This is a genomic window from Paenibacillus aestuarii (assembly GCF_027789125.1).
GTDB lineage: Bacteria > Bacillota > Bacilli > Paenibacillales > NBRC-103111 > Paenibacillus_E > Paenibacillus_E aestuarii.
Genome location: NZ_JAQFVF010000070.1, coordinates 1 through 57,671, shown reverse-complemented (window position 1 = coordinate 57,671; position 57,671 = coordinate 1). Strand labels below are relative to the sequence as shown.

Below are 57,671 nucleotides of genomic sequence, written 5' to 3'. Positions count from 1 at the left end.
CTGAGCTACGGGCGCTTAGCAAGACTATGATAGCACGGATGCTTTTCCAGATGCAACGTTATATAGCGTCATTCCTTGCCGCGCAGCTTGCGGAAAAACTGCGTCAGCAGGGTGGCGCACTCCTCCTGCAGCACACCGCTCACCACATCGACACGGTGGTTGAAGCGCTCCTCCTGCAGCAGGTTCATCAGCGTGCCGGCGCACCCGGCTTTAGGATCCGCCGTCCCGTAGATCACCTGCGGGATGCGGGACTGCACAATCGCTCCCGCGCACATTGGACAAGGCTCTAGGGTGACATAGAGCTTGCAGTCCAGCAGCCGCCAAGCTTGCAAATGCTCGCTAGCCTGCTTAATCGCAATCATCTCCGCGTGCGCGGTCGGATCGAGCGACGTTTCGCGTAAATTGTAGCCGCGGCCGATGATTTTACCATCATGGACAACGACAGCTCCGATGGGAACCTCGCGGATAGCCTCGGCTTTCAATGCTTCTTGGATGGCTTCGTTCATCCAGTGAATATGTTCATCCACAGGGGGGACACCTCGCTACAAAATTGTTATCCACATGTGCATAAGAGTCGAACAAGCATTCGTTGTTAACAACCTGTGGACAACTGTGTGGATAAGTTGAAAACTTGTGGATATATGCATTTTATTGTAGGCACACTTCGTTTGTAAAGCAAGTTAGAGCTGCAGATTACGGAACTATCCGCCATGTTGAAGATAATTCATTGAAATCGGGAGAAAAACTAGGTATACTAAGGATTACTTAGGTCTTTTTTACTATTAAAGATGAACCAAATAACTACATAATAGATTCGATAATGGCAAACTTGTTGAAAGGCAAGGACGCAAAGCTGAGGGTCTAAGGTTCCAAAGTGAACTACGACAGCCTGGTTACCGAAAATCGATGTTTCTTTAGGATGAAGGTAATAGGCTGAACCCGACATGGGAGGGGACAGGCTATTTTTTGTTTTTTTATAGCAAAACAACCAAAATGCAAAGGGGAGTGAGCAAATGAAATTTTATGGTAGCAAGGAGGGTAATGACACCGAGGTTCTCATCGATTGCAAAGCCGTGCTTGAGAAGAAGGATTTTGTAACGACTGGCGTGCTCACCTATGCGCTTGGTGATATTATCGAAGTGGAAGTGCCGCAGTTTGATGTCTTTCAGCTTGGCGACAAAGTGAAAATGACCGTATACTCCAAATCCGGATTGTTTGTGTTTGACACGACGGTCGTAGCCAAAGAATTGGGATCGGTCATTGTCATCAATCCGCCGGAGAATCGGAAGCGATTTACGGAGAAACGGGAGTTCCCGCGGGTTAATATTCAGCAGGACGGCTTGCTGCACAGTCTCCATGATGTCCAGAAGAGGAACAAGCACCTCTTCGAGAATCCAGTAGTCATCTCTATAAAAAATATTTCAATGAACGGTGTAGGTTTTTCGATTTATGAGAATTCTATAGTTGAAAGAATCGTGGAAAAGCATCTGCACTTGCACGTTGAGCTGGATTTGGGATTCTCCCTGCCGTGTGTAACGGAGATTGTAAGGAAAGAAGTCAAGGAATCGGGAATTTATTACGGGGCCAAATACATTGAAGTTCCCGAATCGAAAATGAACGCGCTCCGCGCATATATTTTGAAGAATCAAATTGAAACTTATTTCGTTGCTAAAAAAGAAGAACAGTCTAAAAATGCACTGGAAAAAAAGTCTGTGGTGAATCAATAGCCAACAGGCTTTTTTTTGACAGGCAAGTGCTATATAATAGATGAGGATATTTTTGAATACTAAGGAGTTGTAGCTACAATGGCTTTGAAAGCAGGAATCGTCGGTCTACCGAACGTAGGAAAATCGACTTTGTTTAATGCAATTACACAGGCGGGAGCAGAATCTGCAAACTATCCGTTCTGTACGATCGATCCGAATGTCGGGGTAGTGGAAGTGCCGGACGAGAGACTGCAGAAGCTGGTGGAGCTGGTAGTGCCGAAAAGCATCGTTCCAACTGCCTTCGAATTCGTCGACATTGCAGGTCTGGTGAAAGGCGCAAGCAAAGGCGAAGGACTTGGAAATAAATTTCTTGCCCATATTCGCGAAGTAGATGCTATCGTGCATGTCGTTCGTTGTTTTGTGGATGAAAATATTACGCATGTATCAGGTAAAGTCGATCCGATTGGCGATATCGAGACGATCAATCTTGAATTGATTTTGGCTGATATTGACTCTGTGGAGAAGAAGCTGGAGCGCTCCCGCAAGAACTTAAAAGGCGGAGATAAGAAAGTTGTCGCTGAGGTTGAATGCCTCGAGCGTATCAAAGAAACGCTCTATGCCGATAAACCGGCGCGCAGCATGGATTTAAGCGATGATGATAAGCTGCTCGTTCGTGACCTTCACCTGCTCACTATGAAGCCGGTCTTATACGCGGCTAACGTAAGCGAGGATGAGGTTGCTTCGGCGGATGACAATCCATACGTGAAGATTGTTAAGGAATTCGCGGCACTGGAAAATGCCGAGGTCGTTCCGATCAGCGCGAAGGTTGAATCCGAGATTGCTGAGCTCGAAGATGAAGAAAAAGCAATGTTCCTCGAAGAGCTGGGACTTCAAGAGTCCGGCTTGAATAGATTGATTAAAGCAGCTTACCGTTTGCTCGGACTATACACGTATTTCACAGCAGGCGTACAGGAAGTTAGAGCGTGGACGATTCGCAAGGGTATGAAAGCTCCTCAAGCTGCGGGCGTCATTCACTCGGATTTTGAGCGTGGATTTATTCGCGCAGAGGTTGTCTCCTATGACGACCTGATGGCGGCCGGTTCGATGAACGCGGCGAAAGAGAAGGGGCAGCTGCGGTTAGAAGGCAAAGAGTATGTCGTGCAGGACGGCGACGTTATGCATTTCCGTTTCAATGTTTAATATTTATTAAAACCAAGGGTAAGGAGTGATTCCGATATGTTAGATCGTCTTCAAGCAATCGCGGATCGCTATGAGAAATTAAGCGAACTGCTATGCGATCCAGATGTAACGAGCGACACGAAGAAGCTTAGAGAGTATTCGAAGGAGCAATCCGATCTCCAAGAATCTTACGATACGTTCCTCGAATATAAGAGTGTGACCGAACAGCTGAACGATGCCAAAGTGATGCAAAACGAGAAGCTGGACGATGAAATGCGTGAAATGGTCAAAATGGAGATCGAAGAGCTCAGCGAACAGTCCGTTCAGCTGGAAGAGAAACTGAAAGTGCTGATGATGCCGAAGGATCCGAATGATGACAAAAACGTGATCGTGGAAATCCGCGGCGCAGCTGGCGGCGACGAAGCGGCATTATTTGCCGGCGACTTGTATAAGATGTATACACGCTATGCGGATTCGCAAGGCTGGAGATCCGAAGTGCTGGATGCTTCCCTGAACGATCTGGGCGGCTTTAAGGAAATTATTTTCATGGTTACGGGCAAAGGTGCCTACAGCAAATTGAAATACGAGAGCGGCGCGCACCGCGTACAACGTATTCCGGTAACGGAATCAGGCGGCCGTATCCATACATCGACGTCCACCGTTGTGGTGATGCCGGAAGCGGAAGAAGTCGAAATCGAAATTCACGATTCCGATATTCGCGTCGATACGTTCTGCTCCAGCGGAGCGGGCGGTCAGTCCGTTAATACGACCAAGTCCGCCGTTCGGGTGACCCACGTGCCTACCGGTATTGTGGCGACTTGCCAAGACGGCAAATCGCAGAACTCGAACAAAGAGCAGGCGCTGCGCGTACTGCGGGCGCGGATTGTTGATAAAATGCGTGAAGAAGAGGAAGCGAAATACGCGGGCGAGCGAAAAAGCAAAGTCGGTACTGGTGACCGTTCCGAACGGATTCGTACGTATAACTTCCCGCAAAGCCGCGTGACGGATCACCGCATTGGTCTGACGCTGCACCGTTTGGAAACTGTGCTTGGCGGCGATATGGGTGAGATCGTATCGGCCTTGACGATTGCGGCACAGTCCGATTTGTTGGAAAAAGGGGAGCAGGCGATCTGATGCCGACTGCCGGAAAGACCATGAGAGAAGCCTATGTCGAGGCTTCTTCTTTTTTAACGTCGCACGGTGTGGCGGAGGCCGCGGCGTGTGCGGAGCTGCTGCTCCAGCATCTGATGGGCTGGAACCGTACGGAGCTCCTGCTGAACTGGCAGGAGCCGCTGCCTGTGGAGCGGATGGAAGCCTGGCATCAGCTGGTGGCGCGGAAGGCCGCGGGTGAGCCGGTGCAGTACATCACCGGCGAACAGGAGTTCTACGGCCTGACATTTGCCGTGAACGGCGCGGTGCTCATCCCGCGGCCGGAGACCGAGCTCCTCGTGGAAGCCTTGCTGCACGAGGGCTCGCGCTTATTCCCGCAAGGCGCTCCGCTCCTTGCGGATGTAGGCACCGGGAGCGGAGCCATCCCGGTAACCATCGCCCACGCACGCCCAGCGTGGCGCGTGGCGGCGAGCGACATCTCCGTGGCGGCGCTGGAGATGGCCCGTTTGAACGCGCAGCGCCATGACGTCGCTGCGCGGGTGGAGTGGCTCGAGGGCGACCTCCTCGAGCCTTATATCGAGCGCCGGTTAGCACCGGATATCCTGGTGTCGAATCCACCGTATATCCCGGATGGCGACCTCCCGGCGCTTATGCCGGAGGTGCGGCTGTACGAGCCGCACATGGCTTTGTTCGGCGGTATCGAGGGACTCGACCTGTACCGCCGCATGATCCAGCAGCTGCCGCTGCTGCCGCACATCCCGACTGTGGTCGGGTTGGAGGTTGGCATCCGGCAGGCGGAGGCAGTGGCGGCGATGCTGCGGGACGCCGCCGATTGGGAGGAGATCCGGTTCGTGAAGGATCTCCAGGGGATCGATCGGCATGTGATCGCCATCGGACCCCGGTAGCTGTTGCGATTGTTTTCCATAAGAAACTATGAGTCTTGCTAGCAACTTTGTAAAACTATTAAATTTTTATAGATTCGTAGGTTTAGCCCCCTCACTTATTGCCTATACTGGCTAGTAGAAGCAAAGGGAAAGGGGCTTTTCCTAATGGTTAAGAGAGCGGAACGTCATTCATTTAAACATTTATTATTCGTAGTTTTTGCACTTATTGTACTGATAGCTTGTTGGGATTCAAATCGTACGAATGCGGCTGTAGTGTCGCCGATTATTCCTGAGGAATCGATCCGTTTGCGGATTTTGGCTAATTCCGATTCAGCGGCTGATCAGGCGTTAAAGCGTGAAATTCGCGACGCGATTATTGCCCGTATGCAAGAATGGGTTGTGGGTCCTCATACCCTGGACGAAGCGCGAGCTGTCGTGAATGCGCATTTGCCTGAGTTTGATGCGCTGGTTGGTCAGATGATTCAAGAGCGCGGTTACAGCTATACGCATACAGTTGAGCTTGGCAAAGTGCCATTCCCGACCAAAATGTACGGCAATGTCGTGTATCCTGCCGGCGATTATGAAGCTCTGCGCATTACGATCGGCAGCGGAGCAGGGCAGAATTGGTGGTGCGTGCTGTTCCCGCCGCTTTGTTTCGTAGATGCTGTGTCAGGTGAAGCGGTAGCTTCCACAGCAGCTGTAGTTGCGAAGACGGAAGTGGCAGAAGCTGCGGGTGGCAAGGTTGCTTCTGCAAAGGCAGCGGACAAGCCGGCTGCGAAAGAGAGCAAAGCCTCTGTCGGTGTGAAAGCAGCCGACGATCAAACAGCGTCTGTTACTGCAGCTGAGGCAACGCCAAAAGTGAAGTTTTTTGTCTGGGAAATGATTAAGAAAATCGTAGCTTGGTTCAGCTAAATGAAATCGTAGGTAAGGATGAAGAAATCGTGACAATATATTGGAAAGTGCCCGAATCCGAGCATGCGGATGCAGCGGAACGGGAAAGCAGTGATCACGTGATCGCCGAGGCGGCTGCCCTTCTCCGGGACGGAGAAACCGTAGCGTTCCCCACGGAGACGGTGTATGGCTTAGGAGCGGATGCCTCCAGTACGGCTGCTGTAGAACGGATTTTCAAAGCCAAAGGACGACCCTCGGACAACCCGCTCATTGTGCATATTGCCGATTCGGAGCAGCTCGCGGATGTCGTCGCTCCCGGCAGCGTCGAAGCGGCGCACCGCAAATTAATGGAGGCCTTCTGGCCAGGCCCTCTGACCATTGTGCTGCCTGTGCGAACAGGCGGCATTTCGCCGTTGGTCACGGCGGGGTTGACGACTGTCGGCGTACGCATCCCCGATCACCCTGTGGCGCTCCGCCTGCTGCGGGCTGCCCGGTGTCCGGTCGCAGCGCCGAGCGCCAACCGCTCGGGAAGGCCCAGTCCGACGCTCGCCGCACACGTGCGGGAAGATCTCGACGGCCGGATCGGCGGCCTTGTTGACGGCGGAGCCACCGGTGTCGGTGTGGAATCGACGGTGGTCCAAATTGTAGCAGGCGAGCTCTTCGTGCTGCGTCCTGGCGGTGTAACAACTGAGCAGCTTCGCGCTGTGCTCCCGGATGTTCGCGTGCATGAGCCTGAACGCGAAGATGTGCACGCCTCGGAAACGCCGAGAGCGCCTGGCATGAAGTACGCACATTACGCCCCTCAGGGCTACATGTTCGTTGTGCAGGGGGATCACGATGATGAGGTGATCGCTTGGATTCAGCAAGATATCGACGCTGCGCAGGAGCGTGGCGAGTCGACAGGGATTCTCACCTTTGCCGAGCATGCATCGCGCTATCGGGCCGATCTGGTCCTCTCCTGCGGATCGCTGTCTCGTCCGGAGACCATTGCGCAGGAGCTGTATGCGGCGCTTCGCCGTTTTGACGAGGAAGGCATTCGTTATATTGCAGCTGAAGCTTGCCCGGAAACGGGAATCGGCCTTGCGATTATGAATCGCCTTCGTAAGGCAGCCGCCCATCGGCTTGTACGCGTTTAGCCCCCTATAAGCATGAATCCCTGTTTGTCCGCATATGTTGGGAAAGAAAACGTAGTGGACAGGGGGATGGCAGCGTGTTCTCGACTTCGATGGAACTGGGACAGCTTATCACAATTATTATTATGGCGATCGCTTTGGGGCTCGATGCTTTTTCCTTGGGCATTGGCATCGGGATGAAGGGCATTCGCTTACTCGATATTGCAAAAATAAGTTTCGTTATCGGGATCTTTCACGTCCTGATGCCGCTTATGGGCATGTTCATGGGACACTATGTGAGCGCGCTTCTTGGCAATGTAGCTACGGCTGCTGGAGGGTGTCTGCTCATTTTATTAGGCTCGCATATGATATACAGCTCCGTGCGGGGTGAAGAACATGTTTCCTTTGATCACAGGACATTTTTGGGTCTGCTCATTTTTGCCTTAAGCGTTAGTATTGATTCTTTTTCCGTGGGCGTATCGCTGGGCATGTTTGCAACGGACATTGTGCTGACCGTGCTTATTTTTGGCATGTTTGGCGGGGCTATGTCCATTGTGGGTCTCCTGGTCGGCAGACGTGTAAGCGGATGGGTCGGTGAGTATGGTGAAGCATTCGGCGGGCTGATCCTACTGGCGTTTGGGATCAAGTTCTTGCTGTGATACAATGAAGACGATGAAGCCAGATTCATGACATAAAGGGGGATTTCAAGTGCGAATTCTATTTGTTTGTACGGGAAATACGTGCCGCAGTCCGTTAGCCGAAGGTTTGCTGCGTATGAAGGTGAACAAAGAGGGTCTTGCGGTTGAGGTTCGTTCTGCTGGCGTTTCAGCTGTTACGGGTGGACCGATATCCCGCAACAGTGCCTCTATTTTGAAGCAAGCGGGATTCGAAGAGCAGTTGCAATCGTTAGCTATTCAACCGTCCGAGGTTAACTGGGCTGATCTGATCCTCACGATGACGGTTGGGCACAAACGTTCGGTCGTCGGGCGTTTCCCGGATGCCATCGATAAAACATTCACGCTCAAAGAATACGTTGAAGATGATGCGGTTGTTTTGCAGGCGATCGAGGAACGGGAGAAGCTGGTGGCGGAACTCCAGCTTAAGATGGCCCTTGCGCAGGCGATTACCCCGGAGGAAAGAAGCCGTATTCTTGAGCTTGAATATAAGCTGCCAGATTATGATATATCAGACCCTTTCGGAGGCCCTCTGACGATCTATCAGCAGACTGCTGACGAGATCGGTGAGAGTCTCGATAAGCTGGTGGCCAAAATCAAGAAGCTGCGCGAGGACAAATAAGCAGGATTGTTTTGGCAGCTGGGATGCGCCTTTACATGTACGCTAGAATGCGCTAAAATAAACATATTGATCAAGACTCGATGTAACTGGCGACGAGTGGGTATAACCACAGTGGAGCATCGAGCTATACGGCCGGTCGCCTGGGCAAAAGAGCAATACGCATGAGCAATGCGTGTGTGCTCTTTTTTTCGTTTTCTGGTGGACTTTGGGATATAATAGGATGGTCAACTCGAACAAACAAAGGAGCGTATCACTTTATGAAAATTGCATTAGGCGCAGATCATGCCGGCTACCGTTTGAAAGATGTTATCATTCCTTTTATTCAATCCTTGGGACACGAAGTCATAGATTTGGGCCCTAATTGCGCGGATTCCGTCGATTATCCGGATTACTCCCTCCCTGTTTGTGAGAAAGTGGTATCGGGGGAAGCGGACAAAGGGATTCTGATTTGCGGTACAGGCATTGGCATGACGATTGCTGCCAACAAAGTGCCTGGCATCCGCTGTGCACTTGTCCACGATCTGTTCTCTGCCAAAGCAACACGCGAGCATAACGATTCCAACGTGCTGGCCATGGGCGAAAGAGTGATTGGACCGGGACTGGCGGAAGAGATTGTGAGAACGTGGTTGGAAACAGACTTCTCGCAGGGCGTGCGCCACCAGGGCCGCATTGATAAAGTGAAGAGCATCGAGGATCGCTTTACCATTCACCCGTAGGCTTGCCTAAGGAGGAGGATTTCCTATGACGGACTCCATTCTTACGGCCATCGGGCCTACTGTTGAGACGAATTTGCGTGAGCTGGTTCAAGTCGGCGGGCTGAAGCCGGGCCATATTCTCGTTATCGGTACGAGCACTAGCGAAATCATCGGACAGCGGATCGGAACATCCGGTACGCTCGATGTGGCGGAGCCTATTTTCCAAACTGCGACGCGCATTGCCGGGGAATTCGGGCTGCACCTGGCGTTTCAATGCTGTGAGCACCTGAATCGCGCCTTGGTGATTGAGGAAGAGCTGCTGTTGAAGGACCCGCGGCTGGTGCCGGTGTCCGTAATTCCGGTGCCACGCGCGGGAGGCTCGATGGCTTCGTATGCGTACCGGCATTTGGCCCGCCCTGTCGTCGTGGAGACAATCGAGGCACATGCCGGCATTGACATTGGCAGCACCCTGATCGGGATGCACATCAAACGGGTTGCTGTGCCGGCGCGTCCGCCGGTACGCATGATCGGCCATGCCTATGTAACGATGGCCTTTACACGTCCCAAGCTGATTGGCGGCACCCGGGCCGTCTACACCGCCGAAGCGGCGGATGCGCAGTATCGTGCGGCTTCTCCGGATGCGGACTGCTAGGACGATGCGCCTTATATGATTTTGTAAACGAGATTTGCTATAAATCAGATACATTTAGGAGGAATTAATCATGACAGACTTTTTGAAAAAGCAAGATCCTGCCATCGTAGAAGCAATGAACTTGGAGCTCGGCCGTCAACGTGACAAAATTGAGCTAATCGCCTCGGAAAATATCGTAAGCCAAGCCGTTCTTGAAGCAATGGGCACTGTGCTGACGAACAAATACGCAGAGGGCTATCCAGGCAAAAGATACTACGGCGGCTGCGAGTACGTCGACATCGTTGAGAACATTGCGCGCGACCGTGCCAAAGAATTGTTCGGTGCTGAGCATGCGAACGTTCAACCGCATTCGGGCGCACAAGCGAACATGGCCGTATATTTGGCAGCTTTGAACCCTGGTGACACTGTACTGGGCATGAACCTGGCGCATGGCGGTCACTTGACGCACGGCAGCCCAGTGAACGCTTCGGGTATTCTGTATAACTTCGTCGCATACGGCGTAAGTGAAAAAGATTCCCGCATCGACTACGACGATGTCCGCAAAGCGGCATTCAAGCATAAGCCTCGCATGCTCGTAGCCGGCGCAAGCGCCTATCCGCGTACGATCGATTTCGAAGCGCTGGCTTCGATTGCCAACGATGTGGGCGCGTTGTTCATGGTCGATATGGCGCACATTGCCGGTCTGGTTGCAGCAGGCTTGCATCCGAACCCAGTGCCGCACGCGCACTTCGTGACCACAACGACGCACAAAACGCTTCGCGGTCCTCGCGGCGGTATGATCCTCTCCCGCAAAGCATGGGCTGCAGCGATTGATAAAGCAGTATTCCCTGGTTCCCAAGGCGGACCATTGATGCATACAATTGCAGCGAAAGCTGTATCTTTCGGCGAAGCTCTGCAGCCGGAGTTCACAACTTACGCGAAAAACGTAATCGACAACGCACAAACGTTGGCAACAGCGCTGCAAGCGGAAGGCATTAACCTGGTTTCCGGCGGTACGGACAATCACTTGATGCTTGTTGACCTGCGCAGCCTGAACATCTCGGGTAAAGACGCTGAGCATGTCCTTGATGAAGTCGGCATCACAGCGAACAAGAACGCGATCCCATTCGATCCGACTAGCCCGTTCGTGACCAGCGGTATCCGTCTGGGTACACCGGCGATCACTTCGCGCGGCATGGGCGAAGAAGCGATGAAAACGATCGCGAAGATTATCGCGATTACATTGAAGAGCCCAAGCGATGAAGCTGTGCTGGAAAAAGCTCGCGGCATGGTGAAAGATTTAACAGCTCAATACCCTATTTACCCAGGATTGACTTACTAGTTTGGGGTGCAGACCGGCTCATGGAGCCGGTCTTTTTGCGTTCATTTGAATCTGGCTTGCAGAACATGGTTTTACAGAGGATAAGTTGGATAACATATGATATAATGTCTAAGGTTTGCCTGATACCAAATTTAGGAGGAACACATGGGTAAAGTATTTATTTGCGATCATCCACTCATTCAACATAAGCTAACATTTATTCGGGATGAGAATACGAAAACAAAAGATTTCCGCGAGCTTGTCGATGAAGTAGCGACTTTAATGGCTTATGAAATTACAAGAAGTCTTCCCCTTGAGCATGTACAAGTGAAAACACCGGTCACAACGGCGGATTGCCGCGTCATCGCCGGCAGAAAGCTGGGACTTATTCCAATCCTTCGCGCCGGTCTTGGCATGGTGGAGGGTGTGCTCAAGCTTATTCCAGCTGCAAAAGTTGGCCATGTCGGCTTATATCGTGATCCTGATACACTTCAACCTGTCGAATATTATGTAAAACTGCCTACAGACGTCCAGGAGCGGGAGCTTATCGTCATTGATCCGATGCTGGCGACCGGCGGATCCGCTAATGCGGCCATCGAAGTGTTGAAGAAAAGAGGCTGTTCCCAAATCAAGCTGATGTGCCTGATTGCTGCACCGGAAGGAATTAAAGCTGTCCAAAATGAGCATCCAGACATCGATATTTATGTAGCCGCTGTGGACGATCACTTGAATGATCATGGCTATATTGTGCCGGGTCTTGGCGATGCGGGAGACCGTTTGTTCGGTACCAAATAGTAGAGAACAGGGAGAGAAGAACCGATGAAACGCTTGAAAGTCATTACGATTTTCGGAACTAGACCAGAAGCTATCAAAATGGCTCCACTCATTCTTGAACTGCAGAAGCATCCGGAACATATCGAATCGCTGGTTTGCGTAACGGCGCAGCATCGTCAAATGCTGGACCAAGTGCTCGATATTTTCAAAATCAAGCCTGACTATGACTTGAATGTCATGAAGGATCGCCAGACGCTGAACGAGATTACGATGCGCGTGCTGCAAGGCCTAGAGCCTGTGTTTCAAGAGGCGAAACCTGACCTCATTCTCGTACATGGGGACACGCTGACTACGTTCCTGGCGAGCTATGCGGCCTTCATGCAGCAGATCCAAGTTGGTCACGTGGAAGCGGGACTGCGTACATGGAACAAAATGTCCCCGTACCCAGAAGAGATGAACCGTCAGTTAACCGGCGTGCTGGCTGATCTGCACTTTGCGCCAACCGAGCAATCCGCTGACAACCTGCGCAAAGAGAACAAACCGGAATCTCGTATCTTTGTAACGGGCAACACGGTCACGGATGTATTCCAATACACCGTGCAAAAGGACTTCCAGCATCCTGTGCTGGAATGGGCTGCAGGCCGCAAGCTGATCCTGATGACGGCGCACCGCCGTGAGGCGCAAGGTGAGCCGCATCGTCAAATCTTCCGTGCGGTTCGGCGCATCGCCGACGAGTTCGAGGACATCGCCATCGTGTATCCGGTTCATCCGAGCCCGGCTGTCAAAGAGCCTGCGCATGAATTGCTGGGTAACCATCCGCGCATTAAACTGGTGGAGCCGTTCGATGTATTCGAATTCCACAATTTCTACCCGCATGCGCATATGATTTTGACGGATTCCGGTGGTCTTCAGGAAGAAGCACCTTCCTTCGGTGTTCCGGTACTGGTTCTCCGGGATACAACCGAGCGCCCGGAAGGAATTCAGGCGGGTACGCTGGAGCTCGTCGGTACGGACGAAGAGACCGTTTATGGACGTGCCAAAGCCCTGCTGACAGACCCGGTATTGTACAACAAAATGAGCCAGGCAGCCAATCCGTATGGAGACGGAAAAGCGTCCGAACGCATTGTACAAGCCATTCTCTACCATTTCGACAAAGTGTCTAACCGCCCAGAATCGTTCTAACCGTGACAAAATCATGACAAACGCTACAGCGTACAGTTGAACTGTTCGGTTTGAAAATCAGCAAACCCTAGAGCCACAAGGCTCTGGGGCGTTTTGCTGAAGCGAACGTATGAAGTCTATTCAATTGACAAATGTTACGTAGCTTCGATACAATAAATGAGGATTCTTAGGAGGATGCCGATGAAACGACAAGATCCGAAGAAAGATAATCCTTGGCGGGCAGCAGCACTAACCAGTGCGATTGGAATTGACCTCGTAGTTTGCCTACTGGCTGGCTATTGGTTTGGCGAATGGTTGAGCCACATCCTGGGGGGGCAGCTCTGGCTTTTGGCCGGGTTTCTGTTAGGTCTTGTAACCGGAATCATTAGCATTTACTTCATGATTAAGCAATACGGAGGGCTATAATGGATGAATTTTCAGCCACTCTGAAAACGGTTCAAAATGTATTCCTTTTCTTTCTTTCCTTTTGTTTGGCTGCTTGGGCTATTCTGGTCGATTATAGGCTGTACATTGCAGGTCTTATGCTTGGCGCTTTGGCCAGCATGATCAATGCAAGGTTTCTTGCCTGGAAGATCAATAAGCTGGGGGCAGCTGCTATAGAGCAGAAGGGGCGCAAGGTTACCTTGGGCTTTCTGACCAGAGCAGCCATTGCGGCTGTAGCAGGACTCGTTGCCGTACGGTATCCGCAGCATTTCGCCTTACCCACGACAATAGCTGGATACTTTTTCACGCAATTGGCAACACTCGTACTGGGTATTGTTTCTATTCGCAAGTCTCAGAAGTAATTCCATTCGATGAAAGGGGTGAAAATGGAAAACATGGAACATCATGCACCAGAGTTTACGTGGTTAGGTATTCACTTCGATGCATCAGCACTTCTGATGATCGGAATTACTACCGTACTGGTATTAATCCTCGCCATTGCAGGGGCTAGTAAAGCATCAGTCACCAACCCTACGAAATTACAAAATTTCATGGAATGGACGATCGAGTTTGTCGAAGGCATCATCGGAAGCACAATCGGTTCCAAACACGGTAGAGGATTCATCGCATTAGGGCTCTCGCTCATTATGTATATCTTTATCGGCAATATGTTGGGACTACCTTTCTCGATTGTGACGGAAGATCATGTTTCTTGGTGGAAATCACCGACAGCCGATATCGCCGTAACCGGAGCACTTACGGTTATCGTTATCGTGTTGAGTCACTACTTAGGGATTACACGTAACACGAAACATTACTTTGCGCATTACTTTGAGTACAAAGGGGCGATGCTGATCCTTCATTTGATTGAGGTCGTATCGAAGCCACTTACACTCGCTTTCCGTCTTTACGGTAACATTTATGCAGGTGAAATTATGATATCTGTCATTATCGGGGCTGGTTGGTTTGGAATTGCACCACTCTTCGTATGGCAGGGCTTCAGTGTGTTCGTAGGCGCGATTCAGGCTTTCGTATTCACGATGCTGACAATGGTTTACATCTCGCAAACGTTGATTCACGAAGAAGAGCATTAAGAGCAAGACTGACCTCGGGAAGTCTCGAGTTTCATTTTATAAACAATAAAACACACTTGTGAATTTAAGGGAGGATTTTATCAATGGGAGCAATAGCATTAGTAGCAGCAGGTATCGTATTCGGTTTGGGAGCACTTGGTGCAGGTATCGGTAACGGTTTGATCGTAGGTCGTGCAGTAGAAGGTATCTCCCGTCAACCTGAGCTTCGTGGTACGCTTCAAACTACAATGTTCATCGGGGTAGGTCTGGTAGAGGCAATGCCAGTCGTTGCATTGGTACTTGCGTTCATTTTCATGGGAAAAGCCTAAGAAACGTAGTGGCGGGGATGGCCGCATTAGCCTCCACGCCTTCGTTTTGCCCACGTTATCAGAAGGGAGTGACGTTCTTTGCATATTGAATGGTCCACATTTTTTATACAAATCATCGCATTTTTGATTTTGTATGTGCTGCTTTCCAAATTTGCGTTCGGTCCTCTGTTTGGCATGATGGAGAAGCGCAGACAATTGGTTAAAGATCAGATTCAAACGGCTGAAAATAGCCGCAAACAAGCTGAGCAATTGTTAGAGGAGCAGAAGACTGCTCTGCAGCAAACTCGTAAGGAAGCTTACGACATTATCGAGCAAGCGAAGCAAACGGGCTCCAAACAAGCCGACGACATCGTTCGTGCAGCGCAAGCAGAAGCAACTCGTCTGAAAGACGAAGCGCTTAAAGATATCGAGAATGAGAAGAATAAAGCGGTTGCGGCTCTTCGCAGCCAAGTGGGCGCGATGTCCGTTCTGATCGCATCCAAAATTATTGAAAAGCAAATCGACGAGAAGTCGCAAGAAGAACTGGTTGAGCATTACCTCAAAGAGGTAGGAGGCAACGTATGAGTGACATCGTCGTAGCGAAGCGTTATGCCAGAGCTCTTTTTGAAGTGGCGAAGGATAAAAATATCATTTCGCAAGTTGAAGAAGAGTTGAAATCTGTAGCTAGTGCGATTAGGGACAATGCAGACTTGCAGAAATTCCTGAACCATCCAAACATCGGGACTTCCGTCAAAACGGACCTGCTGAAGCAGATTTTCGAAGGCAAAGTTTCCGAGCCGGTGTGGAACACGCTGCTAGTCTTGATTGATAAAGGAAGACAGTCGATTATTTCCGCCTTGGTTGGCGACTATGTCAAAATTGCTAATGAAGCGCTTGGACATGCAAGTGCTACGGTGTATGCCGCATTTGCTTTGACAGAAGCGCAACAAGCGGAGATTGCATCACATTTCAGTAAAGTTACGGGGAAAACGATTCGCGTCACAACTGTAGTTGAGCCTAAACTGCTTGGCGGCATTCAAGTGCGCATCGGTGACCGTTTATATGATGGAAGCTTGGCAGGCAAGCTAGATCGCTTGGCTAAAGCTTTGGTTTAAAAGGTTTATTAATATGCACTGTAAGAATAGGGGTGACGTTCGTTGAGTATCAAACCTGAAGAAATCAGCTCATTGATTAAACAACAGATTGAAAACTATAAATCCGATATGCAAGTGGTTGACGTAGGTACAGTCATTCAAGTAGGGGACGGTATCGCTCGTGCTCACGGCTTGGAAAACGTAATGGCGGGCGAGTTGCTCGAGTTCGCTAACGGCGTTCTGGGCTACGCGTTCAACCTTGAAGAAAGCAACGTAGGTATCGTTATTCTCGGACCTTATAAAGATATCCGTGAAGGTGACCAAGTTAAACGTACGGGCCGTATCATGGAGGTTCCTGTAGGCGAAGGTTTGCTTGGCCGTGTTGTGAACTCCTTGGGTCAACCGGTTGACGGTCAAGGTCCTATCAATGCAACGACGACTCGTCCGGTAGAAAACATGGCTCCAGGCGTTATGGCTCGTAAATCCGTTCATGAGCCAATGCAAACAGGTATCAAAGCGATTGATGCGATGGTTCCAATCGGCCGTGGTCAGCGTGAGTTGATCATCGGTGACCGTCAAACTGGTAAAACAGCGATCGCGATCGATGCGATCATCAACCAAAAAGGCAACGGCGTGAAATGTATCTACGTTGCAATTGGTCAAAAACAATCCACAGTCGTAGGCGTTGTTGAAAAACTTCGTGCTGCTGGCGCATTGGATTACACAATTGTCGTAACTGCTTCTGCTTCCGAGCCGTCCCCAATGCTTTGGTTGGCTCCATACGCAGGTTGCGCAATGGGTGAGTACTTCATGTACAAAGGCGAGCACGTCCTGATCGTATATGATGACTTGTCCAAACAAGCGGCAGCTTACCGTGAGTTGTCCCTGTTGCTCCGCCGTCCTCCAGGTCGGGAAGCATATCCTGGTGACGTATTCTACTTGCACTCCCGTTTGCTGGAGCGCGCTGCGAAATTGAACGATGAGCTGGGTGGCGGTTCCATTACTGCGCTTCCTTTCATCGAAACACAAGCGGGCGACATCTCCGCATATATTCCGACGAACGTAATTTCCATTACGGACGGTCAAATCTTCCTTGAGTCCGACCTGTTCTACTCCGGTCAGCGTCCAGCGGTTAACGTTGGTAACTCTGTATCCCGTGTAGGGGGCTCCGCTCAAACGAAAGCAATGAAAAAAGTTGCCGGTACACTGCGTGTAGACTTGGCTCAATACCGTGAGCTTGCTGCATTCGCGGCGTTCGGTTCTGATCTTGATAGAGCAACAAAAGCCCGCCTAGACCGTGGGGTTCGTACACTTGAGATCTTGAAGCAAGGCGTTCACCAACCGCTGAACCTTGCTAAACAAGTTTGCTCCTTGTACACCGTTGTTAAAGGCCACTTGGACGACATTCCAGTACAAGACGTGACTCGTTTCGAACAACAGTTCTTGGCTTACTTGGAATCCGACCGCCCGGAAATCTTGAACAGCATTAATGACGTTAAAGACATTACTGCGGACAACGATAAAGCACTTGTTGATGCGATAGTATCCTTCAAAAAGAGCTTCGCAGTTTCTGAATAATTGATGGCTGCCTGAGCTCTTCGTAAGGGGAGATCAGGTACTCCATGTTATGCCTGAGATTGGGTGCAAGCTGCCTGAGATCAGGCCTTCGAATGAAGGCTTTCCAAAGCCTCAAAAGAGAGGTGACAGGTATGGCAAAAGGAATGCGCGAGATTAAGCGCCAAATCAAATCCACACAAAACACGAAGCAAATTACGCGCGCGATGGAAATGGTCGCGGCTGCGAACTTGCGTAGAGCGCAGCAAACTGCGGAAGCGGCTCGCCCTTACTCGGATAAGCTGAAGGAAGTCGTGGCAAGCATTGCAGCTGGCTCTCGAAATGTGAAGCACCCGATGCTCCAAACGCGTGAAGTGAAGAAAACCGGTTATTTGGTTATCACATCGGATCGCGGATTGGCGGGCGGCTACAACGCGAACGTGTTGCGGAAGGTTATGACTGAGATTCGTGAAAGACATCAATCGACGTCGGAATACTCGGTTTTTGTAATCGGTCGTAAAGGAAGCAACTTCTTCTCGAAACGCAACATTCCGATCGTCGAGGAGGTTACGGGTCTTCCGGATTCTCCGAAATTCTCGGATATTAAATCAATCGCTGCTTCGGCTGTGAGAAACTTTGAGAATGGTACGTACGACCAGTTGTTCCTGGTGTACAACAAGTTCCAAAATGCGATCAGCCAAATACCAACCATGGTTCGCCTGCTTCCTATGGAAGAAGTGAAGAGCGCGACAACGGCTAGCTATGAATACGAGCCGTCTGCCGAAGGCGTACTGGAAGTATTGCTGCCTAAATATGCGGAGACGCTTATTTACAGTGCGGTACTGGAAGGTAAAGCAAGTGAGTTCGGCGCGAGAATGACAGCGATGAACTCGGCGACGAAGAATGCAACGAAGATGATCAGCACCTACACATTAGCGTACAACCGAGCACGTCAAGCTGCCATTACGCAGGAGATTGCGGAAATCGTCGGCGGTGCGAACGCGAACGCTTAATTGATAAACGGCCTCGATGGAGGCGAAGCTTTTCTTAGGAGGGAAACCATGAGCAAAGGGCGCGTTGTGAATATTACAGGGCCTGTCGTCGACGTTGAGTTCGATCGCGGACAGCTCCCTGAAATTCTGAATGCAATCAAAATTGAAAAAACAGAAAACGGACAAACGGTTTCGATCGTCGTTGAAGCGGCTGTTCACCTTGGTGACAACCTCGTTCGTTGTGTAGCGATGTCTTCCACAGACGGACTTATCCGTGGTGCTGAAGCGGTTGACCAAGGCGCTCCGATCACTGTACCAGTTGGTGCAGCGACACTAGGCCGCGTGTTCAACGTTGTCGGCGAGGCAATCGACGGCAACGATACGGTTGATCGTACATTGACGAGCCCGATCCATAAGGAAGCTCCGAAATTCGAAAACTTGTCGACCAAGTCGGAAATCCTGGAAACTGGGATTAAAGTTATCGATTTAATGGCTCCTTACGTTAAGGGTGGTAAAATTGGTCTCTTCGGCGGCGCGGGTGTAGGTAAAACCGTTACGTTGCAAGAGTTAATTCATAACATTGCGCAAAATCACGGCGGTATTTCCGTATTTGCAGGTGTTGGTGAAAGAACACGTGAAGGTAATGACCTTTACCACGAAATGAAAGATTCCGGCGTACTTGATAAAACTGCGATGGTCTTCGGTCAAATGAATGAGCCTCCTGGTGCGCGCCTTCGTGTTGCCTTGACTGGTTTGACAATGGCTGAATATTTCCGTGACGTTGAAGGCAGAGACGTTCTTCTGTTGATCGATAACATCTTCCGCTTTACACAAGCAGGTTCTGAGGTTTCCGCTTTGCTGGGCCGTATGCCTTCCGCGGTAGGTTACCAACCAACCCTTGCTACAGAGATGGGTCAATTGCAAGAACGTATTACATCCACGAAAAAAGGTTCCGTAACTTCGATTCAAGCGATTTACGTTCCTGCGGATGACTATACGGATCCGGCTCCAGCAACTGCGTTCGCGCACTTGGATGCAACAACGAACTTGGAGCGTAGCATTGCGGCTGCAGGTATCTTCCCTGCGGTAGACCCGCTTGCTTCCTCTTCCCGTGTCTTGACGCCGGAAGTCGCTGGCGAAGAGCACTATAAGGTAGCACAAGGCGTTAAACAAGTTCTTCAACGTTACAAAGAGCTTCTGGATATCATCGCGATCTTGGGTATGGATGAGTTGTCCGACGAGGACAAACTGGTTGTTACCCGTGCGCGTCGTCTCCGCCTGTTCTTGTCTCAGCCGCTTCACGTTGCTGAGCCGTTCAACGGTTTCCCAGGTTTGTATGTTCCATTGAAGGAAACTGTGCGCAGCTTCAAAGAAGTTCTTGAAGGTAAGCACGACAACCTTCCTGAAGTGGCGTTCCACAACGTAGGTACGATTGAGGACGCAATCGAGAAAGCGAAAACGCTGTAAGGTTGCCTAAGGTAACCGAACGCGTAAGCTGAGGAAGGAGAATCCAAGTGAGCACATTCCTACTTGAAATTGTTACTCCTGAGCGCAAAGTGTACGCTGAACCGGCGAACATGATTATCGCCAAGGGTGTAGAAGGGGAGCTTGGAATTCTGCCGAACCACATTCCACTGGTGACTCCATTAAAAATCAGCTCGATTACTGTGAAGAAGCAGGGCTCTAAAGACGAGATCATCGCAGTGAACGGCGGATTTATGGAAGTGCGCAAGGATAAGGTGGTTATACTGGCGGAAAGCGCCGAGCTGCCAGAACAAATCGATGTCGATCGCGCGAAAGCAGCGAAGGAACGTGCGGAGAAACGCCTTGCTGAGAAGCAAGCCAGCGTGGATTTCAAACGTGCTGAAGCGGCATTGCAAAGAGCATTGAACCGGATCTCCGTATCCGGAAGAAAATAGATCTTCGAAGAAGAGCGATGAAACCTTTGGTTTCGTCGCTCTTTTTTCATGAAAATTAGCCTCTCCAGTGCTTGGAGCAACGTGCTGTTTAGCGATTAATCCGTTTATAATAGATGCAGGGCTAAGCCGCATGCGCTCAGTCTGATTTAGGCCGCATCGACCCGGTTGAGGGTCATAAGAGTTTTGATTTTCCCATCCCGTCGTATATAATGGTTTATTATGGAAAACTAGGAAGATCCGCCAGTACGGAAATAGTCATCGACGCTCTAGAGCCTTTTTGATATAATTGAAAAGGTGATTATTACCAGTATACAAGCAGCCTGGTGAGTAGCTAAAAAAGAATGGAGGCGGTTACAATCGGATGATGTACACAAATAATTATGTGATTGTGGCGATTTTTCTGGGACTGGCGATCTTTTTGCCTATTGCGGCACTTACGATTGGTAAATGGCTAAGACCAAATAAACCTGTCGAGGAGAAGTACACGACCTATGAGAGCGGGAATGAACCCGTCGGTGAGGGGCAAATCCGTTTCAACATTCGTTATTATTTGTTCGCGTTAATGTTTGTCATCTTTGATGTGGAAACCGTATTCCTTTACCCCTGGGCTGTAGCCTATAAACAGCTTGGACTTTTTGCTTTAGTGGAAATGTGCATTTTTGTAGCCTTGCTTGCCATAGGATTAATATACGCTTGGAAGAAGAAGGTGCTGCAATGGACTTCAGTTTAGAATCAATCACGCCCGAAGAGCGGGAAGAACTAAACCGCAACGTATTTATGACAACGCTGGAGCAGGTGAAGGGATGGGCACGGAGTAATTCGCTTTGGCCGTTGACCTTTGGTTTGGCATGCTGCGCTATCGAAATGATGGGAACTGGCGGCTCCCACTATGATTTGGACCGATTCGGAGTCATCTTCCGTACGTCCCCACGGCAATCGGATGTGATGATTGTAGCGGGTACGGTTACGAAGAAAATGGCTCCTTTGCTGCGCCGTCTGTACGATCAGATGCCTGAGCCCAAATGGGTAATTGCGATGGGATCATGCGCAACTGCGGGAGGGCCGTATGTGAGGTCGTACTCTGTAGTGAAAGGCGTCGATCAAGTTGTACCGGTTGATGTGTACATACCGGGCTGCCCGCCGAATCCAGCTGCGTTGATCTATGGCATCAATAAGCTTCAGGAGAAGATTCGCTATGAAGCGAAGACCGGGAAGCGGGTGACGAATCGATGAGCGACGAGAAAAAGTTGGATGAGCAACAGGCAGACGAGGCTAAGGCTATCGAGGGAGCTGAGCCAACTGCCGCTGAGAACGAGAAGCCTGCCACTGAGGCGCAGGAGGACAAAGCTGAGGAGCCTGTGAAGGCTGAGGGCGAGGTTCCAGCGCAGGCACAGGCTGAGCCGGCGGCGCCGGCAGCGAGCGAGGCTCCGGCCGCAGAGCAAGCGCCGCAGCCCGGCGCGGACGCAGCTGCGCCAAGCGCGCCGGCCGCCGACGCTGCAGCTGAGCGCGCAGCGGCGAGAGCCGCCCGCCAAGCGGCACGGGCGGCCGCTACGCCGACGACGGGCGAGCCCGCGTCGGCCACCCCAGCCGCGGCGAGTGCTGCCGCCGGCGATGATGCCGCTGCGGCTAAGGCGCAGGCCGCCGCAGAAGCACGGGCCGCGCGTGCCAGCGCACGCGCGGCGAAGACCGATTCGGCGGAGCCTGCCGCGCCGAAGGAGCCGTCGCCGAACCAGCCGATACTGGACCGGCTGGTGGCGATCTTGAAGGCCGACGTGGGCGAGGACGCCGTCGTCGACGCTTTTATCAATGAGAAGGACGGCCATCGTCCTTATGTGGTTATCAACAGCAGAAGATGGACGGAAGCAGCTTTAACGCTGCGCGACCACGAGGAGCTGCAGTGCAATTACCTCCGCAATCTCTCCGGCGTCGACCAGGAGACACATCTGGAGGTCGTCTATCATTTGCTTTCGCTCGGGAGCAGGCGCGAGTACTGTGTGAAAGTGAAAACCGACCGCGATCAACCGAGCATTCCGTCCGCAACGCCGATCTGGCCGACGGCGAATTGGAACGAGCGGGAAGTGTATGATTTGCTCGGCATCGATTTCCCGGGCCATCCCGATTTAAGAAGAATTATGATGCCTGACGATTGGGTCGGTCATCCACTGCGCAAAGATTACGAACCGCTCGACCCGGAGGTGTAGCATTTGTTACGGACAGAAGAGCTGCTTTTAAACGTAGGCCCCCAGCATCCGAGTACACACGGCGTATTCCGTGTCATCGTGAAGCTGGACGGAGAGATCATTAGAGAAGCTATACCCGTAATGGGCTATCTACATAGAGGAACGGAAAAATTAGCTGAAGACCTCAACTACACGCAAATCATTCCTTATACAGACCGTATGGACTACGTATCGGCGATGACTAACAATTACGTGCTCGTCCATGCCGTGGAGAAAATGATGCAGCTGGAAGTGCCGGAGCGTGCGGAATTCCTTCGCTTGATCGTGATGGAACTTCAGCGGATTGCCAGCCATATGGTTTGGTGGGGCACCTATTTGCTGGACATTGGCGCGATGAGTCCGTTTCTGTACGCTTTCCGCGACAGAGAGATCATTATCGATCTGTTCAACGAGCTTTGCGGAGCACGGCTGACTTACAACTACATGCGTGTCGGCGGGGTCAAATGGGACGCTCCTGAGGGCTGGATCGACAAAGTAAGGAAGTTTGTCCCTTACATGCGCGACAAGCTTGAAGAGTACCATAACCTCGTTTCCGGCAATGAAATTTTCCTCTCGCGGATTAAAGGCATAGGCAAGTACGACGCGGAAACTGCAATTGCTTACGGACTGAGCGGGGCCAACTTGCGATGTACAGGTGTTGACTGGGATATTCGCAAGACGCAGCCGTATAGTCTGTACAACCGCTTTGAGTTCGATGTGCCTGTACGTACAGGCGGCGATTGCTACGATCGTTACCTCATTCGCATGGATGAAGTGAAGCAGTCTTTGCGCATTCTGGAACAGGCGGTTGAACAATTCCCGGCCGAAGGGGAGACCATGGGCAAGGTGCCTCGTGTGATTCGTCCGGCTGAAGGCGAAGTTTATGCGGCCATCGAATCTCCTCGCGGTGAAATCGGCTGCTATATTATTTCCCGGGGAAAGCAAGAGCCGTTCCGCTTGAAATTCCGCAGGCCTTCCTTTGTGAATCTGCAAATACTGCCTAAGCTGCTGGTTGGAGAAACGATGACAAACTTGATCACGATTCTTGGCGGCATTGATATTGTCGTTGGGGAGGTAGACGCCTAATGATGAACCTTTTGGAAGAAAGCTTAACCTGGACGAACTTTTTCATCTTCCTGTTCTGGGGTATCGTCATGCTGCTACTGGTCCTTGGCTTTGTGACGTATGCCATTTATTTCGAACGCAAAGTCATCGGCTGGATGCAGCTGCGGATTGGCCCGAACCGTACGGGGCCATTGGGGCTCTTACAGAGCGTAGCGGACGTGTTCAAGCTGCTGATCAAAGAAGATACGATTCCGCGTAAAGCGGAGCGCGAGCTTTTTATATTAGCACCGATCATCACCTTTATCCCGTCCTTCACGATTATTGCAACCATTCCTTTCTCCGATAGGTTATTTAACGCCAATCTCAACGTTGGCTTACTCTTCTACGTAGCGCTTACGGGGATTTCCACCATTGGCATTATTCTTGGCGGGTGGGCATCCAACAACAAATATGCGCTGCTTGGCGGCATGCGCTCCGCGGCGCAAATGATCAGCTATGAGGTACCGCTAGTCATTTCTGTTATTGGCGTCATTATGATGACAGGCAGCCTTAACTTGCATGCAATTGTCGACCATCAGGCAGGCGGTTTCTGGCATTGGAACTTCATTCCGCAAATTCTCGGATTTATCATTTTTGTGATTGCTGGAGTTTCCGAGTTGAACCGTACACCGTTCGACTTGCCAGAGGCAGAGTCGGAGCTAGTCGCGGGCTATCACGTTGAATACAGCGGCTTCCGCTTCGCCTTTTTCATGCTGTCTGAGTATGTGTATGTATTCGTAATTGCTTCGCTCACCAGCTTAATTTTTCTCGGCGGCTGGCATGCGCCGTTCCCGTTCCTTGATTTCATACCCGGATTAATCTGGTTCCTGCTGAAATTCTCTCTTGTCGTGTTCTTCCTGTTCTGGCTGCGCGCAACTCTGCCGCGGGTGCGGGTCGATCAGTTGATGGGCTTCGGCTGGAAGGTGCTGCTTCCATTGGCACTGGTCAACATGCTGCTGACAGCGATTATTATGACATTGATCTCGTAAGGGCGCCTAAGGATAACGACATAGCAGCAGCTTACGAAGCAAGTTTTGCTACTAGCAAAACTCCTAGGAGGGTTGCCCATGAAGGGCTTAGTGAAAGGCTTAGGCATTACGCTAAAAAGCATGACGCAGAAAAAGGTGACCTACGCATATCCTGATGTCCCCATTCAGATGCCGGACCGTTTTCGCGGTATTCAGCATTTTGATCCCGAGAAGTGCATTGTCTGCAATCAGTGTGCACGGATTTGCCCAACGGAATGTATTACGTTAACCGGCAAAGCGAATCCGGATCCGGAGAAAAAAGGGAAGGTCATCGATACGTATGACATCAACTTTGAAATTTGCATTCTGTGCGATCTGTGTACAGAGGTTTGTCCGACGGAAGCGATCGTGATGACGAACAATTTTGAACTAAGCACGTACAGCCGTGATGATTTGTTTAAAAATTTACAGTGGCTGAACGAGAACAACCAAAACATTCGTCAGGAGAACAATTCAGCCATGCCAAAAGGAGGCGCCAAAAAAGATGTTTAACGGAATTGGTGATTTCCTGTCGAGCGGATCGAGCTGGATGTTCTTCATCTTTGCGCTATTGGCGATTGGCGGGGCGATCTTCATGATTTCCTTCACCAAAGTCATTCATATGGTCATCTCGGTGGCCTTGACGTTTATCAGTCTAGGAGGACTTTACGTCTTGCTGGAGGCTGAGTTCGTAGCGTTCGTACAAGTGCTGATCTATGCCGGAGCAATCTCGATTCTGATGATCTTCGGCATTATGATGACGAAGCACCGCCAAGGCGAAGAAGAGGAACCGCGAAGACCTTGGCACGAAGGGCTCGTCATTGTCGGATCGCTGGCGCTGTTTGGCGTTTTATTTTACGCAATTCAAAAATCCAAGTTTGTAGCTACAGGCGCGTTTGATGCAGGCAAAGATAATACGATGGAGATCGGCAAGCTGCTTTACAATGAGCATGTCATTCCTTTTGAAATTATGTCCGTGCTGCTGACGGTTGCCTTCATCGGTGCCATCATCATTGCCAAGAGAGAGGAGGATTAGACGGTGGGTTCTATTGTTACTCCCTATCTCACATTAGCGGCTATCTTATTCTGTGTTGGCTTATATGGCGCACTGACCAAGAAGAACGGGGTTATCGTCTTGCTATCGATTGAATTGATGCTGAATGCGGTGAATTTAAACCTGGTGGCGTTCTCGAAGCTGGGTGACCACCCGGCACTCACCGGCCAAATTTTCTCCTTGTTCAACATTACCATTGCGGCTGCGGAAGCGGCTGTGGGAATCGCGATCTTGATTACGATTTACCGCAATAAGGGGACAACTGACGTCAATGAAATGGATTCTATGAAGCGCTAGGAGGCTGAAAAGGACATGGTATCGGACTATTCACAATACGCATGGCTCATTCCGCTGTTTCCGCTGCTTGCTTTTCTAGCGCTTACGGCTATGGGACGACAATTGAAAGATCTGGGCATTTATATCAGCATTGTGGCAATGCTGGCTTCCTTTATTGTGGCACTGCTGATTTTCGTAGAAAGACTCGGGGGACACGTCGTGGACTACACCTGGGATAAACTGAGTTGGCTCCAGGTTGGCGATTACACGCTGAAGATGGGCTTTGAAGTGAACAATCTCAACGCCTTGATGCTTGTCATCGTAACACTGGTCAGCTTGCTGGTTAACGTGTACTCCATGGGCTACATGAAAGGCGACGAGCGCATTCATGTGTTTTTCGGTTATATCGCGCTGTTCTCCTTCTCGATGCTGGGTCTCGTCATCTCCGAAAACATGCTAGAGCTTTACATTTTCTGGGAACTTGTAGGGGTGTGCTCCTTCCTGCTCGTCGGTTTCTGGTATTTCAAGCCGGAGGCCAAGGCGGCAGCCAAAAAAGCATTCATCGTGACCCGTATCGGGGACGTAGGGCTCTTCATCGGCATTCTGCTGCTGTTCTGGTATATGCCGGGGCACGCGCTGGACTTCACTTCGATTCACAATGCTTTATCCTCGAGCAAGATCGATGCAGCGATTGTGACCTGGATTGCTATCCTTATCTTTATCGGTGCTATCGGTAAGTCCGGTCAATTCCCGCTGCACACGTGGCTTCCGGACGCCATGGAAGGTCCAACGCCAATTAGTGCGCTAATCCACGCCGCAACGATGGTTGCAGCCGGGGTGTACTTGGTCGCACGTACGTTCGATATTTTTCACGCTTCACCGGATGCGCTGTTGGTCGTTGCTTACGTCGGAGGATTTACCGCCATTTTTGCCGCAACCATTGGTATTGCCCAAAATGACATCAAACGTATTCTCGCTTATTCCACGGTGAGTCAGCTCGGGTATATGATGATGGCGCTGGGTATCGGCGTTTCGTACGCCTCCGGGATGTTCCATCTGTTTACACATGCCTTCTTCAAAGCACTGCTATTCCTGGGCGCAGGCAGTGTGATTCATGCTGTACATACACAGGACATTAATGAAATGGGCGGATTATCCCGCAAAATGAAAATCACGACATGGACATTTGCCATCGGCACGTTGGCCTTGTCGGGAATATTTCCGTTTGCAGGGTTCTGGTCCAAAGATTTGATTCTTAGCGAAGCTTACGATCATAACCAATTGCTGTTCTGGGTTGGTATCATAGCTGCATTCTTTACGGCCTTCTACATGTCGCGCTTGTTCTTCCTCGTATTCATGGGCAAGCCACAGCATCACGGTGCTCATGAGCCGCACGAGTCTCCGGCGTCGATGACTACGCCGCTGATTATTTTGGCGGTGCTTGCGGTTGTGGCAGGATTCGTGAATACGCCATTTAACGAGTGGCTTAGTCACTGGCTGACAGGCCAAGACCATGAAGAGGCGGCTAATTGGACCGTCATTATTTTGTCAACATTGGCAGGTTTGCTCGGTATTGGATTAGGGTATCTGATGTATTTGAAACGCTCCATTCCGAGAGACGTGATCTCCAGCAGAGCGCCTTGGTTGTATAAGCTGTTAAACCGCAAATATTATGTTGACGAATTTTATGACGGTGTTGCTGTGAGGCCGCTCAGAGGATTAGGCTATGTGCTTGAGCTGTTCGATGTATATATCGTTGACGGCATCGTCCGACTGGTCGCCTTCGTTGTTGTCGGACTAGGACGACTAGGTGCCCGTCTACAAAATGGACAATTACAAACATATGGAGTCGTAACTCTGCTGGGTATGCTTATTCTGGCACTCGCCATTGCGGGAAGGAGGTTCATCCATGCTGGATAGCATACCGATTCTAAGTTTGATCGCGTTCTCCCCCTTGCTGGGCGTACTGGTGCTGCTCTTCATTCGTGGGGATCGAGGGAATCTTATCAAAACCATCGCAATCGCGACGACGCTGATTCCACTCCTATTGGCAGCGTGGCTGTATGTGGACTACAACTACCAAGGTGATCCACTGCAGTATAAGGAGCAGTTGAACTGGATTCAGGTTCCGCTGAATCATGAGGGTATTCAACAGCTGACATCGTATTACTTTGAATTCAAATACTCGATGGCTGTGGACGGACTCTCGCTGCCGTTAGTCTTTTTGACCGCATTCGTATCTTCCATGGCGGCGTTAGCCTCCGTGTATATCAAAAAACGCTGGAAAACGTTCTACATTCTGTTCCTGCTGCTCGAAACCGGAATGTTCGGCGTTTTCATGGCGCAAGATCTGTTCTTGTTCTTCGTCTTTTTCGAAATTACGCTTGTACCCATGTTCTTCCTCATTGGGATTTGGGGTTACATCAACCGCGAACAAGCGGCCAACCGCTTCCTGCTCTACAATGGACTCGGTTCGGCGATTATGCTGGTCGCCTTCCTGATTCTTGTCGCCACTGCCGGGTTCAGCCAGGTGCAGTCGCAGACAGAAGCAATTGTGTATTATAGCGGTGATATCCATACGATTGCCCATAACCTGTTGCAAGATGCACAGGCATATGTCAATCAAGAGGGCTCACCATTCTATCTCAGTGGAGCGATGAAAACGACAATCTTCATGCTGCTGCTCGTCGCATTCGGCATCAAGCTTCCTATTTTCCCTTTCCACACGTGGATGTTGAAGGTGCATACGGAAGCTCCGCCGTCTGTGGTCATGATTCACTCCGGCATTTTATTGAAAATGGGTGCTTATGGCCTTATTCGCTTCGGGATTTTACTGTTCCCGGGTGAAGCCAAGCACTGGGCGTGGATGCTCGCCTTACTCGGCGTCATCAACATTGTATACGGCGCCATTCTCGCCATCGTGCAAAAAGAGTTCAAACTGGTCCTGGCTTATTCCAGTATCAGTCACATGGGCATCGTGCTGCTGGGACTTGCCGCATTTAACATCAGCGGCCTGCAAGGCGCTATTTTCCAACTCATCTCGCACGGCTTAATTTCCGCGCTGATGTTCTTGCTGGTCGGCAGCATTTATGAGCGTACGGCATCCACAGATCTGGTCAGCTTAGGCGGGCTAGCCGCCAAAATTCCTTTCATCAGCGGCATTCTGCTGGTCGCTGGGATGGCTTCTCTTGGATTGCCCGGCCTATCGGGCTTCATCAGCGAGTTTCTGGCGTTCCTGGGCTTGTTTGAGACGCATAAGGTCTATACAATCGTCGGAACACTGGGAATTATTTTGGCCGCGGTTTATGTGCTTCGCGGGGTGCTGAACATCACGTTCGGCCCGATGCCGGAGCGTCTGAAACTGCAGGGACTGCGCGACGCCAGATTAATCGAGGCGGTGCCGATGATCGCATTGGTCGCTTTCATCCTTCTGCTCGGCGTATTCCCAAGCGTGCTCAGCCAGCCGCTGCAGCAAACGATAGGCAGCTTTGATCAGTTGATCCAAAGCGTAGCCGGGAAGATAGGAGGTTAGTCCGGTGGAACAGCTTCGACTCCATGTCACCGATTTAGCGCATCTGCTCCCTGAGCTTACCCTGGTCGTCACCGCGATCGTCCTATCGCTCTTGGATTTATTGATGCCAAGAAGAGTGGACCGCTCTTTAATCGGCTGGTTGTCTTTAATTGGCCTTGCCGTATCGGCAATGTTCGTTGTTTTTCAATTGAACCCCAAAGAGGCCATTTCCTTATTAAATCACAGTTATCGGGTCGACGATTTCTCAAACCTGATGAAGTTGTTTATTTTGACAGGCACAGGCTTCGTTGTCTTCATGAGTCTTGGTTTTGTCAAAGAAGACGATATCCCACATATCGGCGAATATTATTACTTCTTATTGCCTGCAGCGCTCGGCGGAATGATCATGTCCTCTTCAGGGGATCTCATTACGCTCTACGTCGGTCTGGAGCTGCTGAGCATTACGTCCTACTTACTCGTAGCGATGAAGAAGAAGAGTCAACAGTCGAACGAAGGCGCCTTTAAATATTTGGTCATGGGCGGGATCGCCTCGGCGATTGTTCTATACGGCATGTCGTTCCTGTACGGGATGACGGGGACAACCAACCTGCAAGAAATCGGGGCAGCCCTCCCGAATATCCTTGCTTCTTACGAAGCTTTGATCTACGTCTCCTTCTTCCTGCTGCTGGCTGGATTCGGCTTTAAAATCGCCGCTGCACCGTTTCACACATGGGCGCCGGACGTCTATCAGGGCGCACCGACACCGGTCACGGCTTTCCTGGCGGTTGTCTCTAAAGCGGCTGCATTTGCCATACTATTCCGAGTGTTCTACATGCTATTCGGTTTCAGTAGTTTCGAAGGCAGCAGCATTCAATCTGACGTATTCCTGGCCATATCGGTAATGGCCGCAATCGCTATGGTGACAGGGAATTTCATCGCCTTGAAACAGTCCAACATGAAACGGTTGCTGGCTTATTCCGGAATCGCTAATGCCGGCTATTTGCTGGTACCCGTAGGCATCTATTTTTCAGGCACGCATTACAGCAATTTCTCGGAGTTCATCTATTATTTAATCGCCTATCTGTTCATGAACATGGGGGCTTTCGCAGTACTGATGATTATCGAGCAGGCGGAAGGCCACACAGAGCTCAAAGGCTTCGCCGGTCTTTACTACAGAGCGCCGTTAACAGCGGTTGCGATGGTCTTGATTGTGCTATCTTTGGCGGGTCTTCCCGTAACGGGCGGTTTCTTCGGTAAGCTGTATATTATGCTGGGCACGATGCAGACACACCAATATTGGCTGGGCGCGCTTATGATCGCTACCAGCGTCGTGTCGTTCTACTATTACTTCGGTGTGGTTCGTCAAATGTTCATGCGCAGCGACTATGGCTCTACAGAAGTGAAAGTATCCGTTCCGCTCGGCATTACCGTATGGCTGTGCGCGATTGTCGGAATCGCCTTGGGCTTCATGCCGCAGCTGGTGCTGAAAGGCATTGAATCCATTTTTACCTTAACTAAAGATTTCATGATTATGTAAAATAACTCTATATCGAAACCTTCTCAGCTTGTAGCGGGGAAGGTTTTTTTTCATGCAAAAGTAATGGTTGCGAGGCGTAACTTTCCCATAAAAATAATCCTCCAGATTCTGAACTTTTTGCGAAGTTCATCCGTTATATATATCAAGAAGACTGGGATTATGGTATAGATAGAGAGTGTGGGGACCATTATGATGAAGAAAGCCTGTGATTTCATGAAACTGACGACAACTTTACTGCTCCTGGCTCTGATTTTGCTAACCACGGATACGATGGGCTTAGCACCGAAAGCTGAAGCGGCTTATGCGCAATCGTCGGACCCGATGAGAGTAAAGCAGGTCTACTTAGATACTATACATATGAACGAAGCTTGGGCGGCTGCAGCCGATTCCACGACGCCTATCGTCGTAGCGGTTGTCGATACGGGCGTCGATCTTACACATCCCGATTTAGCCGGCAATTTGGTCGAGGGCAAGAACCTGCTTCAACCCGGCTCGAAGCCTGCGGATGATAACGGTCACGGCACGAATGTAGCAGGCATTATCGCGGCGACTTTAAATAACGACAAAGGCATTGCCGGCATAGCGCCGAACGCTAAGATTATGCCGATTAAAGCGTTGGAGGCCGACGGTACCGGTGGCGAGGCGCGCCTTGGCGAAGGCATTCGCTATGCGGTGGATCACGGTGCCAAGATCGTGGTGCTTTCACTTGGATTGAACAAATATTCCACGTATATGGCGGACATCGTGCAATACGCTGAGGACCATGACGTCTTGCTGGTCGCCGCTGTCGGCAACGAAGGAACGAGTGTCAAATATCCGGCGGCTTATCCGACCGTTCTCGCCGTTGGCGGCGTTACACCGGATAAGCGTGCGGATCTGCGTTCCAACTCCGGCCCGGAGCTTGATTTGATGGCGCCATGGGACGTTTATACGACAGCGCTGGGCGGGGGCTATCAATACCAGAACGGCAGTTCGATGTCAGCGCCGCAAGTAGCGGGCGCGGCAGCCTTGGTCTGGGCGAAGTATCCGGCTATGCGCGCTTATCAGGTACGGGATTTGCTGGAGCAGACGGCCGAAGATTTAGGGCCCAAGGGCTGGGATGCAACAACGGGCTACGGTTTGTTGCGGGTCGATTTGGCCTTGACGCAGCCTTATAGCGAGGATCGCTTCGAGCCGAACAACCGGCAGGATCAGGCGACCAAACTATCCGTCCATGATTCCTTGCATGCGACGCTGAGTTCCGCGCAAGATCAGGATTGGTTTGCCATTGACGCGCCCTACGACGGCACGATCGAGATGATGCTGCGCAGCGGCGATAACACGGGTATTCGCGTGAATACAAGCACGGGTGCGACGTTTACCGCGGGGGAGGCTGCAGATAGCACGGTGGAGTTTCAGGTGAAGAAAGGACGCTCGTATGTTCAGCTGCAGACCGTAAACCGGTCGCGCACAAGTCCGTTGAGCTATTCCCTGTTCACAAATTTTAAAATTTACCGAGATCCGTTTGAGGACAACGATAAACAGTACAAAGCGTTTACGCTGCCGGCAAGAAGCCAGACGATCCGTGGCACTTTTCACCAAAAGGGCGATGTGGATTGGTTCGTCCTCCCGATCGAAGAGTCCGGGACATTGCGTGTGCGAATGTCCACAGATACAGCCCGGATAGATCCCGCTATATTTATCCAAAAAGAAGGGGAGAAAGGGCAGACGATCGATCAGTCCGGCGACGGCGTGCTGGAGATTAGCCCGCAGATGGACGTTTTACCAGGCCAGTATTATATTCGCGTCAGTAACGCCAAAGATTACATCGAGCCGATTACCGGTGAATATGCGCTGGAAATCGAGTACAATCCGAAGTTGATTGACCCTAATGAACCGAATGATAAGCCATACCAGGCTACATTTGCCGGGGCGTTCTCCGAATATCAAGGCTTGATGCACAAAAATGACGACGTAGACTGGTTCCAATTCCGCATGGACAAAGACGGTCTCGCACAAATCAGCTTAACGAATATCCCCACATCCAGGACGCTTTACGCAACAGTCTATGATAGTTCGTTGCAAGAACTGGCGTATTTCAAGAGCGATTATAGCGCAGATTCGTTGTATATTGAGAAGACTCTGGGGCAGGGATCGTATTATATTAAGCTGCAGGCGGATAAATGGTTTTTGAGCCAGATGTATCGCTTGAAAGTAGGCAGCTATCCGCTGGTCAGCGGGTTTATCGATATTGACGGGCATTGGGCGGTAGATGCAATTAGCAAGCTGACTCAGATTGGCGCTATCAGCGGTTATGGCAACTACCGGTTCGCGCCTGACCAAATGATAACCCGCGCGGAGGCCGCCTCTGTCATGGCTAAAGCGTTCCAGCTATCGAAGCAGAAGCAGCTTCATTTCAGCGATCTTTCGGATTCGCATTGGGCTTATGAGAGTGTGGCCAAAGCTGTTCAAGCCGGACTGTTGGACGGCTATCCGGATGGCACCTTCCAGCCGGATCGTCCGATGACGCGGATGGAAATGATACAGATGCTGGCGCGCAGCATGAATATGACAGGCAAGCGGCGCGGAAATTCACCTTTTTATGATGTGTCCGAAACCTATTGGGGGGTTGGCATTCTTAAGCAAATGTGGGCGGATGGCTGGATTCAAGGTTATCCGGACGGGACGTTCCGGCCTGAAGAGGAAACGACGCGCGCAGAATTCACAGCCATGCTGGCCAAAGTAATTGATCGATAGACGAAAAGGGGGATTACAATGGCAGGAACAGATCCATGGAATGAAGCGGCCAAGTATGCATCGATTATGACTATGGTTGACATTATCGTCTACATCCTGTGCATTGGCATAGCCTGGTGGGCTTTGCAATCGTTTCGTTTTGACGTGCTGCTCAAGAGTCCTAGAAGCGGGCGGGCAATCGCGCTGCAAGTGCTGCTTTCCATAGCAATCGGGCATTTGGTGGCCAGCTTTTTCATTCAATATTTAGGACTTTCTATGGGTTTCAGCAAAATGTTTTAGAGGCGGAGCCACTTCGAATTCCGAACTTTTTTCGAATAATGCATGGTTTTCTTGTCAACAATGGTAATAGAACGGATCAAAAAAGGGAAAGTTATCCGAACTCTATATGGTTGGCAACAGAATGCCAAAAGAACACAGTTGTCCAATATAGGGTGAAATGATAAACTTAGGAATTGTGAAAGTCGAAGACCTACAAGAAACGAGCATGAATTCAAAATAAGTTCGCGGAGGGACCATGATGAGCAAAATTATCGTCCGCGGTGGCCGAAAGTTAACAGGGAATGTGAAGATTAATGGTGCGAAGAATGCAGTATTGCCTATCATTGCAGCTTCCATTCTGGGGTCGGAGGGTGAAAGTGTCATCCATGATGCACCTCCCCTTGACGATGTACTAGTCATCAATAAAGTATTGCAAAGCTTAGGTATTCAGGTGGAGTACGATCAGCAGGTGATTCGTGTCCGTGCGGAGCAAATTACGACTTGTGAAGCCTCTTATGAACTTGTACGTAAAATGAGAGCCTCCTTCCTTGTCATGGGGCCGCTACTAGCAAGACTGGGTCAAGCGAGAATTTCGCTGCCTGGCGGCTGCGCCATCGGTACTAGGCCCATTGATCAGCACCTCAAAGGTTTCGAAGCGATGGGGGCTTCCATTGAACTCGGTCAGGGGTATATTGAAGCAAGAGTAAAAGGGCGCTTGAAAGGCGCGAAAATTTATTTGGATGTTGCCAGCGTAGGCGCCACTGAGAACATCATGATGGCGGCTTCACTAGCAGAAGGCACAACCATCATTGAGAATGCCGCCAAAGAGCCGGAAATCGTCGATTTGGCCAATTACTTAAATGCCATGGGCGCTGTCATTCGCGGCGCAGGAACAGGCATCATTCGCATAGAAGGCGTAGAGAAGCTTTGCGGTGCCGTACATACGGTAATTCCAGACCGGATTGAAGCGGGTACGTATATGATCGCGGCAGCGATTACGGGCAGCGATCTCTATATGGAGAACGCTATTGGTGACCATCTGCGTCCTGTGATTTCCAAGTTGCAAGAAATGGGTGTTCTCGTGGAAGAGGACGAGAACGGCATTCGTGTCCGTGCTACCGGTACACTTCGTGCCGTGGATGTGAAGACGCTGCCGTACCCGGGCTTCCCGACCGACATGCAGTCGCAAATGATGGCGCTGCTGATGGTAGCCGACGGCACGAGTCTTGTCACCGAGACGGTGTTTGAGAATCGCTTCATGCACGTGGAGGAATTCTCCAACATGAACGCGCAAATCAAAGTCGATGGACGCACTGCCATTGTCAGCGGTAACTCGAAGCTGCAAGGCGCTAAAGTATGCGCTACGGACCTGCGTGCAGGCGCAGCGCTGATCCTGGCTGCGTTAGCTGCTGAGGGAGAAACCGAAATTTCCGGCACTCACCATATTGATCGCGGCTATGTAAGCATTGCCGACACACTTTGTGAGTTAGGCGCCGACATTCGCCGTGTCTCACCACCGCAAGAAGTGGAAGAAGAAGCTGTGGAGATTGGCTTTTTCAACATTCAACCGACATTAGCATAAACAGATAAGAAGCTCTTATTCATTGCTTGCGCAAAGGATAGGGGCTTTTTGCATGATAGAGACGAAACCGGTGTCCTGCTGATCCATGTTCTATTCTAGTAAACCTACTCATAAGATGGGATATGCTCAACCAACCTGCTAGCGATCGCGCTTATGGAGGCACTAGACGAATGTATAAGAAGAATAGAGCTATGAAGGCTCTGAACCGCAGGGTCATCCTCTGGATGGCTGTTTGCTTATCCACGATGCTCTGTGTCACTATCATTGTCCCGGGTTTACTAGTCAAGAAGATTTCCCCCGCCGATCCATCCACTCTTTCCGAATCACAGAACTTACCGGTTCAGGCTACTGAACAAGGACTCATGGTTCCTGTTTACTTAACGAAGAAAGACACCATTGAGACCGTACCGCTAGAGAAGTACGTAAAAGGTGTCCTTGCCGCCGAGATGCCTATCGAATTCGAGCTCGAAGCGCTAAAAGCGCAGGCGATGGCTGCTCGAACGTACGTCGTCCGCAGAGCGCTTGATCAAGACTACAGTCAAGTACCCGTCAATGACGCACTCGTGACCGATACGACTGCCCATCAAGCCTATCTTAGCGAACAAGAGCTGCAGGAGAAGTGGAGCGGGAAAGCCTACGAGGCTAATATGGCTAAGCTTGATAGAGCAGTAAATGAAACGAAAGATATGATTCTGACGTATAATCATCAACCCATCAATGCGACCTTTTTTTCTACCAGCAATGGCTACACGGAGAATTCAGAAGATTATTGGCCGTATAAAATCCCCTACTTGCGCAGCGTGCCCAGCCCATGGGATGCAAAGCTGTCGCCACGCTATCAAGAGACGGTGCAGCTGAGCTATAAGAGCTTGCTCCAGAAGCTCGGCGTGACCAGCATTGCAACGGTTGGCACCAATTCCAAAGGCATGAAAGTGCTAGAATGGTCTGCAGGGCACCGGATTAAAAGCATGACCATAGGCGGCAAGGTGTTCTCCGGCCGGGAAGTCAGAGAGAAGCTGGGCCTAGCATCCTCTCAGTTTGCATGGAAGTGGAACGGCTCGCAGCAAATCGAGTTTACCACCTACGGATATGGCCATGGGGTCGGACTCAGCCAGTGGGGGGCCGATGGCATGGCGAAGGAAGGGAAGACGGCGGAGCAGATCGTAACCTATTACTACACAGGCATTTCTATTGAAAAAGCAGCACCGTTTATTAAAAAATCTTAGTCCTTTACTATTTCTATAAAAATATCTTTCTTCAAGTATAAAACCTTCAAATGTGTCAAGAATGGTTGATGAGGTGATAACCATGAATGATCAAAACAAAGGTTTTCAGAAGGAAGAAGCTCCTAAAACTGTTCAAGGAGCACAAGGCACTACATCTGCATGGAAGAGGTTGCTTGCTAAGAAATGGGTATTCCCTGCAACGTATGTGGCAGCAGCGGCAATTATCTTAACCTTAATGTGGGTGTACCAGGATGCCGGAAAGAAAACAGTCAGCCAAGATCTGGGCATTAAGGTTAGCAGCAATGAAACATCGACAGGAAGCGGCACACAAGCTCCGGATAATTCCGTAGCGGTAACTGCGCAAGCTGAAACAATGTCATGGCCTGTGAAAGACAAATCGCAAGTGGAAGTATCCATTGGCTTCTATGATACAAATGCATCGAACGAAGCCAAGCAAGCGGCAATGATCGAGTACAACGATCAATTAACCCCGCATACCGCTATCGATTTGAAAACCAAAGACGGCTCCGCCTTTGACGTATTGGCTGCAATGAGCGGTAAAGTAACTGCCGTTGAGCAAAATCCAGTAGTGGGCAGTCTCGTTGAAATTACGCACAGCAACGGTCTCGTGAGCGTCTACCAAAGTTTGGCTGACGTGAAAGTGACCAAAGGCGCTGAAGTTAAAAAAGGCGACGTCATCGCGAAAGCGGGACGCAACGAGTTTGAAAAAGAAGATGGCGTTCACTTGCACTTCGAAGTTCGTCAAGGCATTGACGGTGCAGCAGTGAATCCAGAGACGATTTTGAACGAGAAACAGCAATAAACCTACATAGGGTGATCGCAGCGGGGCTTTCCCGCTGCTTTTTTGCGTATTTTTCAAAATAAATGTGCGAATTGAGCCTGTCAGGCTTGGCTACGTAGAATATCTAGTCATGCCCCTCATATAATGTACCAAACTATCTCGAGTAGGGAGGCGAGGGGAGTGCACGATTACATCAAAGAGCGGACCATTAAGATTGGGACCTGTATCGTTGAGACCAAGAATACGGTTCGCACCATTGCTAAGGAATTTGGCGTTTCCAAAAGCACGGTGCACAAGGATTTAACGGAGCGGCTGCCGGAAATCAACCCGGACCTGGCCAATCAGGTCAAACACATTTTGGAGTATCATAAGTCCATCAGGCATCTTAGGGGAGGAGAAGCAACCAAAATCAAATACCGGAAGACACGCAGCCCTAAGTCCACCGAAAACTTAGTCACCGTCAAATCCTGACGGCCCCGGTCATCCCTGAACCTTTCCTAATAATGGACTTGTCGAAAATACACAGAAAAAGAGGAATTAATGCATTTATAGCGAATTTAGCTTATAATTAGAACTATATATAAGAGCGCCGATTCTTCACGGGATGGACGGTTTAGTTTAGGGAGGATTAACTTGAAATGTTAAGTAAGGATATTGGGATAGATCTTGGCACGGCGAATGTGCTCATCCATGTAAAAGGTCGCGGTGTCGTGCTTGATGAGCCTTCTGTAGTAGCGATTGAAAGCGATACGAAGCGGGTATTAGCGGTGGGTGAAGAGGCTTTCCGTATGGTGGGCCGTACACCTGGCAACATTATCGCGATCCGTCCGTTAAAAGATGGCGTTATCGCAGATTTCGACATTACGGAAATGATGTTGAAGCATTTTATTGCCAAAGTGGGGGGCAAAAGCTGGTACTCGCATCCGAGAATTCTGATTTGCGCTCCCACCAACATTACTTCCGTTGAGCAGAAGGCGATCCGCGAAGCGGCTGAGCGCAGCGGTGCCCGAGAGGTCTTCATGGAAGAGGAGCCTAAGGCGGCAGCAATTGGCGCCGGCATGGACATCTTCCAACCAAGCGGTAACATGGTTGTAGATATTGGTGGAGGAACGACGGATGTCGCCGTCCTATCGATGGGGGACATCGTCACCTCCTCCTCCATTAAAATTGCCGGGGACAAGTTCGATACGGCGATTACGAAGTATATCAAAAATAAGTACAAGCTGTTGATCGGTGAACGGACAAGCGAAGATATAAAAATTAAAATCGGAACGGTATATCCACACGGAAGAAACGAAGAGATGGATATTCGCGGAAGAGATATGGTGTCAGGCTTGCCGCTGACCATTACGATTCACTCTAGCGAGGTACAGGAAGCGCTATGGGATCCGGTTTCGTCGATCGTGACCGCGGCGAAGAGCGTGCTGGAGCGAACACCTCCTGAGCTATCGGCGGATATTATCGATAGAGGCGTTATTCTAACAGGCGGTGGAGCGATGCTGCATGGCCTGGACCAATTGCTGGCGGACGAGCTTAAGGTACCTGTATTAATTGCAGAGGACCCGATGTCCTGCGTAGTGAAAGGAACAGGAATTATGCTCGACAACTTGGATAAAGTCAGCAAGCGTAAATTCTAACAACACGATTTAATTCTACCTACGAGGTGAAATATGCTAAGAGGATTATACACCGCGGCTTCGGGAATGATCGCTGAACAACGCCGCCATGATACGATTACGAATAATATTGCCAATATTAATTCACCAGGGTTCAAACAAGGTAATGCGTTGATGCGCTCGTTTCCGGAGATGCTCATTTCTACGATCCGTGGTGGAGAAGGCGCCTCTACAACTCCGTTAGGTAAGTTGAACACCGGGGTTTTCTCGGAAGAGAATATCTCCCTGCATGCACAAGGGGATTTGCAAGAAACACAAAATCCATTCGATTTTGCCCTCGTCTCAAACATTCAAGTGCCGGGCGCTACCTTTAACGCCAATGGCGTGTCTGTGAATGCTAATGGCGATCGCACCTACCAACCGCAGGCTTTGTTTACGGTATTGAATAGCGATGGTGAGCAGCGGTACTCTTTGAACGGTAAGTTCTCGGTCGATACCGCCGGCCAGCTTGTCAATGCGAATGGCGACCAGGTCGTAGGACGCGACGGCCAGCCGATTCGACTGGTTGATGGAACGGGGCAACCGATCCGCAGTTTTAAGGTGACGGACAAAGGCGAGTTCATGGACAGCAACGGAAAGCCGCTGCTCAATGCCGCGGGACAGCCTATTGGATTGATGCTCTCCCGTGCAGAGAACCCGAATTTGTTGCTGCGCGAAGGTGATGGCTTGTATCGTATTAATCCTGGCGATGAGGCGACTGTTAGGCAAGTTGCGGCTGGGGATCAGGTTGAGGTCCGCCAGGGATTTGTAGAACGTTCCAATGTGGACTCTGCGCAATCGATGGTGGATATGATGTCGGCGCTGCGCGCTTATGAAGCAAACCAGAAGGTTATTCAATTCTATGATAAAAGTATGGATAAAGCGGTCAACGAAGTAGGGCGTGTATAATCCAGCTTGCGAAGGAGTAGGCCATGAACAATTCCATGATTAATTCATCGGTATCCATGCACAGCTTACAGCAAAAGCTGGATATACTTTCGAACAATATTGCGAACGTGAATACGAATGGTTTCAAAAAGAAGGAAGCCTCTTTCGAGGACGTTCTGACGAATGTCAAGGGTCAGCCGGAAGGCTTTCGTCAGCAAGGCAGGATGTCGCCGTTGGGCTTCAACCAAGGTTGGGGCTCCAAACTCGTACAGATCACGACGAATCTCTCCCAAGGGCCCATTCAAGCGACGAGTAACCCGACGGATTTTGCGATCCAGGGTGACGGTTTGTTTGAGGTGGCCGTGAGCAAGGTGGACGAGAACGGCAACCCGGCGTTCCAGACAGCCTGGACACGCAACGGGGCGTTCAACTTGTCGCCGGATGCCAATGGTGATGCCGTATTGACGACCAAAGACGGTTATTTCGTGACCGGCGTAGATGAGAACGGTGATACGGTTCGTCCGATTGTCGTTCCCAAAGGATACCGGCCTGTAGTGGATGAGAATGGTACGATCAGAGCCTACAATGAGCAAGATCCAACGGAGGCTCCGATGAATCTCGGCTCGATTAAGCTAGTTCGGGTCGTAAGACCGCAGCTGCTGAGAGATTTGGGGGACAACTTGTACACGTTGCCGGCTGGGATTACGCCTGCTGATCAAGCGAACGTTCTGCAAACTGTTAACGGCGCGGCTAATAATGGCGCTGACCGCGTCTCGTTGATGCAAGGATACTTGGAGCAATCCAATGTGAATTTGTCGGATGAAATGACAGATCTGGTCATGGTGCAGCGTGCCCTGCAGCTGAACTCCCGAGCCATTACTTCTTCTGATCAAATGATGAATTTAGCGAACAATTTGCGCGCCTGATAGTCGAAAGGGAGGGATGGGTTGAGTATGTCGGATAAGCCTGTTCCAAAGAGTAAGCAACCGCAGGCCAAATGGCTGAAGATCACTTGGACCGTGTTCAAAATTTTTCGCGTTCCTGTGCTAGCCGTGCTAGCCGTTTACATCGGGCTATGGATCGGCTATACCAAGTTTGGCCATCAGCCGGCTTCAGAAATCCTTCATATGAGCACTTGGCGTCATTTATACGACTTGGTTTTTGCCAGTTAAACAAGAACCTCATAGAGAATTACTCGAACTCCCGCATGGGAGTTTTATTTTTTGGTAAGGAACGGTATAATGAAGGTGGTTTAGGAACGTTACAGATTGTACGGCACGGGAGGGGTACATTGAATATACCGAACATGCTCACGATCAGCAGGTTTGTCCTGATCCCTGTTTACCTCATGTTCTTTTTTAACGGCTATATCAAGATTGCCTTTCTTGTGCTATTGGTAGCAGGACTGACCGATATTCTAGACGGATATTTAGCGCGAACCCGGGGGCTCATCACTCCAGTTGGCGTGATGCTCGATCCGCTCGCAGACAAGTGTATGATGATTATGGTCGTGATCTCCCTGTTGGTCTCCGGGATGATTCCTTGGCAGGCAGCAGCGGCCATGTTCGTGCGGGACTTAGGGATGATCATCGGATCGGCGTTCTTTCACTTTCGCGGGAAGCGGACAGTTCCAGCTAACGTTATGGGCAAGTTAACGACGGTGCTGTACTATTTGGCCATTTTATTTATTGTCTTCGAACTTCATTTTGCGATTACATATCTGTGGTTTGTCATTGCGGTCTCATTCGTAACATCCTTTATCTACATTATCGAATTCCTTTTTTTAAACCGTAAGGTTAAGCAGCCTTAAATGTGGAAAAGAGCCTAAGTATAGATCAGCAATAAGATCTATACTTAAGCTCCCTTATATGAACCTTCACTTCCTGCAGATCGGTGAAGGGACACCAATATTGTAAGTTGTTGCCTTGTATTTTATGCAAATGCAAGTACTTGAAAGGAGAACTTCACTGTTATGCTAGATATTAACCAGATTCAAGAGATTATCCCCCATCGACCGCCTTTTCTATTGGTAGATCGTATTTTGGAAGTGGAAGAAGGCGTTAGAGCCGTAGGCATCAAAAATGTGACGATGAATGAGCCGTTCTTCGCGGGTCATTTCCCAGGTTATCCGGTTATGCCGGGTGTCCTTATTGTAGAAGCCTTGGCGCAAGTAGGCGCCGTAGCTGTCCTCTCCATGCCGCAATACAAGGGCAAGATTGGCCTATTTGCCGGCATTGACGGCGTTCGTTTCCGCGAGCAGGTCGTACCTGGAGACACGCTGACGTTGGAGATGACCATCACGCGTGTGAAAGGAACCGTTGTGAAGGGCCAAGCTGTAGCAAAGGTAGGCGAGAAAGTGGTAGTCGAAGGTGAACTTATGTTCGCCCTTGCTAATAAATAACTTAAAGTCTAAAGGAGATGAACCTGACAACTATGACGCGTGTGCAAACTCAATATCAATTATGGCTGGATGATCCTTCAATCGATGCTCGTACCAAGGAAGAACTGCTGGCAATTCGTGAAGACGCAAAGGAAATCGAGGATCGGTTCTATAAGGATTTGGAATTTGGCACAGGCGGGCTTCGTGGTGTCATTGGCGCTGGTACGAACCGTATCAATATTTACACAGTCGGTCGTGCGAGTCAAGGTTTGGCGCAATATGTGCGCGGAACAGGTACAGAGGCTCCTTCCATAGCCATCGCATATGACTCGCGTCACATGTCGCCGGAGTTCGCACTCGAAGCGGCTTTGGTCTTCGCAGGCAATGGCATCAAGGCTTATGTATTTGAAGCGCTTCGCCCGACGCCTCAGCTGTCGTTTGCAGTGCGCCAACTAGGAGCAACCGCAGGCGTAGTTATTACAGCAAGCCACAATCCGCCGGAATATAACGGTTATAAAGTATACGGAGCCGACGGAGGCCAATTGGTCCCTGAATTTGCAGAGCAAGTCATTGCTGAGGTGCAAGGCGTTGACTCATTTGATAAAGTGAAGAAGCTTTCACAAGCTGAAGCTGAAGCCAAGGGGCTGCTTCAATGGCTGGGAGCAGATATGGATGCCCAATACATCGAAGCTGTTTCGGCTGTTAGTCAAAACTCGGAGACGATTAAGGAAATTAGTGATGATTTCCGCATCGTTTTCACACCGCTGCACGGTACGGGGAATATGCCGGTTCGCGAGGTGCTGAAGAAGGTAGGATTCGGACAAGTCCGTGTCGTGGCGGAGCAGGAACAGCCGGATGCGCAATTCTCGACGGTGAAGTCGCCGAACCCGGAGGAGCGCGAAGCCTTCACGATTGCGATCGAGCAGGCCAAGGCGTGGAACGCGGACATCATCGTCGGAACCGACCCGGATGCCGACCGGATGGGAGCCGTCGTGAAAGATGCGAATGGCGAGTATTTCGTCCTGACAGGCAATCAATCGGGCGCTATCATTGTGAACTACCTGCTATCCAGCTTAAAGGAGAAGGGCAAGCTTCCGGCTAATGGCGTCGTCATTAAGACGATCGTTACTAGCGAGATGGGAGCTGCTATCGCCGGCCATTACGGAATTCCAACGTTAAACACGCTAACTGGATTTAAGTATATCGGTGAGAAAATGACCCAGTTCGAACGGACGGGTGAGCATACGTTCTTGTTCGGATACGAGGAGAGTTACGGCTATCTGGCTGGCGAATATGCCAGAGACAAGGATGCTATTATTGCTGCAATGCTTATCTGTGAAGCGGCGGCGTACTATAAGAAACAAGGCAAAACGTTATATGACGTGCTGCAAGAGCTCTATGCATCCTTTGGCTACTTTTTGGAAAAGCTGGAATCAAAGACGCTTAAAGGCAAGGATGGCGTTGAGCAAATCCGCCGTATCATGGAAGCGTGGAGAACGAGCCCACCGAGTGAAATCAACGGAATCTCTGTTGCGGAGGTCGAAGATTACGATCAGGGCATTAACGGTTTGCCGCGCGAGAACGTATTGAAGTTCAAGCTGGCAGATGGATCGTGGTTCTGCCTGCGTCCTTCCGGCACCGAGCCGAAAATAAAGTTCTACTTTGCGGTTAAAGGCGCTTCCAACACAGAGGCGGCGCAGCAGTTGGACGGTATTATTCAATATGTATTAAGCCGTGTAGACGGATAATAGCATGCTAACGAAATAGGTTGGAGTGAACCTCTTCAGAACCGAAGTCGGAGTTAGGTCGTCTAATAAATAGCAGGTGTGAATCTGCATTTAAGAGGCCTAGGCAAGACTTGTATGTTCTGGAGAGGTTTTCGAATGTAAAGGGAAAAGACACAGTATGCTTTAAGGAGAGGAACAATTTGGTTCAGTGGTATAAAACGTGGAATAATCCTGTAAAAAACTTGTTAATATGGCTTGTGATTATCGGCATGCTGGCCGCACTGCCTTTGGCCTATGCCAGACATCTGACAGAGACATCGGCGAACAAAGTGGAATTTGTTTTCGACTATCGCGATTTGCTGGATATTGCCGATATTCAAACGAATCCGAAGAGCTATGTGGACGAGCAGCTGAAGCAAATGAAAGCCGCGGGCATCGGCTCTATGGCCGTGTATGAAAGCACGCTGTCCGAGCTTCGCGAAAGCCGCCGTATCGAGATGTTCAATTCTCGGGATGCAATGGCCATGACACAATCGTTTGGCGAGCCGAACGAGAATTTTACATATATCTTGTACGCCGATCAGGCTACACAGCAGCAGCTTGAACCATTGATCCTCAAAACGTTCAATAGCTTGAATGTCGCCACAAAACCTTGGAGCTTCAAGAATCGCAGTGGACTCATCATCCAAATGAGCATGGATGAAGCATCGATGAAACCGATGGATCCAGATCCGATTACGCTTAAGATGCTAAAGGACCAAGGATTTGATATTGTGGTTCGCTTGTCGAACCGCCGTCCTTTTGTAACGAATGAAATGGATCGTCTGCTCAAAAGCTTGCATGACATCGGGGTTAAACGGATCATTGTCGACGGAAACGAGGTTCCGGGATACACCGAAGAGAACACGGATGTTAATTTAAACAAAATGGCTGACCTGCTTCACAAGAACGGGATTGGTCTCGCCGCCATTGAATTGCTGAAGGAACCGCAAAAAGGGTTCAGCACTTTAGCCAAACAGACGAACTATGATGTGGTGCGACTGCACTCCTTTACCGAAAAAGACGGCGAAAAGCTGTCTGAGCAAGTCACCAAAGCGGAGATGGCCGATCGTGTCCAAGGTGTGGCGGATCGCTTCGTGCTGGCCGTTAAAGACAGAAATATCCGCATGGTATTCTTGAATGCAAAACCTGTTAAGAACATTGACAAAGGAAAGCTGGCTGACCCGCTGTCCGCTTACTATCAAGCGCTGCAGGGGCCGGATGGAGCGATTCCGCGCATTGAGAAAGTCGGTTTTAAATTAGGACAAGCAGAGGCATTTACCGTACATACGACAGCTTGGCAAAAAGTAGCCCGTTTCTTCTTGCTCATCGGGGGCGTAAGCCTAGTTGTACTGGCTGTCAGCTTCTTCGTACCAGAAGCTTCCTTATTCTTGTTCATTATTGGCATCATTGGCGCTGCTGGTATGCACATACTGTCGGCAAATTTATATGCACAAGCTCTTGCGTTGGCTACAGCTGTATGCGCGCCTAGCGTGGCGATGATGCTCGCTATTCGCTCGGTCCGCTCCGGAGCGGCAGCTCAGTGGAAGTCAGGCTTGCTGTATGGGCTATGGATGCTGCTCAAAACATCGCTGATCTCGTTAATTGGCGTTGTGTATGTCGTCGCTTTGCTCAATCACATCACTTATTCCATCGTCTTGCAACAATTCCGCGGCGTAAGCGCTCTTCACTTGCTGCCGATTGCGATTGCCGGCGTGTATTTGTTGTTCTTCAGTGAGAACAATACGTATAGGGACAAATTCGCGAGAGTCCGTCAGGTATTCACGTTCAATATTACCGTGCTGTGGGTTGTAGCGGCTGCTGTCGCGCTCGGCGCCATTTTCTACTACCTGTCCCGCACAGGCAATGAAGGACAAGCATCTGCTGTGGAAAAATTGTTCCGCTCGTTCCTTGAAAATACACTGGGCGTACGACCGCGCACCAAAGAGTTCCTGTTTGCGCATCCAATCTTCTTGTTGGGCGCTTACCTAGCTGTTAGATACCGCAACGCCGTATATTTGATGTTCATTGGCGTTATCGGCCAGCTTTCCATCGTGGATACATTCTGTCACTTGCATACACCGCTTCACATTTCGCTTATCCGCATTACATACGGCGTTGTATTCGGCGCTTTGATTGGTCTGGTCTTAATTGTAATTTGGGAAATTGTCGCAAGGAGTTGGAAACGATGGGTGCCTCAATCCAAATAGTGTTATCGGGTTACTATGGTTTCGATAACAGCGGAGATGAAGCGGTGCTGCAATCGATCCTATTCGCACTGGAAGAGCAAGGCCGGGCGCAGGGTCTGCGCATCGATCCCATCGTTTTATCGGCGAATCCGGAGAAAACCTCGCAAATGTACGGGGTCAAAGCTTATCATCGCATGAAGCCCGGAGCGTTGTTCCGTGCGCTTCGTGAAGCAGACGGCTTGATTAGCGGCGGCGGGAGTTTGCTGCAGGATGCAACAAGCGCCAAAACGATTCCGTACTATGTGGCCGTAATTAAGCTGGCGCAATGGCTCGGCAAGCCTACGTTCATCTATTCCCAGGGCGTCGGCCCTGTCAACCGCCGGATGTTCGACGGTTGGATTCGCGGCGCGTTCAAAGGCTGCCGCTATATATCGGTCCGCGATACAGAGTCTGCGGACTTGCTGGCCACGATGCGCATTCCGCGGGAGCGCATCGAAGTCGTGCCTGACCCGGTTATGGGGCTGCCGCTTCGCGAAGCGACGCAAAGCGCGGCTGAGGCCGGGTCAGGAGCCGAGCGGACGATCGGCGTATCCGTCCGCTTCTGGAACCAGGACCGCTCTGAGCTGGAAGCTCTCTCGCGGTCCTTAGCAGAGCTGCTCGCAGCCAGGACGGATGTCCGGCTGCGGTTCCTGCCCTTCCACCTCCCTTCGGATGAGGTGGCTTCGCAGTTCGTGATCGACCGGCTGGGCGATCACGCGGGGCGGGTGGAGATGGCCAGTGGCATCGTCCACCCGCAGGACATGCTGCAGCAGGTTGCGGGCTGTGACCTGCTGATCGGCATGAGGCTGCATTCCTTGATCTATGCAGCCTCGCAGTACGTGCCTATGGTCGGCATCTCGTACGATCCGAAGATCGACCAGTTCCTCCATAGGCTCGGCATGAAAGCCGTGGCATCGACTTCGCATTTCGATGCCGAAGCGCTCACTGCGGAAGCGCTGCGTCTCCTCGATCATAGAAGCGAGTGGGCGTCATCCCGTTCAGCCGCCATTGAAGCGTTGAAAGCGCAGGCACAGCGTCCTGCGCAGCAAATTGCTGCATTTTATAAAACCAATTAAATGACTGCTACGTCAATATAAGGAAGAGAGATCCATGAGCCTATCGACAACGTCAGTGAAATCCACAGCGGCAGCGGCTGCTGCCGTACCGAAAGTCCGCATTTACGGAGTGCCTATCTCCAAATTGGATATGAAGATGACCGTTGCCTATTTGTCAGATGCCATTGCAAGAAGACAGCCGCACCAGATCATTACAGCTAATCCGATCATGGTGATGGCTGCACTGGAGGATCCGGCTTACATGCGCATTATGCAGAGCGCAGAACTCGTCGTCCCTGACGGCACAGGTGTGGTATGGGCTGCCAATTATGTTGGAGATCCTGTAGCCGAGCGAGTCCCTGGTTACGATCTGCTGCAAGAGCTAATGAAAGCAGGCGAAGCGAAGGGGTGGAAGGTATACTTGTTAGGCGCATCACCGGAGGTTATTCAAGCAGCTGCGGAGCGGCTTAAAGCCTCCTATCCCGGTATTCAGCTTGTAGGTGTCCGGGATGGCTATTTTAAGGACGCGCAAGATGAAGAAGTCATTGCCGACATTGTCAAAGCGGCGCCGGATCTTCTGTTTGTCGGCAGATCGGTTGCCACGCAAGAGCCATGGATCGCCAAATATAAGGAACAACTTGGCATACCTGTCATGATGGGAGTAGGCGGAAGTTTTGACGTCCTATCGGGTAAATTAAAAAGGGCGCCGAAGTTGTTCCAAAAACTTCGCTTGGAGTGGTTTTACCGTCTTCTGCAGGAGCCTTGGCGCTACAAGAGAATGCTTGTACTTCCGAAATTCGCACTCAAAGTTATGCGGGATAAAGATAAAGTCACCAGACTTTGAAAAAAAATTTATGAAAATTACCTGAAAACGGTCATTTCAGACAAATTTAGCAGTGGTATTTGCGGACAATTCGGAGTATAATTCATTTCGGCGGAAAGACCTGCCACCCAAGACAAGAGGAGCTGTGAAGAAGAAGATGTATGGATTATATGTGATTGGGTTTATCGCTTCGTGCGTAATGGCGCTATTGCTGACACCCCTAGTCAAAAAGTTTGCCTTTTGGGTCGGAGCTGTCGATGCCCCTAACCATAGAAAGGTACATACCCGGATAATGCCGCGTCTCGGAGGACTAGCTATTTTCCTTGCCTTCGTCGGAGCTTATTTCATCATCTCTCCAGCACTTGACGCGGTAAACTCGAATGCAGCCTTTGGATTGCTGCTCGGCGGGTTTGTTATCGTCGTTACGGGAGCATTGGATGACCGATTTCAGTTATCTCCCAAGTGGAAGCTTTTAGGCCAGTTGATTGCCGCTTGTATCGTTGTTGCTTTTGGACTGAAAATTGATCTCGTTAACATTCCTTTCGGAATAACGAATTTCAACATTGGTTGGTTGAGTATTCCGATTACCATATTGTGGATCGTTGGCGTATCCAATGCCATTAATTTAATTGATGGACTGGATGGTCTATCGGCCGGTGTTTCTGGTATTGCTACAGCAACTATTCTTGTGCTGGCTCTGATGATGCCGAACGTTACAGTTGTACTGCTTAGCGTCATTTTATTAGGAAGCATTGCCGGCTTCTTGTTCTATAATTTTCACCCGGCCAAGATTTTTATGGGTGATTCCGGCGCATTATTCCTGGGCTTCGCGTTAGCGACCCTGTCGATTCTCGGCTTTAAACAAGCCGCGGTCGTATCCTTGCTTATTCCGATTATGATATTGGGCGTACCTTTATCAGATACATTTTTCGCCATTATACGTCGTTATGTAAATAAACTGCCAATTTCCGCCCCTGATAAAAGTCATTTGCATCACTGTTTGCTGCAGCTTGGATTCAGTCATCGTACAAGCGTATTGATTATTTACGGTATTGCCTTTATTTTTGGCGCCAGCGCAGTAGTCTGCTCAGTATTGATGTCGCAGAACATCTTATGGGGCTGGGTGTTAATTATCGTAGCTCTGTTTCTTGTTATGCTGGTTGGCGCAGAAGCGATCGGCATTATCAGCAAAAGCCGCAAGCCAGTGTTGAACTTTTTCCGCAGCTTGTTTGGCAAGACTGTCCAAAGCGATCGTTTAGGCAAATAATTATCAGATAGGAAATGGAAACCTAGCCTTAAGGGCTGGGTTTTTTTGTTTTCTATGGAATCTTTCTCTTGCTCTAAACATTTTGGGGTCGTTTACCGATAAGAACAATACAACAACTTTTCGCTGTTAGCTGCGTCTATTCTTGTAGAACGATGGAAGAACATAGGAGGGATTGTCGAACCTACATAAGTATAATCAACCCGGCATCTCGTAGCTAACATATAAAGCATGAAGGAGGAAGATGTGTTTTGAAACAGCTTTACAAGAAGTGGGCAGGACTCGCCCTCATAGTCGCAATTCTACTTACTTTTTTACCTCCAGGAATGGCCCAAGCAGCCTCAACGCTCACGATTAAGGAATTGTACGCTGAAACAGACAACGTGGGAACATCGACGGAGAAACCGCATGATGACAGTAAAGTAACAAGGATAACCCAGCTTCCGTTTACTATTAAAGTTGATATCGCAGGTGTAACGGAGTCGCAGGTTCCATCCATTTATTACGTAATTAAAAATATGAATTCCGGGGTAGAAACAACGGAGAAGAACAACAAAGCTCAGTTGATTACCTCCAACGAGATTCAATTTACGAATGTCCAGTTAACTGAAGGCTTAAATAAAATCATCGTTATGTTGGGCGATACGAATGCATTTACCTCAGCGCCTGCTTGGGTGTATTACACGCCAACGACGAATTTGTCCAATATTACAATTAACGATGTGCCGCTGGTTGACGGCAAAATGTATCCTACAGACCGTGGACCGCTTAAGTCTGGAACAACGGGGATTCAGATTAAGACGGATGCCTCCAATGCGAATAGTGTTCAAGCCACTCTAACGGGCGATTCGCAAATCAAGCAAGGCTTCAAAGGTACGGACGGTTCTTTTTATTTCACGGGTGATGACAAATATAAGTCATCAGCAACATGTACTTCCGTCACCAGCTTCTGTTTGAACCCTGGTGATAACATTTTTAAATTTAATGCCAACAATGATACGAATCAATACGAAGTTAGCCGTAAGTTGTGGTATGACAATGGCAAACCGTTTGCGTTTAACGGCACAATTTCCGATGGCAGTAACACTTTTGATTTGGTCAAAGAACCGGTTGTGAACAGCAGCGCGCTGCATATCAGTGCAAGTCTGAAGAGTGATCTCGATACTTCCGGATCCATGAATTACAAATATGCGGATGTTTATATCAATGGACAGCCTGTGGCATCGGGCATTGATCTATCTTCCTTGTCCAGCTCCTCGGGATCGGTAACAGGTTCTACTTATTCGGTTACTTACTCGTCAGCTTTATCCAGAGATACATCGTCTGACATGGAGTATAGAGTACAGAATTTTTCCTTGGATATTACGAATATTCCTGGTTCTTCCTCTACGCCTAACCCGCAAAAGGTTACTTTTAAGTTTAGGGATAGTGCCAACAATCTTGTACCTATAATCAGTGAGTACAAGTTTAGCTTTGTGGATCCAAACAAGCCATATATCGATAAAGTGACTCAATTGAATGGGGCCATCCAGTCTCAATTAAGTTTGACAGATACGAACCCTGTCAGTGAACTGCCAGCGACGTTTTATGTTTATGCCAACGATAAGTCAAAATCCGCCAAAGTCTATGTTGATGGTGCTCTTTATACAGCGGATCTTCCTTCCGGTTCTACAGGTGATAGACTGCCGGAGAGTGGTTCTAACCCACCAAGATTTATTATCCAGCTCCAGGGGGTTACTGACGGCAATAAAAAGTTAACTGTAGAGCTGTCATCGACTGATCCTGCAGACACAAGTGTATATAGTACGGATTACAGCCTGAAAGTGAATAACGCGCCTTATATTATTGTGAATAACATTTCCAACAATATGTCCATTAAGAAGTCTGCTGATCTTAAATGTGGTACAACGGACGATTGTATTTCTGGACGCGTCGTGAATTTTTTCCAGGATATTAGCACGCCACCGGCACTACCATTGAATAGCATTAAGGTGTATATGAATGATCAATATGTAACCTTAGATTCCACTTCAGCGGATACAGTGTTTGATCCAACCACAAATGCATTTACTTTGCCGCTTAGTTCCATCGGTGCTAATACCATGACTGAAGGCAAGAATATACTTAAGTTCGAAGTATATTTAAACGGCTCGACATCACCGATTACGGTTCAATCTTACACAATATATTTGTTCAGTACGGATGCACCGCAGTTTACAGCTATTAAACCTATTGAATCTGGCACATCGGGTACTCAGTTTGTGAGTGGAAGCACGCCGGATACGTACTCGACGACAGAGCATTCCGTTTCGTTCTCCGGTTTGTTCTCGAGTTTAACTTCGGATGGAACAACACCATCCAATGTTCAAGCATTGACGTTGATTGTTCATACCAAAGACGCCACTGGAAATGCTTTGGTATACCAAGAAACGATGAAGAACGGTAATTTGACGGATAGAGATTACACGGTCGGCTCGAGTACGGTTACGACGGACGGCAGAAGCTATTTTGTCGAATTTAATAACTTGAGCATAGATAATCAGAATTTCAAAACTACATCCTTTAAGCTGCTAGACAGTACAGATGTTGTATTTGAGTTCCGTATTACGAATGCATCTAATATTACGGCAACCAAATCTATTACGATTACTAGACAGAATGTTCCTTATACGATCGTTCAACCGATGTTGATCCAGAATGGCAGCAATCTGCAAGCGAATATCAATAGTAATTTCTACGAAGTTATTATTGCTGCCGAGAATGCGGATAGCGTCGTGTTTGGTAAAGAGAGTGCTACGAAGAAGACAGTGAACTCTGTTGACGAGTATCACTACAAAGTTAAGAATCTGAAGGCAGGTTCCAACACGATCAAGTTCACGGTTAACCGCGGCACTTCAAAAGTAAATGGAAGCTTTGTTCTGTTCTACACGAATACCAATGTGCAGGGCGCAGAAGTGTTGGCTGATATGAACACGAAGTTCAAGATGTTCAACAATGCCTTGCAGTTAAACTTCCCAAAAGATACGAAGCTCATGCGTTATCTGCCTGATAGCAATAATAATCAATTTATTACGTCTGACCGTCAGGTTCTGTTCGGCATTGCTGATACAGATGATGGGCGTGTAGACAAAACATTGTATCCGACAACTAATGGATACTTTAAATCCAAGATTGCAGCCAAAACACTTTGGGCAGACCGCTTCTTAGCGGCAAGCCCGCTTTACTACATGGATGCAGGCTTTATTCCGGCTCCTAGCTCGTCTACGACAACAACAGACGATCTGAAGGATGGCTTAACTGGTGAAGGCTTGGATCCGTATGATGCAAGCATTTCTAGCCGTTCGTACTTTAATAGGCTTTATGATGAGCAGGTTGTTCCTACCAGTGAGGGTACATTGACGCTGAACTTTGATCCTGCAATTCGACTGGATGCCGGTAGATACGTAACTGTATTCTACTACGACATCTATCCGAACTATTCCGGAGTTACATCGGATGGTTGGAAGGATATCGGTGGGGTTGTAGATGCGAGTAAGCATACGATTACCGTTCCATTCCAAAAGTTTGGATACTATCAAGTCATGTACATGAACAAAACGTTTGATGATGTAACAGGTCATGCATTTGCAAGAAATGAACTTGAAACGTTGTTCTCGAAGGGTGTAATGAAAGCTAAGACGACTTATACATTTGCCCCTAATGATTCAATTACTCGAGGCGAGTTCGCGCAAATTCTTGTGAAGATTTTTAAGCTTCCTTTGAACTACAGTGGTAATGGAACGTTCCAGGATGTCTTTAAAATCGAAGATTCCATTGGCCTTCTGTACGATTATAAGTACATTGAGACTGCGGCAAGAGCTGGCATTGTCCGTGGCCAAGCAAGCAACAGGTTCAACCCTGGCGATTCCATTACGAGACAAGATGCGGCCGTTATGATCGCTAGAGCAGCGAATATGAAACTGGGCACAGACTTGAACAAGTCGCTGGCGAATCTTCAGAAAGCATTTACGGATGGGGACAAAATTGAATCCTATTCCAGACCAGCTGTTGAAGCAGTCGTGAAAGCAGGGCTTATGGAAGGAATCGAAAACGCCCTTCTGCCTGGGCAGAAGAAGACAACCGTTCGCTTTGATCCGACAGAGCTGATGACAAGAGCACAAGCATCTGTGTTCGCCTACAGAGTTATGAAGCAACAAAAGATGGTTCCATAATAAATGAATGAAGCAGATTGCCTATGCGGCAATCTGCTTTTTTTCATCTATTTTTAAGGTAACTTTTATCTGATGTTCAGCTTCAATTCAAAGTAAATTCATATTTCTCGATTAAGCTAGTTTCATAGGCGAATGTCATTTATAAACACAGCGCCGGCTGGAAAATAGTTAATAATGATTTCGCGTATAGAAGAGAGTATACTCGTTGATGTAGCCGAGGTGACTGATACACAGCTACACGTTAGTATGCACTTGAGGCAATGCAGTCATGTTGGTTATAAGTTTTTATAACAAAAACTTTGATATACTTTAGGAGGAAATTATACTTATGAAGAAAAGTCTATCGGTAGTTCTTTCTGCAACAGTAGCTTTGTCGATGTTCTCTTCCGTAGCATTCGGTAAAACATCCGCAGACTTCACTGATTTGAAAGGCCTTGATGCAGCAACACAAGCAAAATTTGATGCAATGATTAGCGCCGGTATTTTTGATGGCGTGAGCGATACAACTTTCGGTCTTAAAGACGAAATGAACCGCGCTCAATTCGCAAAAGTAGCAGCTTTGATCATGGGTCTTGACATCAACAAAGACCTGACAACTTCCAGCTTCGAAGACGTTAAAGCTGATGACCCAGCTAACGGTTATGCATTGCCTTATATCGAAGCTTTGAAAACAGCTGGCGTAACAGACGGTTATGCAGATGGTCAATACAATCCAGCAGGTAAAGTAACTAAAGAGCAATTGGCTACTTTCTTAGTTCGCGTATTGGGTAAAGACGCTGATGCAAAAGCGATGACAGGTAACGATGCAACAGTATCCACTTGGGCACAAGGTTATGTGAAACTTGCTCTTGATCTGAAGCTTCTGCCAAACGGTGAAGACGGTACTTTCGGCGGTATGGCCAACGCAACTCGCGACCTGCTGTTGACTGGTGCATATGAAGCTAAGCAACAATACGTTCCAGCTGGTAAAGTATCCGTAACTGGCGCAAAAGCAACTGGCGTACAGAAAGTAACAGTAAGCTTTAACAAACCGGTTGATACAGACAAAGCGAAACTGGCTTTGACAAAAGGTACGGCTGATGTAGCAACAACTGTTCAATTCGCTGATGACAAGAAATCCGCGGTATTGACTTTGACTGATACAAAAATCGGCAACGGTGATTACACTGTCACAATGAGCGGTTTGGATCAAGCAACTGTTGATAAAACAACGGCAACATTCACAGGCGAAGACGAAGTATTGAAAAGCATTGATTTCGTAACAGCTGGCGACACAATCGCTTACGCTGATAAAGTAATCGTTAAAGCAAAAGCAGTGAACCAATACGGCGAAGCAGCTTCCACAAACGCTGGTTCTTATAACGTATACACTTCCGCTGCAACATTTACAAAAATTACGAAAGATACAGATGGCAACTTGTTGATTACATTGGATACTAAGACTGATGGTACAACTCAAGGCGTCTCTGTAATCCCTGTAACGATCGTTAACAATGATAGCCATATCACAGCAACTAAGAACTACAAACTGGGTACACAACCGATTCTGACGAAGCTGGAGCTTGGCAGCGCTCGTTACTCCTCGGGTACTGCGTTGAACGGTAAAGGCGAGAACGTTGCTTTTGATCTAAACTTCTATGATCAATACGGCGGTAACATGTCCTACGAAATGATGGAAAGTGCTAACCAGTTGAAAGATACAAATGTAATCTGGAACGATTACATCGACAGCAAAGATATTACTTGGGAACTCGATGACAATGGCAACGACATTCCAGAAGTGAAAATTTCCTTGCTGAACAACTTGGATAAAGCAGGCGACTTTAACTTTACAGTATTCAACCAAGCTGCTACAGCATCCGGTAAAATAACTGTTGCATCTACAAAAGTAGCAAACAAAATTGAAATCGGCGAAATGGACGATGTAATCGCATCTGGCGATACTGATGTGTACATCCCAGTTGTAGCTTATGATGCAGCTGGCAACCAATTGAGCGTAGACGATTTGACAAGCGATCAAAACGTGGGCCGCATTAACGTATCCTTGTCCGGTGCAGTTGGCGATAACGATGCAACAAACGTAAGCATCGAAAACTCCGGTGAGCACAAAGGTTCGATTAAACTTCATAAAGTTACATCGAGTTCTAAAGGTGCTGTATCCGTAACAGCAGTCATCGCAACAGCAAATGCAAACAGCACAGCAACAAAAACATTTACAGTAGCTGACGCTCGTGTAGCTGATCACTTCAAAGAAGTAACGGCTCCAGCGAAAGGTGCAGTAGCAGGCGGAACTTCCAAGTTTGAGTACAACGTAATTGACCAATACGGTAAAGTGCTTGATGATTCCGTGTACAGTGATAGCGTTGGTAACGGCTCTGAGACAGATACAGGCAGTCTGAACCACTATACAGTAGCAGTAACGGCGATTGCATACGATGCGAACAACAACAAAATCACTGACGGCTCTGCTTACGTACAAGATGCGCAAACAGTACCACAACCAGTTAGCAACGATGCAGATCACCCAACTGTTTACGGCATTGGTTCTACTAATGGTGACTTCAAAGCATTTAACGATGAGTTCAAATTCGTAACAACAAATGCTGCTAAAGAAGGCACACACGTTGACTACACAGCGGTTATCCTTAAAAATGGTGTTGAACTTGCAAAAGTAACTAAGACTTTGACAGTAGCGAAAGCAACTGACGACCTGACTTACTCCGTAGATGCTTTGAACCCAATGTTCAACGCTCTGGACAGCGGCGTAGTTACTCAACAAGTATATGGCAATGGCCAAACATTGACAGTTGATGCACAACAATCTCCGGTAACAAGCATGCTGGGTCAAGAAATCACGGTATCTGCTAAGAACGCGGCTGGTGATGTTGTAGAACTGCCTAGCAACATTAAATCTGTGGCATCCTCCAACACTGCTGTAGCTAGAGTAGAGCTTGACGCTGCTAACAACAAAGCTTTCGCTATCGGTAACAAAGCTGGTACAGCGACAATCAGCATCACTTACCTGACAGCTAAAGGCGAAGTGAAGCAAGCAACAGTTCCTGTAACTGTGAAAGAAGATGCGATCGCTGTTGACAAGATTGAAGCAGAAACAAAAACTGTAGCAATCAACTCCGGCGAGAACGTTTTTGACAAAATCGATCTTAAAGTAACTGATAACTATGGTACAGAGTATGACAATATGGAAGCTGGCGAGTACAACTACCTGTTGGGTCTGACATTTGCAGCAACTAACGTTAAAGGTGGTACAGTATCTATCGATCAATACGGTAACGTAACTGCAAGTGCTGGTACAGTAACATTCGATCTGACTACGGTCGCTCCAAACGGTAAATCCGTAGTAACTCCAATCTCCGTAACAAAGTAATATGATGTAGTAAAGAAGACCCTTCGGGGTCTTTTTTATTTTGTACAAGAGTCGTTCAGCTGTATAACGTTCGCTATGGAAAATTCTAATCAATGAAAATACGTATAGAAAATAGTATACTCATTCTTGTAGACGAGATGATATACGAAAAGCTACATGAAAGCAAAGAAGCAAGACGCAGTCGTCCCATGGGTTATAAAGTTTTTATAACAAAAAAACTTCAAATATCAGGAGGAAACAACCTATATGAAGAAAAGCCTATCCGTAGTTCTTTCCGCAACAGTAGCTTTGTCGATGTTCTCTTCCGTAGCATTCGGTAAAACATCTGCAGACTTTACTGATCTGAAAGATCTCGATGCAGCCACACAAGCAAAATTCGACGCCATGATCAGCGCGGGTATTTTTGACGGTGTGAGCGATACAACTTTTGGTTTGAAAGAAGAAATGAATCGCGCACAATTCGCAAAAGTAGCTGCTTTGATCATGGGTCTGGACATCAACAAAGACCTGAAAACATCCAGCTTCTCTGATGTTAGTGTTGACGATCCGGCTAACGGCTA

Annotated in this window: 55 protein-coding genes, 1 tRNA gene, 1 pseudogene and 2 riboswitches (1 of these 59 running past the window's edge); of the genes and pseudogenes, 54 read left to right on the top strand and 3 right to left on the bottom strand. The window is 49.2% G+C overall.

All coding sequences use genetic code 11. The features are described from left to right. Window positions 1-15: transfer RNA gene (locus O9139_RS24960), tRNA-Arg, on the bottom strand (it extends 60 nt beyond the left edge of the window). Window positions 16-68: 53 nt separating this feature from the next. Beyond that, window positions 69-527: a tRNA adenosine(34) deaminase TadA gene (gene tadA, locus O9139_RS24955; RefSeq protein ID WP_270884469.1), complete on the bottom strand. Its 459-nt coding sequence runs from the start codon at window positions 525-527 to the stop codon at window positions 69-71. Between the two features lie 285 nt (window positions 528-812). After that, window positions 813-901, top strand: a riboswitch (cyclic di-GMP riboswitch). A 112-nt stretch (window positions 902-1,013) separates the two neighbouring features. Between tadA and O9139_RS24950 the strand changes: the two genes are divergently transcribed. The 25 genes from O9139_RS24950 (at window position 1,014) to O9139_RS24830 (ending at window position 21,377) form a co-directional block, all read left to right on the top strand. Then, window positions 1,014-1,727, top strand: coding sequence for a PilZ domain-containing protein (locus O9139_RS24950; protein ID WP_270884468.1), 714 nt, complete (start codon window positions 1,014-1,016; stop codon window positions 1,725-1,727). Window positions 1,728-1,805: 78 nt separating this feature from the next. Continuing rightward, window positions 1,806-2,906 (top strand): redox-regulated ATPase YchF, encoded by a 1,101-nt coding sequence (gene ychF, locus O9139_RS24945; RefSeq protein ID WP_270884467.1) that lies wholly within the window; start codon window positions 1,806-1,808, stop codon window positions 2,904-2,906. Window positions 2,907-2,942: 36 nt separating this feature from the next. After that, window positions 2,943-4,019 (top strand): peptide chain release factor 1, encoded by a 1,077-nt coding sequence (gene prfA / locus O9139_RS24940; protein WP_270884466.1) that lies wholly within the window; start codon window positions 2,943-2,945, stop codon window positions 4,017-4,019. After that, window positions 4,019-4,900 carry a peptide chain release factor N(5)-glutamine methyltransferase gene (gene prmC, locus O9139_RS24935; RefSeq protein WP_270884465.1) on the top strand — a complete coding sequence of 294 codons (882 nt, stop codon included), beginning with the start codon at window positions 4,019-4,021 and terminating at the stop codon, window positions 4,898-4,900. Before prfA ends, prmC begins: the two co-directional genes overlap by 1 nt. A 144-nt stretch (window positions 4,901-5,044) precedes the next feature. Further along, window positions 5,045-5,791, top strand: coding sequence for a stage II sporulation protein R (spoIIR, locus tag O9139_RS24930; RefSeq protein WP_270884464.1), 747 nt, complete (start codon window positions 5,045-5,047; stop codon window positions 5,789-5,791). Window positions 5,792-5,820: 29 nt separating this feature from the next. Further along, window positions 5,821-6,906 carry an L-threonylcarbamoyladenylate synthase gene (locus O9139_RS24925; RefSeq protein WP_270884463.1) on the top strand — a complete coding sequence of 362 codons (1,086 nt, stop codon included), beginning with the start codon at window positions 5,821-5,823 and terminating at the stop codon, window positions 6,904-6,906. Window positions 6,907-6,980: 74 nt separating this feature from the next. After that, window positions 6,981-7,541: a manganese efflux pump MntP gene (locus O9139_RS24920; RefSeq protein WP_270884462.1), complete on the top strand. Its 561-nt coding sequence runs from the start codon at window positions 6,981-6,983 to the stop codon at window positions 7,539-7,541. Window positions 7,542-7,590: 49 nt separating this feature from the next. Next, complete coding sequence (locus O9139_RS24915; protein ID WP_270884461.1) at window positions 7,591-8,178, top strand: low molecular weight protein arginine phosphatase; 588 nt, start codon at window positions 7,591-7,593, stop codon at window positions 8,176-8,178. A gap of 72 nt (window positions 8,179-8,250) precedes the next feature. After that, a riboswitch (ZMP/ZTP riboswitch) is annotated at window positions 8,251-8,331 on the top strand. A 104-nt stretch (window positions 8,332-8,435) separates the two neighbouring features. Further along, complete coding sequence (gene rpiB, locus O9139_RS24910; protein ID WP_270884460.1) at window positions 8,436-8,894, top strand: ribose 5-phosphate isomerase B; 459 nt, start codon at window positions 8,436-8,438, stop codon at window positions 8,892-8,894. 25 nt (window positions 8,895-8,919) lie between these two features. Beyond that, window positions 8,920-9,525 carry a TIGR01440 family protein gene (locus tag O9139_RS24905; protein WP_270884459.1) on the top strand — a complete coding sequence of 202 codons (606 nt, stop codon included), beginning with the start codon at window positions 8,920-8,922 and terminating at the stop codon, window positions 9,523-9,525. A gap of 70 nt (window positions 9,526-9,595) precedes the next feature. Next, window positions 9,596-10,846 (top strand): serine hydroxymethyltransferase, encoded by a 1,251-nt coding sequence (locus tag O9139_RS24900; protein WP_270884458.1) that lies wholly within the window; start codon window positions 9,596-9,598, stop codon window positions 10,844-10,846. 144 nt (window positions 10,847-10,990) lie between these two features. Next, complete coding sequence (upp, locus tag O9139_RS24895; RefSeq protein ID WP_270884457.1) at window positions 10,991-11,620, top strand: uracil phosphoribosyltransferase; 630 nt, start codon at window positions 10,991-10,993, stop codon at window positions 11,618-11,620. Between the two features lie 24 nt (window positions 11,621-11,644). Continuing rightward, entirely contained in the window at window positions 11,645-12,781 is a 1,137-nt protein-coding gene (wecB, locus tag O9139_RS24890) for a non-hydrolyzing UDP-N-acetylglucosamine 2-epimerase (RefSeq protein ID WP_270884456.1), read from the top strand. Between the two features lie 180 nt (window positions 12,782-12,961). Continuing rightward, entirely contained in the window at window positions 12,962-13,186 is a 225-nt protein-coding gene (locus O9139_RS24885; protein WP_270884455.1) for an AtpZ/AtpI family protein, read from the top strand. Further along, window positions 13,186-13,566 carry an ATP synthase subunit I gene (locus O9139_RS24880; RefSeq protein WP_270884454.1) on the top strand — a complete coding sequence of 127 codons (381 nt, stop codon included), beginning with the start codon at window positions 13,186-13,188 and terminating at the stop codon, window positions 13,564-13,566. The genes O9139_RS24885 and O9139_RS24880 overlap by 1 nt, the downstream gene beginning before the upstream one ends. Before the next feature lie 33 nt (window positions 13,567-13,599). Next, entirely contained in the window at window positions 13,600-14,298 is a 699-nt protein-coding gene (gene atpB, locus O9139_RS24875) for a F0F1 ATP synthase subunit A (RefSeq protein ID WP_270884453.1), read from the top strand. Window positions 14,299-14,381: 83 nt separating this feature from the next. Beyond that, on the top strand, window positions 14,382-14,606 hold the full coding sequence (gene atpE, locus O9139_RS24870; RefSeq protein WP_270884452.1) for a F0F1 ATP synthase subunit C: 225 nt from the start codon (window positions 14,382-14,384) through the stop codon (window positions 14,604-14,606). A gap of 78 nt (window positions 14,607-14,684) precedes the next feature. Further along, on the top strand, window positions 14,685-15,170 hold the full coding sequence (atpF, locus tag O9139_RS24865) for a F0F1 ATP synthase subunit B (protein WP_270884451.1): 486 nt from the start codon (window positions 14,685-14,687) through the stop codon (window positions 15,168-15,170). After that, the gene (locus O9139_RS24860) at window positions 15,167-15,700 is read left to right on the top strand and encodes a F0F1 ATP synthase subunit delta (protein WP_270884450.1); all 534 of its coding nucleotides are present in this window, start codon (window positions 15,167-15,169) and stop codon (window positions 15,698-15,700) included. The genes atpF and O9139_RS24860 overlap by 4 nt, the downstream gene beginning before the upstream one ends. 42 nt (window positions 15,701-15,742) lie before the next feature. After that, window positions 15,743-17,257, top strand: coding sequence for a F0F1 ATP synthase subunit alpha (gene atpA / locus O9139_RS24855; RefSeq protein ID WP_270884449.1), 1,515 nt, complete (start codon window positions 15,743-15,745; stop codon window positions 17,255-17,257). 131 nt (window positions 17,258-17,388) lie between these two features. After that, complete coding sequence (gene atpG, locus O9139_RS24850; RefSeq protein WP_270884448.1) at window positions 17,389-18,246, top strand: ATP synthase F1 subunit gamma; 858 nt, start codon at window positions 17,389-17,391, stop codon at window positions 18,244-18,246. Between the two features lie 48 nt (window positions 18,247-18,294). Then, the gene (atpD, locus tag O9139_RS24845) at window positions 18,295-19,692 is read left to right on the top strand and encodes a F0F1 ATP synthase subunit beta (protein WP_270884447.1); all 1,398 of its coding nucleotides are present in this window, start codon (window positions 18,295-18,297) and stop codon (window positions 19,690-19,692) included. A 47-nt stretch (window positions 19,693-19,739) separates the two neighbouring features. Next, on the top strand, window positions 19,740-20,144 hold the full coding sequence (locus O9139_RS24840) for a F0F1 ATP synthase subunit epsilon (RefSeq protein ID WP_270884446.1): 405 nt from the start codon (window positions 19,740-19,742) through the stop codon (window positions 20,142-20,144). A 364-nt stretch (window positions 20,145-20,508) separates the two neighbouring features. Then, window positions 20,509-20,874 (top strand): NADH-quinone oxidoreductase subunit A, encoded by a 366-nt coding sequence (locus tag O9139_RS24835; RefSeq protein ID WP_270884491.1) that lies wholly within the window; start codon window positions 20,509-20,511, stop codon window positions 20,872-20,874. Beyond that, window positions 20,859-21,377, top strand: a complete 519-nt coding sequence (locus O9139_RS24830) for a NuoB/complex I 20 kDa subunit family protein (RefSeq protein WP_270884445.1) — start codon at window positions 20,859-20,861, stop codon at window positions 21,375-21,377. Before O9139_RS24835 ends, O9139_RS24830 begins: the two co-directional genes overlap by 16 nt. Here the strand turns inward: O9139_RS24830 and O9139_RS24825 are convergent. Further along, entirely contained in the window at window positions 21,313-21,726 is a 414-nt protein-coding gene (locus tag O9139_RS24825; RefSeq protein ID WP_270884444.1) for a hypothetical protein, read from the bottom strand. The two genes, O9139_RS24830 and O9139_RS24825, sit on opposite strands and share 65 nt — an antisense overlap. 178 nt (window positions 21,727-21,904) lie before the next feature. On the opposite strand from O9139_RS24825, the gene O9139_RS24820 reads away from it, so the two are divergent. From O9139_RS24820 to O9139_RS24680, 29 genes and pseudogenes are all read left to right on the top strand, one after another. Then, window positions 21,905-22,345, top strand: coding sequence for an NADH-quinone oxidoreductase subunit C (locus O9139_RS24820; protein ID WP_270884443.1), 441 nt, complete (start codon window positions 21,905-21,907; stop codon window positions 22,343-22,345). 3 nt (window positions 22,346-22,348) lie between these two features. Next, a complete protein-coding gene (locus O9139_RS24815; RefSeq protein WP_270884442.1) occupies window positions 22,349-23,449 on the top strand; it encodes an NADH-quinone oxidoreductase subunit D in 1,101 nt (366 codons plus the stop codon). After that, window positions 23,449-24,456 carry an NADH-quinone oxidoreductase subunit NuoH gene (gene nuoH, locus O9139_RS24810; protein ID WP_270884441.1) on the top strand — a complete coding sequence of 336 codons (1,008 nt, stop codon included), beginning with the start codon at window positions 23,449-23,451 and terminating at the stop codon, window positions 24,454-24,456. Before O9139_RS24815 ends, nuoH begins: the two co-directional genes overlap by 1 nt. A gap of 78 nt (window positions 24,457-24,534) precedes the next feature. After that, on the top strand, window positions 24,535-24,987 hold the full coding sequence (gene nuoI, locus O9139_RS24805) for an NADH-quinone oxidoreductase subunit NuoI (RefSeq protein ID WP_270884440.1): 453 nt from the start codon (window positions 24,535-24,537) through the stop codon (window positions 24,985-24,987). Further along, window positions 24,980-25,510 (top strand): NADH-quinone oxidoreductase subunit J, encoded by a 531-nt coding sequence (locus O9139_RS24800; RefSeq protein WP_270884439.1) that lies wholly within the window; start codon window positions 24,980-24,982, stop codon window positions 25,508-25,510. Before nuoI ends, O9139_RS24800 begins: the two co-directional genes overlap by 8 nt. A 3-nt stretch (window positions 25,511-25,513) precedes the next feature. Next, window positions 25,514-25,825 (top strand): NADH-quinone oxidoreductase subunit NuoK, encoded by a 312-nt coding sequence (nuoK, locus tag O9139_RS24795; protein ID WP_270884438.1) that lies wholly within the window; start codon window positions 25,514-25,516, stop codon window positions 25,823-25,825. 15 nt (window positions 25,826-25,840) lie between these two features. Then, complete coding sequence (gene nuoL, locus O9139_RS24790) at window positions 25,841-27,724, top strand: NADH-quinone oxidoreductase subunit L (RefSeq protein ID WP_270884437.1); 1,884 nt, start codon at window positions 25,841-25,843, stop codon at window positions 27,722-27,724. Next, on the top strand, window positions 27,714-29,336 hold the full coding sequence (locus tag O9139_RS24785) for a complex I subunit 4 family protein (protein ID WP_270884436.1): 1,623 nt from the start codon (window positions 27,714-27,716) through the stop codon (window positions 29,334-29,336). The genes nuoL and O9139_RS24785 overlap by 11 nt, the downstream gene beginning before the upstream one ends. 4 nt (window positions 29,337-29,340) lie before the next feature. Further along, the gene (locus O9139_RS24780; protein ID WP_270884435.1) at window positions 29,341-30,852 is read left to right on the top strand and encodes an NADH-quinone oxidoreductase subunit N; all 1,512 of its coding nucleotides are present in this window, start codon (window positions 29,341-29,343) and stop codon (window positions 30,850-30,852) included. Window positions 30,853-31,041: 189 nt separating this feature from the next. Continuing rightward, window positions 31,042-33,588 (top strand): S8 family peptidase, encoded by a 2,547-nt coding sequence (locus O9139_RS24775; RefSeq protein WP_270884434.1) that lies wholly within the window; start codon window positions 31,042-31,044, stop codon window positions 33,586-33,588. A gap of 18 nt (window positions 33,589-33,606) precedes the next feature. Then, window positions 33,607-33,867 (top strand): DUF1146 family protein, encoded by a 261-nt coding sequence (locus O9139_RS24770; protein ID WP_270884433.1) that lies wholly within the window; start codon window positions 33,607-33,609, stop codon window positions 33,865-33,867. A 238-nt stretch (window positions 33,868-34,105) separates the two neighbouring features. Next, window positions 34,106-35,428 carry a UDP-N-acetylglucosamine 1-carboxyvinyltransferase gene (gene murA / locus O9139_RS24765; RefSeq protein ID WP_270884490.1) on the top strand — a complete coding sequence of 441 codons (1,323 nt, stop codon included), beginning with the start codon at window positions 34,106-34,108 and terminating at the stop codon, window positions 35,426-35,428. 170 nt (window positions 35,429-35,598) lie between these two features. Next, on the top strand, window positions 35,599-36,654 hold the full coding sequence (gene spoIID / locus O9139_RS24760; RefSeq protein ID WP_270884432.1) for a stage II sporulation protein D: 1,056 nt from the start codon (window positions 35,599-35,601) through the stop codon (window positions 36,652-36,654). 82 nt (window positions 36,655-36,736) lie between these two features. Further along, window positions 36,737-37,477: a M23 family metallopeptidase gene (locus O9139_RS24755; protein ID WP_270884431.1), complete on the top strand. Its 741-nt coding sequence runs from the start codon at window positions 36,737-36,739 to the stop codon at window positions 37,475-37,477. A 159-nt stretch (window positions 37,478-37,636) separates the two neighbouring features. Beyond that, window positions 37,637-37,927: a sporulation transcriptional regulator SpoIIID gene (spoIIID, locus tag O9139_RS24750; protein ID WP_270884430.1), complete on the top strand. Its 291-nt coding sequence runs from the start codon at window positions 37,637-37,639 to the stop codon at window positions 37,925-37,927. Window positions 37,928-38,094: 167 nt separating this feature from the next. Then, window positions 38,095-39,093 carry a rod shape-determining protein gene (gene mreB, locus O9139_RS24745; RefSeq protein WP_270884429.1) on the top strand — a complete coding sequence of 333 codons (999 nt, stop codon included), beginning with the start codon at window positions 38,095-38,097 and terminating at the stop codon, window positions 39,091-39,093. A gap of 33 nt (window positions 39,094-39,126) precedes the next feature. Next, window positions 39,127-40,020 carry a flagellar hook-basal body protein gene (locus tag O9139_RS24740; protein WP_270884428.1) on the top strand — a complete coding sequence of 298 codons (894 nt, stop codon included), beginning with the start codon at window positions 39,127-39,129 and terminating at the stop codon, window positions 40,018-40,020. 23 nt (window positions 40,021-40,043) lie between these two features. Further along, window positions 40,044-40,925, top strand: coding sequence for a flagellar hook-basal body protein (locus O9139_RS24735; RefSeq protein WP_270884427.1), 882 nt, complete (start codon window positions 40,044-40,046; stop codon window positions 40,923-40,925). 27 nt (window positions 40,926-40,952) lie between these two features. Then, window positions 40,953-41,171: a DNA-directed RNA polymerase subunit beta gene (locus tag O9139_RS24730; RefSeq protein ID WP_270884489.1), complete on the top strand. Its 219-nt coding sequence runs from the start codon at window positions 40,953-40,955 to the stop codon at window positions 41,169-41,171. Window positions 41,172-41,290: 119 nt separating this feature from the next. Then, window positions 41,291-41,809 carry a CDP-alcohol phosphatidyltransferase family protein gene (locus O9139_RS24725; protein ID WP_270884426.1) on the top strand — a complete coding sequence of 173 codons (519 nt, stop codon included), beginning with the start codon at window positions 41,291-41,293 and terminating at the stop codon, window positions 41,807-41,809. A 162-nt stretch (window positions 41,810-41,971) separates the two neighbouring features. After that, window positions 41,972-42,400 (top strand): 3-hydroxyacyl-ACP dehydratase FabZ, encoded by a 429-nt coding sequence (gene fabZ / locus O9139_RS24720; protein ID WP_270884425.1) that lies wholly within the window; start codon window positions 41,972-41,974, stop codon window positions 42,398-42,400. Window positions 42,401-42,432: 32 nt separating this feature from the next. Next, window positions 42,433-44,127: a phospho-sugar mutase gene (locus tag O9139_RS24715; protein ID WP_270884424.1), complete on the top strand. Its 1,695-nt coding sequence runs from the start codon at window positions 42,433-42,435 to the stop codon at window positions 44,125-44,127. Window positions 44,128-44,306: 179 nt separating this feature from the next. Next, window positions 44,307-46,355, top strand: coding sequence for a DUF5693 family protein (locus O9139_RS24710; RefSeq protein WP_333742892.1), 2,049 nt, complete (start codon window positions 44,307-44,309; stop codon window positions 46,353-46,355). Continuing rightward, window positions 46,334-47,449 carry a polysaccharide pyruvyl transferase CsaB gene (csaB, locus tag O9139_RS24705; RefSeq protein WP_270884423.1) on the top strand — a complete coding sequence of 372 codons (1,116 nt, stop codon included), beginning with the start codon at window positions 46,334-46,336 and terminating at the stop codon, window positions 47,447-47,449. Before O9139_RS24710 ends, csaB begins: the two co-directional genes overlap by 22 nt. A 34-nt stretch (window positions 47,450-47,483) precedes the next feature. Further along, window positions 47,484-48,272: a WecB/TagA/CpsF family glycosyltransferase gene (locus O9139_RS24700; RefSeq protein WP_270884422.1), complete on the top strand. Its 789-nt coding sequence runs from the start codon at window positions 47,484-47,486 to the stop codon at window positions 48,270-48,272. 136 nt (window positions 48,273-48,408) lie between these two features. After that, entirely contained in the window at window positions 48,409-49,518 is a 1,110-nt protein-coding gene (locus O9139_RS24695) for an MraY family glycosyltransferase (RefSeq protein ID WP_270884487.1), read from the top strand. A 248-nt stretch (window positions 49,519-49,766) separates the two neighbouring features. Further along, a complete protein-coding gene (locus O9139_RS24690) occupies window positions 49,767-53,726 on the top strand; it encodes an S-layer homology domain-containing protein (protein WP_270884421.1) in 3,960 nt (1,319 codons plus the stop codon). 328 nt (window positions 53,727-54,054) lie between these two features. Further along, window positions 54,055-57,111 carry an S-layer homology domain-containing protein gene (locus O9139_RS24685; RefSeq protein WP_270884420.1) on the top strand — a complete coding sequence of 1,019 codons (3,057 nt, stop codon included), beginning with the start codon at window positions 54,055-54,057 and terminating at the stop codon, window positions 57,109-57,111. A 246-nt stretch (window positions 57,112-57,357) separates the two neighbouring features. Continuing rightward, a pseudogene (locus O9139_RS24680) lies at window positions 57,358-57,671 on the top strand (S-layer homology domain-containing protein); the annotation flags it as partial.

Bases quoted from the DNA above. Each gene is read 5' to 3' on its own strand.
- O9139_RS24950 (WP_270884468.1), top strand. From the start codon at position 1,014: ATGAAATTTTATGGTAGCAAGGAGGGTAATGACACCGAGGTTCTCATC.
- ychF (WP_270884467.1), top strand. From the start codon at position 1,806: ATGGCTTTGAAAGCAGGAATCGTCGGTCTACCGAACGTAGGAAAATCG.
- prfA (WP_270884466.1), top strand. From the start codon at position 2,943: ATGTTAGATCGTCTTCAAGCAATCGCGGATCGCTATGAGAAATTAAGC.
- prmC (WP_270884465.1), top strand. From the start codon at position 4,019: ATGCCGACTGCCGGAAAGACCATGAGAGAAGCCTATGTCGAGGCTTCT.
- spoIIR (WP_270884464.1), top strand. From the start codon at position 5,045: ATGGTTAAGAGAGCGGAACGTCATTCATTTAAACATTTATTATTCGTA.
- rpiB (WP_270884460.1), top strand. From the start codon at position 8,436: ATGAAAATTGCATTAGGCGCAGATCATGCCGGCTACCGTTTGAAAGAT.
- O9139_RS24905 (WP_270884459.1), top strand. From the start codon at position 8,920: ATGACGGACTCCATTCTTACGGCCATCGGGCCTACTGTTGAGACGAAT.
- O9139_RS24900 (WP_270884458.1), top strand. From the start codon at position 9,596: ATGACAGACTTTTTGAAAAAGCAAGATCCTGCCATCGTAGAAGCAATG.
- upp (WP_270884457.1), top strand. From the start codon at position 10,991: ATGGGTAAAGTATTTATTTGCGATCATCCACTCATTCAACATAAGCTA.
- wecB (WP_270884456.1), top strand. From the start codon at position 11,645: ATGAAACGCTTGAAAGTCATTACGATTTTCGGAACTAGACCAGAAGCT.
- O9139_RS24885 (WP_270884455.1), top strand. From the start codon at position 12,962: ATGAAACGACAAGATCCGAAGAAAGATAATCCTTGGCGGGCAGCAGCA.
- O9139_RS24880 (WP_270884454.1), top strand. From the start codon at position 13,186: ATGGATGAATTTTCAGCCACTCTGAAAACGGTTCAAAATGTATTCCTT.
- atpB (WP_270884453.1), top strand. From the start codon at position 13,600: ATGGAACATCATGCACCAGAGTTTACGTGGTTAGGTATTCACTTCGAT.
- atpE (WP_270884452.1), top strand. From the start codon at position 14,382: ATGGGAGCAATAGCATTAGTAGCAGCAGGTATCGTATTCGGTTTGGGA.
- O9139_RS24860 (WP_270884450.1), top strand. From the start codon at position 15,167: ATGAGTGACATCGTCGTAGCGAAGCGTTATGCCAGAGCTCTTTTTGAA.
- atpG (WP_270884448.1), top strand. From the start codon at position 17,389: ATGGCAAAAGGAATGCGCGAGATTAAGCGCCAAATCAAATCCACACAA.
- atpD (WP_270884447.1), top strand. From the start codon at position 18,295: ATGAGCAAAGGGCGCGTTGTGAATATTACAGGGCCTGTCGTCGACGTT.
- O9139_RS24835 (WP_270884491.1), top strand. From the start codon at position 20,509: ATGTACACAAATAATTATGTGATTGTGGCGATTTTTCTGGGACTGGCG.
- O9139_RS24830 (WP_270884445.1), top strand. From the start codon at position 20,859: ATGGACTTCAGTTTAGAATCAATCACGCCCGAAGAGCGGGAAGAACTA.
- nuoH (WP_270884441.1), top strand. From the start codon at position 23,449: ATGATGAACCTTTTGGAAGAAAGCTTAACCTGGACGAACTTTTTCATC.
- nuoI (WP_270884440.1), top strand. From the start codon at position 24,535: ATGAAGGGCTTAGTGAAAGGCTTAGGCATTACGCTAAAAAGCATGACG.
- O9139_RS24800 (WP_270884439.1), top strand. From the start codon at position 24,980: ATGTTTAACGGAATTGGTGATTTCCTGTCGAGCGGATCGAGCTGGATG.
- nuoL (WP_270884437.1), top strand. From the start codon at position 25,841: ATGGTATCGGACTATTCACAATACGCATGGCTCATTCCGCTGTTTCCG.
- O9139_RS24785 (WP_270884436.1), top strand. From the start codon at position 27,714: ATGCTGGATAGCATACCGATTCTAAGTTTGATCGCGTTCTCCCCCTTG.
- O9139_RS24775 (WP_270884434.1), top strand. From the start codon at position 31,042: ATGATGAAGAAAGCCTGTGATTTCATGAAACTGACGACAACTTTACTG.
- O9139_RS24770 (WP_270884433.1), top strand. From the start codon at position 33,607: ATGGCAGGAACAGATCCATGGAATGAAGCGGCCAAGTATGCATCGATT.
- murA (WP_270884490.1), top strand. From the start codon at position 34,106: ATGAGCAAAATTATCGTCCGCGGTGGCCGAAAGTTAACAGGGAATGTG.
- spoIID (WP_270884432.1), top strand. From the start codon at position 35,599: ATGTATAAGAAGAATAGAGCTATGAAGGCTCTGAACCGCAGGGTCATC.
- O9139_RS24755 (WP_270884431.1), top strand. From the start codon at position 36,737: ATGAATGATCAAAACAAAGGTTTTCAGAAGGAAGAAGCTCCTAAAACT.
- mreB (WP_270884429.1), top strand. From the start codon at position 38,095: ATGTTAAGTAAGGATATTGGGATAGATCTTGGCACGGCGAATGTGCTC.
- O9139_RS24740 (WP_270884428.1), top strand. From the start codon at position 39,127: ATGCTAAGAGGATTATACACCGCGGCTTCGGGAATGATCGCTGAACAA.
- O9139_RS24735 (WP_270884427.1), top strand. From the start codon at position 40,044: ATGAACAATTCCATGATTAATTCATCGGTATCCATGCACAGCTTACAG.
- O9139_RS24730 (WP_270884489.1), top strand. From the start codon at position 40,953: ATGTCGGATAAGCCTGTTCCAAAGAGTAAGCAACCGCAGGCCAAATGG.
- fabZ (WP_270884425.1), top strand. From the start codon at position 41,972: ATGCTAGATATTAACCAGATTCAAGAGATTATCCCCCATCGACCGCCT.
- O9139_RS24715 (WP_270884424.1), top strand. From the start codon at position 42,433: ATGACGCGTGTGCAAACTCAATATCAATTATGGCTGGATGATCCTTCA.
- csaB (WP_270884423.1), top strand. From the start codon at position 46,334: ATGGGTGCCTCAATCCAAATAGTGTTATCGGGTTACTATGGTTTCGAT.
- O9139_RS24700 (WP_270884422.1), top strand. From the start codon at position 47,484: ATGAGCCTATCGACAACGTCAGTGAAATCCACAGCGGCAGCGGCTGCT.
- O9139_RS24695 (WP_270884487.1), top strand. From the start codon at position 48,409: ATGTATGGATTATATGTGATTGGGTTTATCGCTTCGTGCGTAATGGCG.
- O9139_RS24685 (WP_270884420.1), top strand. From the start codon at position 54,055: ATGAAGAAAAGTCTATCGGTAGTTCTTTCTGCAACAGTAGCTTTGTCG.